40 protein-coding genes are annotated in these 52203 nt (G+C 53.1%); 26 read left to right on the top strand and 14 right to left on the bottom strand.

Features of this window, described 5'->3' with window-relative positions:
• Positions 1-141: 141 nt before the first annotated feature.
• The 4 genes from pflA to ycaO all read right to left on the bottom strand — a co-directional run bounded on the left by pflA (position 142) and on the right by ycaO (position 6220).
• On the bottom strand, positions 142-882 hold the full coding sequence (gene pflA, locus B880_RS0121655) for a pyruvate formate lyase 1-activating protein (protein WP_017349561.1): 741 nt from the start codon (positions 880-882) through the stop codon (positions 142-144).
• A 66-nt stretch (positions 883-948) separates the two neighbouring features.
• Positions 949-3231, bottom strand: coding sequence for a formate C-acetyltransferase (pflB, locus tag B880_RS0121650; protein WP_017349560.1), 2283 nt, complete (start codon positions 3229-3231; stop codon positions 949-951).
• A 29-nt stretch (positions 3232-3260) separates the two neighbouring features.
• Positions 3261-4163, bottom strand: coding sequence for a formate transporter FocA (focA, locus tag B880_RS25390; protein ID WP_051005722.1), 903 nt, complete (start codon positions 4161-4163; stop codon positions 3261-3263).
• Between the two features lie 293 nt (positions 4164-4456).
• Positions 4457-6220 carry a 30S ribosomal protein S12 methylthiotransferase accessory factor YcaO gene (ycaO, locus tag B880_RS0121640; RefSeq protein WP_017349558.1) on the bottom strand — a complete coding sequence of 588 codons (1764 nt, stop codon included), beginning with the start codon at positions 6218-6220 and terminating at the stop codon, positions 4457-4459.
• Between the two features lie 314 nt (positions 6221-6534).
• On the opposite strand from ycaO, the gene serC reads away from it, so the two are divergent.
• From serC to B880_RS0121585, 11 genes are all read left to right on the top strand, one after another.
• Positions 6535-7620 (top strand): 3-phosphoserine/phosphohydroxythreonine transaminase, encoded by a 1086-nt coding sequence (gene serC / locus B880_RS0121635; protein WP_017349557.1) that lies wholly within the window; start codon positions 6535-6537, stop codon positions 7618-7620.
• A gap of 69 nt (positions 7621-7689) precedes the next feature.
• Entirely contained in the window at positions 7690-8976 is a 1287-nt protein-coding gene (gene aroA / locus B880_RS0121630; RefSeq protein ID WP_017349556.1) for a 3-phosphoshikimate 1-carboxyvinyltransferase, read from the top strand.
• A gap of 206 nt (positions 8977-9182) precedes the next feature.
• Entirely contained in the window at positions 9183-9872 is a 690-nt protein-coding gene (cmk, locus tag B880_RS0121625) for a (d)CMP kinase (protein ID WP_017349555.1), read from the top strand.
• A 115-nt stretch (positions 9873-9987) separates the two neighbouring features.
• Positions 9988-11661 carry a 30S ribosomal protein S1 gene (gene rpsA, locus B880_RS0121620; protein ID WP_017349554.1) on the top strand — a complete coding sequence of 558 codons (1674 nt, stop codon included), beginning with the start codon at positions 9988-9990 and terminating at the stop codon, positions 11659-11661.
• Between the two features lie 89 nt (positions 11662-11750).
• On the top strand, positions 11751-12044 hold the full coding sequence (ihfB, locus tag B880_RS0121615) for an integration host factor subunit beta (protein WP_017349553.1): 294 nt from the start codon (positions 11751-11753) through the stop codon (positions 12042-12044).
• Between the two features lie 221 nt (positions 12045-12265).
• Positions 12266-14518: a DNA internalization-related competence protein ComEC/Rec2 gene (locus tag B880_RS0121610; protein ID WP_026042833.1), complete on the top strand. Its 2253-nt coding sequence runs from the start codon at positions 12266-12268 to the stop codon at positions 14516-14518.
• A gap of 34 nt (positions 14519-14552) precedes the next feature.
• Entirely contained in the window at positions 14553-16301 is a 1749-nt protein-coding gene (gene msbA, locus B880_RS0121605) for a lipid A ABC transporter ATP-binding protein/permease MsbA (protein ID WP_026042832.1), read from the top strand.
• Positions 16298-17284 carry a tetraacyldisaccharide 4'-kinase gene (gene lpxK / locus B880_RS0121600; protein WP_017349550.1) on the top strand — a complete coding sequence of 329 codons (987 nt, stop codon included), beginning with the start codon at positions 16298-16300 and terminating at the stop codon, positions 17282-17284. The genes msbA and lpxK overlap by 4 nt, the downstream gene beginning before the upstream one ends.
• Positions 17285-17426: 142 nt before the next feature.
• Positions 17427-17609 (top strand): Trm112 family protein, encoded by a 183-nt coding sequence (locus tag B880_RS0121595; RefSeq protein ID WP_017349549.1) that lies wholly within the window; start codon positions 17427-17429, stop codon positions 17607-17609.
• The gene (gene kdsB / locus B880_RS0121590) at positions 17606-18358 is read left to right on the top strand and encodes a 3-deoxy-manno-octulosonate cytidylyltransferase (protein ID WP_017349548.1); all 753 of its coding nucleotides are present in this window, start codon (positions 17606-17608) and stop codon (positions 18356-18358) included. Before B880_RS0121595 ends, kdsB begins: the two co-directional genes overlap by 4 nt.
• A 50-nt stretch (positions 18359-18408) precedes the next feature.
• A complete protein-coding gene (locus B880_RS0121585) occupies positions 18409-19302 on the top strand; it encodes a phosphotransferase (RefSeq protein WP_017349547.1) in 894 nt (297 codons plus the stop codon).
• On the opposite strand, the gene elyC is transcribed toward B880_RS0121585, so the two are convergent.
• Complete coding sequence (gene elyC, locus B880_RS0121580) at positions 19282-20067, bottom strand: envelope biogenesis factor ElyC (RefSeq protein ID WP_017349546.1); 786 nt, start codon at positions 20065-20067, stop codon at positions 19282-19284. The genes B880_RS0121585 and elyC overlap by 21 nt on opposite strands.
• Before the next feature lie 125 nt (positions 20068-20192).
• On the opposite strand from elyC, the gene cmoM reads away from it, so the two are divergent.
• The 7 genes from cmoM to B880_RS0121545 all read left to right on the top strand — a co-directional run bounded on the left by cmoM (position 20193) and on the right by B880_RS0121545 (position 30937).
• Positions 20193-20978 carry a tRNA uridine 5-oxyacetic acid(34) methyltransferase CmoM gene (gene cmoM / locus B880_RS0121575; protein WP_017349545.1) on the top strand — a complete coding sequence of 262 codons (786 nt, stop codon included), beginning with the start codon at positions 20193-20195 and terminating at the stop codon, positions 20976-20978.
• Positions 20975-22297, top strand: coding sequence for a chromosome partition protein MukF (gene mukF / locus B880_RS0121570; RefSeq protein ID WP_017349544.1), 1323 nt, complete (start codon positions 20975-20977; stop codon positions 22295-22297). The genes cmoM and mukF overlap by 4 nt, the downstream gene beginning before the upstream one ends.
• Positions 22278-22985, top strand: coding sequence for a chromosome partition protein MukE (gene mukE / locus B880_RS0121565; RefSeq protein WP_017349543.1), 708 nt, complete (start codon positions 22278-22280; stop codon positions 22983-22985). The genes mukF and mukE overlap by 20 nt, the downstream gene beginning before the upstream one ends.
• A 2-nt stretch (positions 22986-22987) precedes the next feature.
• A complete protein-coding gene (mukB, locus tag B880_RS0121560) occupies positions 22988-27454 on the top strand; it encodes a chromosome partition protein MukB (protein WP_017349542.1) in 4467 nt (1488 codons plus the stop codon).
• A gap of 265 nt (positions 27455-27719) precedes the next feature.
• Positions 27720-29531, top strand: a complete 1812-nt coding sequence (gene ldtD / locus B880_RS0121555) for a L,D-transpeptidase (RefSeq protein ID WP_026042831.1) — start codon at positions 27720-27722, stop codon at positions 29529-29531.
• A 188-nt stretch (positions 29532-29719) separates the two neighbouring features.
• Complete coding sequence (locus tag B880_RS0121550; protein WP_017349540.1) at positions 29720-30268, top strand: YcbK family protein; 549 nt, start codon at positions 29720-29722, stop codon at positions 30266-30268.
• A gap of 39 nt (positions 30269-30307) precedes the next feature.
• The gene (locus tag B880_RS0121545; RefSeq protein ID WP_017349539.1) at positions 30308-30937 is read left to right on the top strand and encodes an MBL fold metallo-hydrolase; all 630 of its coding nucleotides are present in this window, start codon (positions 30308-30310) and stop codon (positions 30935-30937) included.
• A 47-nt stretch (positions 30938-30984) separates the two neighbouring features.
• Here the strand turns inward: B880_RS0121545 and B880_RS0121540 are convergent, their stop codons facing one another.
• From B880_RS0121540 to pncB, 4 genes are all read right to left on the bottom strand, one after another.
• Positions 30985-32175, bottom strand: a complete 1191-nt coding sequence (locus tag B880_RS0121540) for an amino acid aminotransferase (RefSeq protein WP_017349538.1) — start codon at positions 32173-32175, stop codon at positions 30985-30987.
• Positions 32176-32387: 212 nt separating this feature from the next.
• Positions 32388-33470: a porin OmpF gene (gene ompF, locus B880_RS0121535; RefSeq protein ID WP_017349537.1), complete on the bottom strand. Its 1083-nt coding sequence runs from the start codon at positions 33468-33470 to the stop codon at positions 32388-32390.
• Positions 33471-33770: 300 nt separating this feature from the next.
• Positions 33771-35171: an asparagine--tRNA ligase gene (gene asnS / locus B880_RS0121530; protein WP_017349536.1), complete on the bottom strand. Its 1401-nt coding sequence runs from the start codon at positions 35169-35171 to the stop codon at positions 33771-33773.
• A 219-nt stretch (positions 35172-35390) separates the two neighbouring features.
• Complete coding sequence (gene pncB, locus B880_RS0121525; protein ID WP_192841092.1) at positions 35391-36593, bottom strand: nicotinate phosphoribosyltransferase; 1203 nt, start codon at positions 36591-36593, stop codon at positions 35391-35393.
• 240 nt (positions 36594-36833) lie between these two features.
• Here pncB and pepN point away from each other — a divergent pair, with 240 nt between their 5' ends.
• From pepN to B880_RS0121495, 6 genes are all read left to right on the top strand, one after another.
• Positions 36834-39449: an aminopeptidase N gene (gene pepN / locus B880_RS0121520; RefSeq protein WP_017349534.1), complete on the top strand. Its 2616-nt coding sequence runs from the start codon at positions 36834-36836 to the stop codon at positions 39447-39449.
• Positions 39450-39836: 387 nt separating this feature from the next.
• On the top strand, positions 39837-40859 hold the full coding sequence (locus B880_RS0121515; RefSeq protein WP_017349533.1) for a methionine ABC transporter ATP-binding protein: 1023 nt from the start codon (positions 39837-39839) through the stop codon (positions 40857-40859).
• On the top strand, positions 40852-41514 hold the full coding sequence (locus B880_RS0121510) for a methionine ABC transporter permease (protein WP_017349532.1): 663 nt from the start codon (positions 40852-40854) through the stop codon (positions 41512-41514). Before B880_RS0121515 ends, B880_RS0121510 begins: the two co-directional genes overlap by 8 nt.
• Positions 41515-41525: 11 nt before the next feature.
• The gene (gene menC, locus B880_RS0121505) at positions 41526-42638 is read left to right on the top strand and encodes an o-succinylbenzoate synthase (protein WP_017349531.1); all 1113 of its coding nucleotides are present in this window, start codon (positions 41526-41528) and stop codon (positions 42636-42638) included.
• A 70-nt stretch (positions 42639-42708) separates the two neighbouring features.
• The gene (locus B880_RS0121500) at positions 42709-43533 is read left to right on the top strand and encodes a MetQ/NlpA family ABC transporter substrate-binding protein (protein WP_017349530.1); all 825 of its coding nucleotides are present in this window, start codon (positions 42709-42711) and stop codon (positions 43531-43533) included.
• A gap of 173 nt (positions 43534-43706) precedes the next feature.
• Positions 43707-44660, top strand: coding sequence for a LysR family transcriptional regulator (locus B880_RS0121495; protein WP_017349529.1), 954 nt, complete (start codon positions 43707-43709; stop codon positions 44658-44660).
• Positions 44661-44677: 17 nt separating this feature from the next.
• Here the strand turns inward: B880_RS0121495 and ssuB are convergent, their stop codons facing one another.
• Genes ssuB through ssuE form a run of 5 tightly spaced genes read right to left on the bottom strand, consistent with a single transcriptional unit; the run spans position 44678 to position 48953 of the window.
• Positions 44678-45466, bottom strand: a complete 789-nt coding sequence (gene ssuB / locus B880_RS0121490; protein WP_017349528.1) for an aliphatic sulfonates ABC transporter ATP-binding protein — start codon at positions 45464-45466, stop codon at positions 44678-44680.
• Positions 45463-46254 (bottom strand): aliphatic sulfonate ABC transporter permease SsuC, encoded by a 792-nt coding sequence (ssuC, locus tag B880_RS0121485; protein ID WP_017349527.1) that lies wholly within the window; start codon positions 46252-46254, stop codon positions 45463-45465. The genes ssuB and ssuC overlap by 4 nt, the downstream gene beginning before the upstream one ends.
• Positions 46255-46264: 10 nt before the next feature.
• The gene (ssuD, locus tag B880_RS0121480; RefSeq protein WP_017349526.1) at positions 46265-47410 is read right to left on the bottom strand and encodes an FMNH2-dependent alkanesulfonate monooxygenase; all 1146 of its coding nucleotides are present in this window, start codon (positions 47408-47410) and stop codon (positions 46265-46267) included.
• Between the two features lie 11 nt (positions 47411-47421).
• Positions 47422-48351, bottom strand: a complete 930-nt coding sequence (locus B880_RS0121475; protein WP_237761037.1) for a sulfonate ABC transporter substrate-binding protein — start codon at positions 48349-48351, stop codon at positions 47422-47424.
• Positions 48352-48401: 50 nt separating this feature from the next.
• Positions 48402-48953, bottom strand: a complete 552-nt coding sequence (gene ssuE, locus B880_RS0121470) for an NADPH-dependent FMN reductase (protein ID WP_017349524.1) — start codon at positions 48951-48953, stop codon at positions 48402-48404.
• A 717-nt stretch (positions 48954-49670) separates the two neighbouring features.
• On the opposite strand from ssuE, the gene B880_RS0121465 reads away from it, so the two are divergent.
• Together B880_RS0121465 and B880_RS0121460 are read left to right on the top strand one after the other, a co-directional pair.
• The gene (locus B880_RS0121465) at positions 49671-50684 is read left to right on the top strand and encodes a glycosyltransferase family 2 protein (protein ID WP_017349523.1); all 1014 of its coding nucleotides are present in this window, start codon (positions 49671-49673) and stop codon (positions 50682-50684) included.
• A gap of 48 nt (positions 50685-50732) precedes the next feature.
• Positions 50733-52043 carry a flippase gene (locus tag B880_RS0121460; protein WP_017349522.1) on the top strand — a complete coding sequence of 437 codons (1311 nt, stop codon included), beginning with the start codon at positions 50733-50735 and terminating at the stop codon, positions 52041-52043.
• Positions 52044-52203: the final 160 nt, after the last annotated feature.

Raw genomic sequence — 52203 nt, 5'->3', positions numbered from 1 at the left:
GGATTTCGGAGGGCAGGGTAATCGGAGCGAGCCACGTCGCAGCCCGATTGCCCTGACAGGCCGAGGCATCTCGATTTCACAGGCGATGGTTTTGACCTTACCCTCAACCTCAGCTCTCAAAATAACGCTAACTAAAGCGAGTCAGAACACTACTGGGTGCCCATAACCGGCCAGAATCTGCTGAATGTGTTCCAGCGTGGCCCGGCTCGGTGGCTTCACACCGTCTAACGGATAGGTTTCCCCCAGAACGTCCCACTTATGCTTGCCTAACTCGTGATAAGGCAACAGCTCAATCTTCTCGATGTTATCCATCCCGGAGGTAAACTCGCCGAGCAAATGCGCTGAAGCATCGTCATCGGTATAACCCGGAACAACCACATAGCGAATCCAGGTACGAATGCCGCGCTTTTGCAGATAACGGGCGAAATCCAGCGTGCGATGATTGGAAACGCTGGTCAGCACCTGATGAACCTCATCATTCACTTGCTTAATATCCAGCATCACTAAATCGGTCACATCCAGCAATTCGTCAATCACTGCATCATAACGACGGACAAACCCATTGGTATCAAGACAGGTATGAATCCCGGCCGCATGGCAGGCGCGAAACCAGTCGCGTACAAACTCGGCTTGTAAAATTGCTTCGCCGCCGGAAGCGGTCACGCCACCGCCCGACGCCTTCATGAAATGTTTATAGCTCACCACTTCCTGCATCAGCTCATCAACCGTGATCTCCTTACCTGCATGGGTATCCCAGGTATCGCGGTTATGGCAATACAGACAGCGCATCAGACATCCTTGAAAAAAGGTGATAAAGCGAATGCCTGGACCATCTACGGTGCCACAGGACTCACTGGAATGGATTTTTCCGTTTACGGACATGGTTATCACCTCACGACTTCACAGAACAGGGAAAATGGGCCTCAGTAATGAGGCCCGGCAACGCAATTACATCGACCTGGTAAAAGTACGGGTAATCACATCCTGCTGCTGTTCTGGTGTCAGCGCATTGAAGCGCACCGCATAGCCAGACACGCGAATGGTCAACTGTGGGTACTTATCGGGGTGCTCCATCGCATCAAGCAACATCTCGCGATTCATCACGTTAACATTCAGATGCTGTCCACCTTCAGTCTCACCATCATGATGGAAATACCCGTCCATCAGTCCCGCCAGGTTGGATTTACGCACATCATCACTTTTCCCTAACGCATCCGGGACGATAGAAAAGGTGTACGAAATGCCATCACGCGCATATTCAAAGGGCAGCTTGGCAACGGAAGTCAGTGAGGCAATTGCCCCTTTCTGATCTCGCCCATGCATCGGGTTGGCTCCCGGACCGAATGGCGCACCAGAGCGACGGCCATCGGGGGTATTACCGGTTTTTTTGCCGTAAACCACATTCGAGGTAATGGTCAGTACTGACTGGGTTGGCACGGCATTGCGGTAAGTAGTCAGGCGCTGAATTTTCTTCATAAAGCGCTCAACCAAATCGCAGGCGATATCGTCTACGCGAGCATCGTTATTACCAAACTGCGGATACTCACCGTTAATCTCGAAATCTGTCGCGATACCGTCCGCATTGCGTACCGGTTTCACTTTCGCGTATTTAATCGCCGAGAGTGAATCGGCAGCGACGGACAATCCGGCAATGCCGCAGGCCATGGTACGGTAAACGTCCCGGTCGTGCAGGGCCATGAGTGAGGCTTCGTAGCTGTACTTATCATGCATATAGTGAATGATGTTCAGCGCGGTAACATACTGCTGTGCCAGCCAGTCCATAAAGTGATCCATGCGGGCGAGCACGGTATCGTATTGCAGCACTTCATCGGTGATTTTCGGCTCCACCGGTCCGACTTGCGCCAGCGATTTTTCATCCACGCCGCCGTTAATGGCATACAGCAACGTTTTAGCGAGATTGGCACGCGCACCAAAGAACTGCATCTGTTTGCCGACGATCATCGGGCTAACGCAGCAGGCAATGGCATAGTCATCATTGTCAAAGTCTGGACGCATTAAATCGTCGTTTTCATACTGCAAGGACGACGTATCTATCGACACCTTAGAGGCATATTTCTTGAAATTGGTCGGCAGGTTTTCTGACCACAGAATGGTCATATTCGGTTCCGGTGACGGTCCCATGGTATAGAGCGTATTCAGGAAGCGGAAAGTGGTTTTGGTGACTAAAGTGCGGCCATCAACCCCTTGTCCAGCCAGTGATTCCGTTGCCCAGATGGGATCGCCTGAGAACAGTTCATCATATTCTGGGGTACGCAGAAAACGCACCATACGCAGTTTCATGACCAGATGATCGACTAACTCCTGTGCCTCACTCTCCGTCAGACGGCCCGCCTGCATATCACGTTCAAAGTAGATATCCAGGAAGGTGGATACGCGACCAAACGACATCGCTGCGCCATTTTGTGATTTAACGGCGGCCAGGTAGGCAAAGTAAGTCCATTGCACGGCTTCCTGAGCGGTTGTTGCCGGGCCAGAGATATCGCAGCCGTACTTGGCGGCCATCACCTTGATTTGGTTTAACGCGTGATGTTGATCGGTAATCTCTTCACGCAGGCGAATTGTGGCTTCAAGATTAACACCCTGCTCCAGATCGGCCTGAAGTGAGGTGAACTGCGCCAGTTTATCCTGCATCAGAGCATCAATGCCATACAGTGCCACCCGACGATAATCGCCGATAATACGGCCACGACCATAGGCATCCGGTAAGCCGGTCAACACGCCAGATTTACGGCAGCGCATAATATCGGGCGTATAAACATCAAACACACCCTGATTATGGGTTTTGCGGTACTCGGTAAAAATGGTTTTGATAGTGGGATCAAGCTCGCGACGATAAACGTTACAAGAGCTCTCCACCATTTTGATCCCGCCAAACGGAATAATGGCACGCTTCAAAGGCGCATCGGTTTGCAAGCCGACAATTTTTTCCCGTGGCTGATCGATGTATCCGGCTGCGTGCGAGGTAATTGTAGAGATCACGGCAGTATCAAAATCATAGGGTTCGTGAGTCTTATTCTCGACTTTGATCTTTTCCAGCACCTCATTCCACAAGATGGTGGTGTTTTCTGTGGCACCCGCAAGGAAGCTTTCGTCACCGGTATAAGGGGTGTAGTTTTTCTGGATAAAGTCGCGCACGTTGATGCTGGTTTGCCATTCACCTGAGGCGAAGCCCTGCCAGGCACTGTGCTGTTTTTCATTCAGTACTGTCATGATATACCTACCTTATTAAAGGAGCTTTCTTACGGCGCGTCTTCAGATTCAGACACGGCTTTTGATTCAGTTAATTGCGTTGGGCCGCCAGCGCGTAAATAGATCACCCAATATGTCAGGCCGACCAGAACACCCCCGCCAATAATATTGCCGAGCGTTACCGGGATAAGATTGTCGATAATAAATCTTACCGGCGTCAGAGATGAAAACTGTGCGGCGCTGGCACCGGTGAGTTGCCAGAATTCAGGGCTGGAGAAATCACGAATAACAATTGCCAGCGGAATAAGAAACATATTAGCAATGCTGTGTTCAAAGCCACTGGCAACAAACATGGCGACCGGAAGAATTAATACTAAAACTTTATCTGTGAGTGACCGGCCAGAATAACTCATCCAGACACCGAGGCAGACCATTAAATTCGCCAGAACACCGAGGCAGACCGCTTCAACAAAACTGTGGTGCATTTTGTGGTCGGCGGTTTGCAGGACATTTAACCCCCACGCGCCCTGAGCTGCCATACCCTGTTGGGCAAGAGCAATTAAGGCCACAAACAGTAGAGCGCCAATCAGGTTACCGACATACACTGTCAGCCAGTTTCGGGCCAACTGCCCCCAGCTAATGCGTCCACTGGCTTTAGCGACCACAATCAGGACGGTTGACGTAAAGAGATCTGCACCGCCGACCACCACCAGGATCAGGCCCAGGGAAAAACAGATGCCGCCAATAAAGCGCACCAGCCCCCAGGGTAAGTCCGAGGCTCCGGTGGTGACGGTAATATAGAAGACAAAGGCAATGGAAATAAACACCCCTGCAGTAATGGCAAGGAAGAAAGTAGTTAACGGGTGTTTTGTGGCTTTGTAGACACCGGTTTCTTCGGCCACTTTTGCCATAGCAGGAGGAAGTAATAAGTTGAATGGGTTGTTTGCTTTCATTTTTCTGCTCTCAGCAGGATTTACAGGAAAATATTAGCAATTACTGGCGTAACAAGAGTTGATTTAGATCATTATTTCTTGGGGTGAAATAACAAAGTTGTGAGGCAGGGCAAGGTTAAAGTAAATGCAATGTTGCTGGTGTTAATTTTTATAACATGGCTGCATGGGTGCGTTATTTTTTCTCATGTCTTTACTTTTAAATGGTCTGAAAATAAAGAATGTAAAAATAAGGGAGTAAAAAATTGATATTACAGAAAAAGACTCCCCGACTTACCGCCGGGGAGTTTTAAATATTACTTATTCGTCCAGAACTTACGCTTAGCCGCCTGCAGCTTTTCATAAGCCTGCAACAGAGACTGATGCGCCGGGAAGGCGTGCAGATCGTCGTCAACGGCCTGCAGACCATAGAACGGCGCTTCACCGCTGATGGCTGCCGATGCCGCTTCCAGCGCTTCTGCGCCATACATGCGGGAGAATGCATGGTGGTACTGTAATGGCTCGCGCTCATCTTCCATCGCTAACAGCAGCAGAGTCTGCAGGCAACGGTAGTAGTTAGCACGCTCAGGGGTGAAGACTGAGCTGTTGAATTCCATCGTCCACTCAGTCCAGATAAGGGCCTGATCCAGATCACCACCGGCCAGCGCCAGCATGGCTTTCAGTTCGCCAATGCGCAGGGTGTACCAGCCATTGTCTTTACCGCTTGCCAGACCGAGCAGTTCACGCACGCGCGTGAAGTCATCATGGCCTTCTTCATCCAGTTGAGCGATCAGATCGAGATACTCTTCCGGATTCCAGTTGGTCTCTGGCAGGGCCAGCAGCGTTTCGCGCAGGTTGGCACCCATGTTGTTGTTTGCCAACAGCAAATCTTCTGCCGGATAGATATCAGACATGCCCGCCACAATAATACGGCAAGCATACACACTCAGGTGCTCGTAGTCGGCAATGTACACGTCCTGGCCTTCTTCTTTAAAGATAGCCATTAACGTTGCGAACTCTTGCTCGGTAGTGCCTGAGAAGCTCCAGTCAACAAACGGATAATCCGCATCTTGCTTGAACATATCCCAGGAGATCAGGCCGCTAGAGTCGATAAAGTGGGTTTCCAGATTGGCGTGTTCAGCCACCTCTTCATCATCGAAGGTTGGCGGAGTGAAGACATCCAGATCTTTCAGACCACGACCTTGCAGCAGCTCGGTAACGGTACGTTCCAGCGCCACGCCAAAGTCTGGGTGTGCACCGAACGAGGCGAAGCAGGTGCCATTAGCCGGGTTGAAGAGCACCACACAAATGACCGGGTACTTACCGCCCAGGGAAGCATCGTAAGAGAAGATAGGGAAACCTTCTGCTTCCAGGCGTTCAATGGAAGCGACCACACCCGGATAGCGCTGCATGACGCTCTCTGGAATTTCTGGCAGGCTGATGGACTCTGCAATAATGCGGTTTTTGATGTGACGCTCAAAGACTTCAGACAGCCCCTGCACGCGAGCCTCATTGGCCGTATTGCCCGCAGACATGCCGTTCGACACGTACAGGTTGCCAATAATGTTCATGGGGATGTAGACCGTTTGCTGGTCTGACTGGCGGGTAAATGGCAATCCACAAATACCGCGCTCTTCGTTACCCGATTGCAGATCAATCAGATCTGATCCACCCAGTTCATTTTCAGGATCGTAGAAAGCACGCAGACGATCGTCCAGAATGCCTTCCGGCAGGCTGTTATCCGCTGGCACCGGGAACCATTTCTCATTCGGGTAGTGCACGAAATCGCCGTTAGCGATGGCTTTGCCTAACCAGAAGTCTGCGAAGAAATAGTTGGTCGACAGGCGCTCAAAATATTCCCCCAAGGCTGATGCCAGTGCTGCTTTTTTGCTGGCACCTTTACCATTGGTAAAGCAGAGCGGGCAATCACGATCACGGATATGAACGGACCATACGTTGGGTACGGGATTCAGCCATGAGGCCTCTTCAATGTTGAAACCAAGGTCCAACAGTTTTTGCTGGAAGCGTGCGATAGAATCTTCCAACGCGGCGTCTTTGCCGGGAATGAATGTTTGCGTCATGGAGCCGCTCTCTCTGTAGTCGTGATGGGGCATAAAGCGCGCAATGATACGGATTTTGCAAGGGGTGCGCTATCCGGACGACGATTTTTTCTGCCAGTCATTCTGCCTTCCTCCCACAGGGTGTGAAGTCCATTTTTTACTACGCCGAATAGACCTCACAAAATTTCGTTAGCTTTTGCATTCGTAACATAAGCTGCGGCGAGCCGGATGCAAGAAATGTGATCGTGACCGGATTTATGATTGCAGCTACCCGGTGGCAATGATAAAACCGAGAACATATTGATAACCGTTTTATATGACAGTGGTGAGTGGACATGACCCAAGTTTACAATTTTAGCTCCGGCCCAGCCATGCTGCCGGTTGAAGTACTCCGTCGTGCGGAACAAGAACTGACAAACTGGCACGGGCTGGGGACCTCCGTGATGGAGATCAGCCATCGCAGTAAAGAGTTTATTCAGGTTGCGACTGAAGCTGAGCAAGACTTCCGTGATCTTCTGAATATTCCACAAAACTACAAAGTTTTATTCTGCCACGGCGGGGCGCGAGCTCAGTTTGCTGCCTTACCGGGCAACCTGCTGGGTAACGCAACCACCGCAGACTATGTCGATGGCGGTTACTGGGCCTATAGCGCAATCAAAGAAGCGCAAAAATACTGCTCACCCCGCACGATTGATGCCAAAATCACGGTCGATGGCAAACGCGCTATTTTGCCAATGCGTGACTGGCAGCTGAATGATGACGCGGCCTACCTGCATTACTGCCCGAATGAAACCATCGATGGTATCGCGATTGATGAAGAACCGGATTTTGGTGACAAAGTCGTGGTCGCTGACCTCTCTTCAACCATCTTATCGCGCCCGTTGGACATCAATCGCTATGGCGTTTTGTACGCTGGCGCGCAGAAAAACATTGGACCAGCAGGCTTAACCCTGGTGGTTGTACGAGAAGATCTGCTGGGTAAAGCACAAAAGTATGTGCCTTCCATCCTCGATTACACCGTGCTGTCTGAAAACGAATCGATGTTTAACACCCCGCCAACTTACGCCTGGTATCTCTCTGGTCTGGTATTCAAGTGGCTGAAAGAGAAGGGCGGGATTGCTGAAGTGGATAAAATCAATCAGGCAAAAGCTGACCTGCTATATGGTGTGATTGATAACAGCGATTTCTACCGTAATGATGTAGCTACCAGCAACCGTTCACGCATGAACATTCCATTCCAGCTGGCAGACTCTGCGCTGGATAAAGTGTTCCTGGATGAGTCCGTGAACGCGGGCTTGCACGCCTTGAAAGGTCACCGTGTAGTGGGTGGCATGCGTGCATCCATCTACAATGCCATGCCGCTGGAAGGCGTAAAAGCGCTGACCGATTTCATGGTGGACTTTGAACGCCGCCACGGTTGATTCATACTGTCTGCCCCAACCCCGTCGTACGGCGGGGTTTTTTGTCTTATCTGGAGATTAGGTTTCACAATGCAGGACTCCCTGACCCTACAACCGATTGCCCGTATTGACGGCACCGTTAACCTGCCCGGTTCAAAAAGCGTATCGAACCGTGCGCTGTTGCTCGCGGCATTGGCGAAAGGCACCACGCGCCTGACCAATCTGCTTGATAGCGACGATATCAAACACATGCTTAATGCGCTGCAAGCGCTGGGTGTCAGCTATCAACTTTCTGCCGACCGCACTGTCTGCGAAGTGACCGGCAATGGCGGTGCTCTGGTAGCTCAAGAGCCGCTGGAGCTGTTCCTCGGGAACGCTGGCACAGCGATGCGTCCACTGGCAGCGGCATTGTGTCTGGGCCAGCAAGATGTGGTGTTGACCGGCGAACCGCGCATGAAAGAGCGTCCAATTGGGCACCTGGTTGATGCGTTACGTCAGGGCGGCGCGGAGATTGAGTATCTGGAAAATCCAGACTACCCACCGCTGCGCCTGCGTGGTGGCTTCAAAGGCGGCGCAGTGAGCGTAGACGGCAGTGTATCCAGCCAGTTCCTGACGGCACTGCTGATGACCGCACCGCTGGCGGAGCAGGATACTGTCATCACCATCAAAGGTGACCTGGTATCTAAACCGTACATTGATATCACGCTGAACCTGATGGCGTGCTTTGGTGTGCAGGTCGAAAACGAGCAGTATGGTCGCTTCGTGATTAAGGGCCAGCAGCAGTACATCGCGCCAGGTGATTACCTCGTTGAAGGTGATGCCTCTTCTGCTTCCTACTTCCTGGCGGCGGCTGCGATTAAAGGCGGCACGGTGCGTGTCACCGGCATTGGTCGTAATAGCGTCCAGGGCGACATTCGCTTTGCGGATGTGCTGGAGCAAATGGGTGCCGTGGTGGAGTGGGGAGATGACTACATCGCCTGCACACGTGGTGAGCTGAAAGGGATTGATATGGACATGAACCATATCCCGGATGCTGCCATGACCATCGCTACCGCCGCGTTGTTTGCCGAGGGCACCACGCAGTTGCGTAATATTTACAACTGGCGTGTAAAAGAGACCGATCGCCTGACGGCTATGGCGACCGAGTTGCGTAAAGTCGGGGCTGAAGTGGAAGAGGGGAACGATTATATTCGTATCACTCCACCTGCTCAGTTGGTACATGCTGAGATCGGCACCTACAATGATCATCGTATGGCGATGTGTTTTTCACTGGTTGCGCTGTCAGACACACCGGTGACGATTCTTGATCCAGGCTGTACGGCGAAAACTTTCCCTGACTACTTCCAGCAGTTAGGCAAACTCAGCCACTCGGCCTAAGGTAGCAACCCGGCGACTGGACGTTGTTGCCGGGTTTTGCTGCAAAACTGGTACGATTGTTGAGCGACATTTCTGAATTCCATCAAAATTTTCATCCTGTGAGCGCTAAAGGCTAACTAACGGCGCATAGGCCGAGTATAATGCGCCCCATTCTTATGCAGCCTGGCAGGCTGTTATACTCAGCATGCTGCAAACAGGAGAAAATGATGACGGCGAACGCCCCGGTCATAACCATCGACGGACCAAGTGGAGCAGGTAAAGGCACCCTCTGCAAAGCGATGGCAGAAACGCTGCAGTGGCATTTACTGGACTCTGGCGCCATTTATCGTGTGCTGGCACTGGCCGCTTTACATCATCAGGTTGATATTGAATCAGAAGAAGCGCTGGTCCCACTGGCCGCTCACCTTGATGTACGTTTTGTTTCTGAACAGGGTGAAATGAAAGTCATCCTTGAAGGCGAAGAAGTCACCGGTGAAATTCGTACCCAGGAAGTCAGTAATACCGCTTCGCGCGTGGCTGCTTTCCCGCGTGTTCGCGAAGCACTGCTGCGACGTCAGCGTGCATTTCGTGATGAACCGGGCCTGATTGCCGATGGCCGGGACATGGGTACCGTGGTTTTCCCTGATGCGCCGGTGAAAATTTTTCTTGATGCGAGTTCGGAAGAGCGCGCGCAGCGCCGTATGCTACAGTTGCAGGAAAAGGGCTTTAGTGTTAACTTTGAGCGCCTTTTAGCCGAGATAAAGGAACGTGATGACCGCGATCGTAATCGCGCCATTGCACCATTAGTTCCCGCAGCAGATGCTCTGGTACTGGATTCAACCAGTATGAGCATTGAGCAAGTGATTGAAAAATCACTGAATTATGCGCGTGAAAAACTGGGTCTTCCTGCGGCTTAAGAAACGAATTTTGTAGTACCCCCTGCTCACAGGACGTTAGCAGGCATGTGAAACAACCCCACCCGAAAGGTATGTCAGGTGGACGTTAAATTGAAGAATCCTGAAGATTATCAATATGACTGAATCTTTTGCTCAACTATTTGAAGAATCACTGAAAGAAATCGAAACCCGTCCGGGTTCCATCGTTCGCGGCATTGTTGTCTCTATCGACAAAGACGTTGTGCTGGTTGATGCGGGTCTGAAATCTGAGTCTGCAATCCCTGCAGAGCAGTTCAAGAACGCAGCCGGTGAACTGGAAATCCAGGTGGGCGACGAAGTTGACGTTGCTCTGGATGCAGTAGAAGACGGCTTCGGTGAAACCCTGCTGTCCCGTGAGAAAGCTAAACGTCACGAAGCTTGGATCACGCTGGAAAAAGCTTACGAAGATGCTGAAACTGTTACCGGTGTTATCAACGGCAAAGTTAAAGGTGGCTTCACAGTTGAGCTGAACGGTATTCGTGCGTTCCTGCCAGGTTCACTGGTTGACGTGCGTCCAGTTCGCGATACCCTGCACCTGGAAGGCAAAGAGCTTGAGTTCAAAGTAATCAAGCTTGATCAGAAACGTAACAACGTGGTTGTTTCTCGCCGCGCAGTTATCGAATCTGAAAACAGCGCAGAGCGCGATCAGCTGCTGGAAAACCTGCAGGAAGGCATCGAAGTTAAAGGTATCGTTAAGAACCTGACTGACTACGGCGCATTCGTTGATCTGGGCGGTGTTGACGGCCTGCTGCACATCACTGATATGGCATGGAAACGCGTTAAGCATCCAAGCGAAATCGTGAACGTTGGCGACGAAATTGCAGTTAAAGTACTGAAATTCGACCGCGAACGTACTCGTGTATCTCTCGGCCTGAAACAGCTGGGCGAAGATCCATGGGTTGCTATCGCTAAGCGCTACCCAGAAGGCACCAAGCTGACTGGTCGTGTAACCAACCTGACCGACTACGGCTGCTTCGTTGAAATCGAAGAAGGCGTTGAAGGCCTGGTACACGTTTCTGAAATGGACTGGACCAACAAGAACATTCACCCATCTAAAGTTGTTAACGTGGGCGATGTTGTTGAAGTTATGGTTCTGGACATCGACGAAGAGCGTCGTCGTATCTCCCTGGGTCTGAAGCAGTGCAAAAACAACCCATGGCAGCAGTTCGCTGAGACCCACAACAAAGGCGATCGCGTTGAAGGTAAAATCAAGTCAATCACTGACTTCGGTATCTTCATCGGCCTGGACGGCGGCATCGACGGTCTGGTTCACCTGTCTGACATCTCCTGGAACGCGACTGGCGAAGAAGCCGTTCGTGAGTACAAAAAAGGCGACGAAATCGCTGCTGTTGTACTGCAGGTTGATGCAGAGCGCGAGCGTATCTCTCTGGGCGTTAAACAGCTGGCAGAAGATCCGTTCAACAACTACATCACTTTGAACAAGAAAGGTGCTATCGTCACCGGTAAAGTGACTGCAGTTGACGCTAAAGGTGCTACAGTTGAATTGGCAGACGGCGTTGAAGGTTACCTGCGCGCTTCTGAAGCTTCACTGGACCGTATCGAAGACGCAACTCTGGTTCTGAGTGTTGGTGACGACGTTGAAGCTAAATTCACCGGCGTTGACCGTAAGAACCGCGTTGTAAGCCTGTCTGTACGTGCTAAAGACCAGGCTGATGAGAAAGAAGCTATCAACACTGTTAACACCAAACAGGATGAAGGCAACTTCTCTAACGCTATGGCTGAAGCGTTCAAAGCGGCTAAAGGCGAGTAATCGACCTGACGTCCCGGGCGGTGTAATGCCGCCCGTATCAGTAACATCAGCTGCTTTATCTTTCCCCACAGGGATTAACCGGAGGATACATGACCAAGTCAGAACTGATTGAAAGACTTGCCAGCCAACAAACTCATATTCCGGCGAAAGCCATTGAGGATGCGGTGAAAGAGATGCTCGAGCACATGGCCACTACGCTGGCTGAAGGTGAGCGCATCGAAATCCGGGGATTCGGCAGTTTCTCTCTGCACTATCGTGCACCGCGCACTGGCCGTAACCCGAAAACGGGTGACAAGGTGGATTTGGAAGGTAAATACGTTCCCCACTTCAAGCCGGGCAAAGAGTTGCGTGACCGCGCGAATATTTACGATCAGTCTAAATAATCGCACATCATCACGCATTGGCTGTTACTGAACGCTAAGAAACGACATCTCCGGATGTCGTTTTTTTTGCACGCTATAAATTGGGGAACGTGGTTCCACTTCCGCTGCAACCGGTGTGCATAAACTAAAACAGGTTGCGCACCATCTCGCACGCTTGTTTTTAACGCCTGTAAACCATCAGCAAACTCGTCACAATACCGCTTTCGCCAGGAAGTGTAATGATGCCGATGACATGGATGTGCCTCGCCAGACTGACATTGCTTATGGGGTTGCCTCTCTTGTGGCTACCCGCCATTCCACAAGGTGTATCCCTCACAATTGCAGCAATCATTGGCCTCGCTATGCTGATGTCAGGTGGAAAAGTCATCCGTGTTCTGGCCGTGTGCCTGCTATTAGCCTGTTGGATGTTGACGGAAGCTCATCAGATTGTGTCTGTCACCGAAAGACTGAGCCGCGCCCCGGTATCGATGAAAGTTGAAGTGAGAGAGGCTGACACCCGGCGCGGTCAAATTCGGGTCAGGGTTATCCAGCATGAAGAAAAGTATCAATTCCCACCGCTGTATGTCTGGCTGACCGTATCCGATCCTGCCATCTATTGCGACGGGCAGATATGGCACATGCAGGTAAAACTGCGTCCCGTTCATGCCCGTCTTAATCAGGGGCTGTTTGATGCCCAGCGTTTTGCCCTGGCGAATCACACGCCGTTACAAGGACAAGTGCAGCAGGCCCAGGCGTTACAGGTTGCATGCAGCTGGCGCTGGCGTTGGGTGAACTACCACCAGCAGTTGATACAATCCTTGCCACAGCAGGCTACGCTGCGGGCACTGGCATTTGGCGATCGCAGTGCGCTCTCCACGGAAATGCGGACGTTGTTAAAGGAGACGGGAACGGCGCATTTAATGGCGATTTCAGGCATGCACATTGCTTTAGCGGCGGCTGTTGGTGTGTTGTTGATGCGGGGCGTGCAGTTTTTTCTGCCGACATCGCGCATTGGTTTCATGCTGCCGCTCATCGCCGGTGGGGTGATGGCAGGATTATATAGCTGGATATCGGGTAACCATCTTCCGGCGCAAAGAGCCATGCTGGCACTGATATTGTGGGGGATAACACAGTGTCTGAGCTTACGATTAACGTGTTGGCAACTCTGGACGCTTTGCATTGCCGGATTAGTGATTGTGGACCCATTAACCCTGCTTTCCGACAGCTTTTGGCTCTCAGCGATTGCGGTACTGCTACTGTTGATTTGGTGCCGTAACTTTCCGTTGCCGCCTCGGTTCAGGCAGCAAAAACGCTGGTGGCTACTCCAGTTGCTGCATTTACAGCTGGGGATGATGCTGTTGATGGTTCCAGTGCAGGCAACCATTTTTGGTGGTCTGAGCCTGAGTGCTTTGCTGGCTAATCTGGTGGCGATCCCGGTGGTTTCTTTACTGACGGTTCCCTTGCTGCTGGCCGCCATGCTGATGCCCCATGCAACGCTGAGCTACGCGTTGTGGTGGCTGGCGGATGGCACATTACACATTACCTTCTGGTTGTTGCAACAACTGCCCACCGCATGGGTCGCGCTGTATGACGGTATGTTTTGGGCGCTGACATTATGGGGAGGATTACTGCTGTGGCGTTGTGGCTTCGTTTGGCGCGCTCCGGCAAGTTGCCTGGCCTGCGCGATGTTGGTGCTGCTGTGGCGTTTGCCGGAAGACAAAGGCTGGCGTATCACGCTGTTAGATGTCGGCCACGGTTTGAGCGTGGTGATTCAACAAGGCAGAGAGGCGGTGCTCTACGATGCTGGCCCTCGCTGGGCTGAGGATAATGCCGGGGATCGCATTATTGTGCCATGGCTACAGCGGCAGGGACTGAACGTGAAATCTGTGATTCTTAGCCATAAACACCTCGATCATGTTGGTGGGTTGTCGGCTGTGAAACGGCATTTTCCCGACGCCGAATTGCGCAGCGCCCTGGGGTGGGAAGGGCACTTACCTTGCCAGCGCGGCGAGCAATGGCAGTGGCAACAACTCCGCTTTACTGTTCTGTGGCCGGAAAACAGCCCGGGCGCTGGGCAAAATAATGACTCCTGTGTGATTCGGGTCAGTGACGGTCAGGTTAGCCTGCTGCTCACGGGGGATCTGGAGCAGAGTGGGGAGCGTCAACTGGTCGCGCTGGAGAAGGAAAATTTGCGCAGTGATATTTTGCAGGTGCCGCACCATGGCAGTAAGACCTCCTCCACTTCACTGTTCTTACGGCAGGTCTCCGGCCAGGCCGCCTTAGCCTCTTTAGCCCGCTATAATGCATGGCGGATGCCAGCAAAATCCGTGCTGGAGAATTATCAGAAACAGGGGTACACCTGGTACGATACCGGGCAGTCAGGGCAGATCAGCGTCAAAATTCAGGCCGGAAATATGCAAGTTGCTGGTCTGAGAGAACAAATTTTGCCCCGTTGGTATCATCAGTGGTTTGGCGTCAAACGCGATTCCAGGTAGAATGATCGGCTATTTCAAACAGCGTGAAAATATAATGCATCAAGACAAAGATCTCTCAACCTGGCAGACATTCCGTCGACTCTGGCCAATGATCGCCCCACACAAAGCGGGTTTAATTGTGGCCGCAGTGGCGCTGGTGATCAACGCCGCAGGCGACACCCTTATGCTCTCCCTGTTGAAGCCTTTACTGGATGACGGCTTTGGCAAAGCGGATAAATCAGTATTACTGTGGATGCCGCTGGCGGTGATTGGCCTGATGCTGATTCGTGGTATTACCAGCTATGTCTCAAGCTATGGCATCTCCTGGGTCTCTGGTCAGGTGGTGATGAACATGCGCCGTCGTCTGTTTGGCCACATGATGGGCATGCCGGTTTCCTTCTTTGATCAGCAGTCAACGGGTACGCTGTTGTCTCGCATCACTTATGATTCTGAACAGGTTGCCTCTTCATCCTCCAGTGCGCTGGTCACCGTGGTGCGTGAAGGTGCCTCGATCATCGGCCTGTTTATCATGATGTTCTATTACAGCTGGCAGCTGTCGTTAATTCTGATTGTGCTGGCACCTGTGGTCTCGTTTGCGATCCGTAACGTCTCCAAACGTTTCCGTAATATCAGCAAAAACATGCAGAATACCATGGGGCAGGTGACCACCAGTGCAGAGCAGATGCTGAAAGGGCATAAAGAAGTCTTGATGTTTGGTGGTCAGGATGTAGAAACCGAGCGTTTCTCGCGCGTCAGCAACCGTATGCGCCAGCAGGGCATGAAACTGGTTTCTGCTTCGTCTATCTCCGATCCTATCATTCAGCTGATTGCTTCGCTGGCGCTGGCTTTCGTGCTGTATGCAGCCAGTTTCCCAAGCGTAATGGATACCCTGACTGCCGGTAGTATCACCGTGGTCTTCTCCTCAATGATTGCGCTGATGCGTCCATTGAAATCACTGACTAACGTCAATGCGCAGTTCCAGCGCGGTATGGCAGCCTGCCAGACCTTGTTCTCGATCCTCGATACCAAGCAGGAAGAAGATACCGGCAACCGTGAACTGGTGCGTGCTAAAGGCGAAATCGAATTCCGCAACGTCACCTTTACCTACCCAGGCCGTGAAACCCCTGCGTTACACAACATCAATCTGCATCTGCCTGAAGGTAAGACGGTCGCGCTGGTAGGACGTTCCGGTTCTGGTAAGTCGACTCTGGCGAGTTTGTTGACGCGTTTCTATGATATCCAGCAGGGCGAAATTTTACTGGATGGGCATGACCTGCGTGAGTATCAGCTGCGTGCACTGCGTAACCAGGTTGCGCTGGTTTCCCAGAGTGTCCACCTGTTTAACGATACCATCGCGAATAACATCGCCTATGCGCGCGAAGACCAGTTCAGCCGTGAAGAGATTGAACGTGCGGCGACGATGGCACACGCCATGGACTTCATCAATAAAATGGACAATGGCCTGGATACGGTGATTGGTGAGAACGGTGTGCTGCTTTCTGGTGGTCAGCGCCAGCGTATTGCCATTGCTCGCGCGCTGCTGCGTGACTCCCCGATTTTGATCCTTGATGAAGCGACTTCAGCACTGGATACCGAATCTGAACGTGCTATCCAGTCTGCGCTGGACGAACTACAGAAAAACCGTACCTCGCTGGTAATTGCGCACCGCCTGTCCACCATCGAAAAAGCCGATGAAATTGTGGTGGTGGAAGATGGCTACATCGTTGAGCGCGGTACACATGAGGTGCTTCTCGCCCAGCAGGGAGCTTATGCTCAGCTGCACAAAATGCAGTTTGGCGCATGATAGCGCGTATCTGGAGTGGTAAATCCCCGCTCTGGGTGCTGCTCTGGCCGTTCAGCCTGTTGTATGGCGCGGTCAGCGGCATTATCCGGTTAAGCTATCGGCTTGGATTGCGCAAAAGCTGGCGCTCTCCCATACCGGTTGTGGTGGTCGGAAACCTGACTGCGGGTGGTAACGGCAAAACGCCACTGGTTATCTGGCTGGTGCAGGCGTTGCAGCAGCAAGGTTATGAGGTGGGTGTGGTGTCGCGTGGCTACGGCGGGAAAGCGGAAAGCTATCCGCTGTTGGTGACGGCACAGACCGCCACTGACCAGGCTGGCGATGAACCGGTGCTAATTGCCCAGCGGACCAACGCCCCGGTTGCCGTGGCACCTCGTCGTCGGGCCGCGATTGAGCGTTTGCTGGCAAAATACCCGCTGGATGTCATCATCACCGATGATGGCCTACAACACTATGCACTGCAGCGTAATGTTGAAATTGTGGTGGTGGACGGTGAGCGTCGCTTCGGCAATGGCTGGTGGCTGCCTGCCGGGCCGATGCGCGAGCGAGCCTCTCGCTTAAAGCAGGTTGATGCCGTAGTGACAAATGGTGGCACGGCACTGGCAGGAGAAATTGCGATGACGCTCAGCCCTGGGCTGGCTGTCAATATGCGCAGCGGCGAGAAGCGAGCGCTGTCCACCTTCAAAGAGGTGGTCGCGATGGCGGGTATTGGCCATCCACCGCGTTTCTTCAACACGTTGCGCCAGCAAGGGCTAACGCCAGTGGCGGAAATCGCTTTTGCCGATCACCATGCCTATCACAAAGCGGAACTGGTCGCACTGACTCAGCCGGAACAACCGCTGCTGATGACGGAAAAAGATGCGGTGAAATGCCGCACCTTTGCGCAGGAAAACTGGTGGTATTTACCGGTAGATGCACAACTGCAAGGTGATGCACTCGCACCGCTCATGCAGAAAATTACCGCGCTCTGTAAGGCTGAGCAATAAGCGAGCAAAGCGTAGATTAAAAGGTGCGGCAGTGCATTTACTGCCGCACTAACTTTGTTTGTAACCCCTGTTTCCTCCCCGCTTCACCTTCCCAGCTATGCTATGCTAGCACCCACTGTTATCGGTCCGTGATGGAGGATTTATGGATCACCGCTTACTCGAAATCGTTGCCTGCCCGGTATGTAATGGCAAGCTGTACTACAATAATGCTCAGCAGGAATTGATTTGTAAGCCTGACGGCCTGGCATACCCAGTGCGTGATGGCATTCCGGTTCTACTGGAAAATGAAGCCCGCACGTTAACGGCAGAAGAGATTCATCCATGAGTTTCATCGCGGTTATCCCTGCGCGCTATGCTTCTACCCGTTTACCGGGAAAACCGTTGCTGGATATCCACGGTAAGCCCATGGTGGTGCATGTGATGGAGCGCGCTCGCGAATCGGGAGCCAGTCGCGTCATTGTGGCAACCGATCACGATGAAGTGGCAGCGGCAGTAATAGCAGCGGGTGGTGAAGTGTGTATGACCCGTGCCGATCATCAGTCGGGCACTGAACGCCTGGCGGAAGTCTGCGAAAAACTGCAATTTGCCGATGACGACATCATTGTCAATGTGCAGGGTGATGAGCCGATGGTTCCTGCGGACATCGTACGTCAGGTTGCCCATAATCTCGCTGGTGCGACATCCGCAGGTATGGCGACGCTGGCGGTGCCCATTCACGATGCGGAAGAGGCATTTAACCCCAACGCCGTGAAAGTCGTGACTGACGCTGAAGGTTATGCTCTCTATTTCTCTCGTGCCACCATCCCCTGGGATCGTGAACGCTTTGCGCAGTCGCGTGAAGAGATCGGCGATTCGCTGCTGCGCCACATCGGTATTTATGCTTATCGCGCCGGTTTCATTCGTCGCTATGTGGCATGGGAACCTTGTGCGCTGGAAAAAATCGAACTGCTGGAGCAACTTCGCGTGCTCTGGTATGGCGAAAAGATTCACGTCGCTGTTGCACTGACCGTGCCTGGCACAGGCGTTGATACCGCCGAAGACCTGGTTCGGGTACGCGCAGCTATGCAGCCTTAAATCCGGTAGCCTGTCTGTTGCAGACAGGCATCGTGGTACGGAGGGGGAAAATGGAACAGCTAAAAAAAGAGCTGGCCGTCGTATTGGGTAAATCACTGAGTCGCGTTGAACCCATCAGCGAGCAACCCCCCGCCCGTTTATACGCCCTGTATGATGAAGCCGGCGAGCCTTTGCCGATGATGGCGAAATATTACCGGCATCAGGGGCGGGCAGCACTGGAAGCGAAAAAGCTGGCGATGCTGGGCCACGAAGGATTGATACAGGTGCCTGCAGTGTATGGTCTGGTGCTGAGCCAGCAGCCACCGGTACACGAAATGCTGCTCCTTGAACGAATTAAAGGCATCTCCGCAGAAGCGGCTTCAGGGGATGTTTCCCGCCGTCAGCAACTCTTTGAGCAGGTGGTCGAAGGGCTACTTGGCTGGCATCGTATTCAGAGTCATGGCCTGATCGGCAGCGTTGACAGCGTTCAGGAAAATAACTGGCCAGTCTGGTATCGCCAACGCGTTGAAGTGTTGTGGGCCACATTAGGCTATCTACGTCCGCCTTTCTTTACCCAGGAAGATCGCCAAATCCTGTTTCGCAGTCGCGCGCAGTTCAAACGTTTGTTTACCGGCTTCGATGACCCTGCGGTGATGTTGCACGGTAACTTTCGCCTCTCCAGTATTATCAAAGAACCGCACAGCGATCTGCTATTGGCCATGGCCGAGCCGGGCAACATTCTGTGGGGGCCGCGCGAATATGAGCTGATCTATCTGTCCGATCGGGGCGTTGAGGGAGAATTATTACGTCTCTATCTCAGCCACGCCCCGGTAGATGACGGCTTCATGTGGCGCCGCTGGCTGTATCAACTCTGGTCTTGTGTTGATAGCCTGGTGCACAGCGGCGAGTTCGATCGCGCGCGCTTTGATCACGCGCGCAACCAGCTATTGCCGTGGCTCGGTTGACGGTGAGCGAATGCCCTTCATCCACTGCCATAACTGCCCCAGCAGCTCATAACCCGCACGTTCACTGTGACCCAGCCACACTGCAGAAGGGGTGACGCGTTCAAACCAGTAAAGTGGTGAGGTGATCGCCATTTGGTTTGCCGGTACCGGAATCGGTTTCAGCCCGGCTGCTTCAAAGAAACGCATGGCGCGAGGTAAATGGCTGGCGGAAGTGACCAACAGGAACGGATGGTCACCAATTGCGGCCCGCACCGCATGAGACTCCTCTTCGGTATCCTTTGGTTGACTCAATGCCAACGTATGGTCGGCGGGGACGCCGAGGCTCTGCGCCACTTTTGCCGCGGTTTCAGCATTGCTCATGGGATTATTCCCCCCCGCAGCGCCGGTAAATACCATGATTGCGGAAGGATGGCGCAGCCACTGGCGTACCCCTTCCGTGACGCGAGGCAGGCTGTTACTGATGAGATTAGAGCTGGGTGCCCACTCTGGGTTATAGGTATAGCCCCCCCCGAGGACCACAATGTAGTCATACTTCGCATCGCCATTCCACGTAGGGTAACGCTCTTCCACGGGCTGCAAGAGACGGTCGGCAACCGGCTGCAGGCTCAGTAGCAACAGCACTAGCCAGCCAACAGAAATGACAATTTTACCGGCTTTCTGCCAGCGGCTAAACCAGAGCAGCAAAATCCCGGTCGCTATAACCAATAACAGAAATGGCAAAGGCAATAGCAGGCCGCCAGTGACTTTTTTCAGGTAAAAAAGCATCGTTAAACTCCCCTGTTGAACGAAAAAACGGCAGCCGGGTGACAACCTCGGGATGAAAGGTTCATTCCTGGCTCTCCTGTGACAAAATAGCATAAGTTTCAGTGCAGCATACCGGAGTCCATGCCATGCAGGATCGTAACTTTGACGACCTCGCAAAGAAGTTTTCAAAAAATATTTATGGCACGACCAAAGGCCGGATTCGCCAGGCCATCCTGTGGGATGAGCTAAACGCGTTGTTACCGACGCTGCCAGAAGGTCCGTTGCAGATCCTCGATGCCGGTGGCGGCATCGGGCAGATATCCAGCGGGCTGGCGGCACAGGGGCATCAGGTGCTGTTGTGCGATCTCTCTGCGGAAATGCTGCGTCTGGCGCAGGAGCATGCGCAGGCAGAGGGTGTGAGCCAGAACATGCAATTCAAACAAATTAGCGCCCAGCAGGTGGGCGAACATTTGGATAAACCGGTTGATCTGGTATTGTTTCACGCGGTGCTGGAGTGGGTTGCAGAACCCGAACAGGTGTTAAAAGCGCTGTACAACGTACTGTCGCCGGGCGGCGTATTATCTCTGATGTTCTATAATCGCCACGGCCTGACGCTGCGCAACCTGACATTGGGTAACTTCGGTTATTTGCGTGCCGACATGGCGAAACGCAAGAAGAGCACACTCTCACCCGATTATCCGCGTGATCCCGTAGAGGTCGAGCAATGGCTGAACGCCTGCGGCTTTGTTACTGAAGCACGAGCCGGGATCCGCGTGTTCTGCGACTATATGTCAGAGCCGCCACAACGCGGGGAAGGAACGGAAGCAATTATTGAGATGGAGCGACGTTACTGCCGTCAGGAGCCTTTCCTGAGCCTTGGACGCTATATTCACGTAACGGCGCGTAAACCCGTAACACAGGACGAACTATGAGTGAATTTTCCCAGACGGTTCCCGAACTGGTGAACTGGGCGCGTAAGAATGACTTCTCGCTTACGCTGCCGGTTGAACGTCTGGCCTTTTTGCTGGCCATTGCCACCCTGAACGGTGAGCGCATGGATGGCGAAATGAGTGAAGGCGAACTGATTGATGCCTTTCGTCACGTCAGCAAGGCTTTCGAACAAACCCATGAAACGGTCCTGGTGCGTGCCAACAACGCCATCAATGACATGGTGCGTCAGCGCCTGATTAACCGCTTTACCAGCGAACTGGCAGAAGGCCATGCCATCTATCGCCTGACACCGCTGGCCATCGGCATTACCGACTACTATATCCGCCAGCGTGAATTCTCCACGCTGCGCCTCTCAATGCAGCTCTCTATCGTCGCTCAGGAACTGAAACGTGCCGCCGATGCTGCGGATGAAGACGGTGATGAGTTCCACTGGCAGCGCAACGTCTTTGCGCCGTTGAAATATTCCGTCGCGGAAATTTTTGACAGCATCGATATGAGTCAACGTCTGATGGACGAACAGCAGCAGTCCGTGAAGAATGACATCGCGGACCTGCTGAACAAAGACTGGCGTGCAGCGATTTCCAGTTGTGAACTGCTGTTATCAGAAACGTCCGGCACGCTGCGTGAGTTGCAGGACACGCTGGAAGCGGCAGGCGATAAGCTCCAGGCCAATCTGTTACGCATTCAGGATGCCACGCTGAACAGCCCAGACCTCGGCTTTGTCGATAAGCTGGTGTTTGATCTGCAAAGCAAGCTGGATCGCATTATCAGTTGGGGACAGCAAGCGATTGATCTGTGGATTGGCTATGACCGCCATGTACACAAATTTATTCGCACCGCCATCGATATGGACAAAAACCGCGTCTTTGCGCAGCGTTTACGTCAGTCGGTGCAGAACTATTTTGATAACCCATGGGTATTGACGTACGCCAATGCCGACCGCCTCTACGATCTCCGTGATGACGAAATGACATTACGTAATGACGAGGTGATGGGGGAGTTGCCACCTGAGATGGAGTTCGAAGAATTCAATGAAATTCGTGAACAGCTGGCAGCCATGATTGAAGAAGCCTTACAGAGTTATAAAACCGAACAGAAACCGCTCCACCTTGCTAGCGTGATGCGCGATTATCTGGCGCAGTATCCACGCGCCCGCCATTTTGATCTGGCGCGTATTGTGGTGGATCAGGCCGTCAGGTTAGGGGTGGCGGAAGCGGATTTAGCCGGTTTACCTGCTGAATGGCAGGCCATTAATGAATACGGAGCCAAGGTGCAGGCACATGTCATCGACAAATATTGAACAAGTGATGCCAGTTAAGCTGGCGCAGGCACTGGCGAATCCGATTTTCCCTGCGCTGGACAGTCAGTTGCGCGCAGGCCGTCATATCGGCATTGAAGATTTGGATAACCACGCTTTCCTGATGGATTATCAGGACTATTTAGGCGAATTTTACGCCCGTTATCATGTTGAACTGGTGCGAGCGCCGGAGGGGTTCTTCTACCTGCGTCCACGCTCGACCACGCTCATTCCCCGTTCAGTGCTCTCTGAGCTGGATATGATGGTAGGGAAAATTCTTTGTTACCTTTATCTCAGCCCGGAACGTCTGGCAAACGAAGGGATCTTCACCCAGCAAGAGCTGTATGACGAACTGCTGTCGTTAGCGGATGAGAGCAAACTCCTGCGTTTCGTCAATCAGCGTTCAACCGGTTCCGACCTTGACCGCAGCAAATTGCAGGAAAAAGTGCGTGCCTCACTAACGCGCCTGCGCCGCCTCGGCATGGTGTGGTTTATGGGCAATGACAGCAGCAAATTCCGCATTATCGAGTCGGTGTTCCGCTTTGGCGCGGACGTGCGCAGCGGAGACGATCCGCGTGAAGCCCAGCTCCGCCTGATCCGCACGGGAGATGCACAGATCCCGGTGCAGGCAGTGGCCGATGAGCCAGAAGAAAATGACCATGAAGCGAATGATAGCGCGGAGGAAGAGTAAGCATGATTGAACGCGGAAAATTTCGCTCGCTGACCCTGATAAACTGGAACGGCTTCTTTGCACGTACCTTCGACCTCGATGAGCTGGTGACGACGCTCTCAGGCGGTAATGGTGCGGGTAAATCCACTACCATGGCGGCATTTGTCACCGCCTTGATCCCCGATCTCACGTTGCTGCACTTCCGTAACACCACGGAAGCGGGGGCCACCAGCGGCTCACGCGACAAAGGCCTGCACGGTAAGCTGCGGGCTGGGGTCTGCTACTCGGCGCTGGATGTGATCAACTCACGCCATCAGCGTGTGATTGTGGGCGTGCGTCTGCAACAGGTGGCAGGGCGCGATAAGAAAGTCGATATCAAACCCTTCAGTATTCACGGGCTGCCGATGGACAGCAACCCGACCGACATGCTGACGGAAATTCTCGATACCCGTCAGGCTCGTGTCCTGTCGCTGAATGACGTTAAAGAACGCGTAGAAGCCTGCGAGGGTGTGCAGTTCCGTCAATACAGCTCCGTGACCGACTATCATGCGATGATGTTCGATTTGGGCATTGTGCCGCGCCGGCTGCGCAGCGCCAGCGATCGCAGTAAGTTCTACCGCCTGATCGAAGCTTCGCTGTACGGCGGGATCTCCAGTGCCATCACGCGTTCACTGCGTGACTACCTGCTGCCGGAAAATGGCGGTGTGCGTAAGGCCTTCCAGGATATGGAAGCCGCACTGCGTGAGAACCGTCTGACGCTGGAAGCCATCCGCGTAACGCAATCCGATCGCGATCTGTTTAAGCACCTGATTTCCGAAGCTACCAGCTACGTATCGGCGGACTACATGCGCCACGCTAATGAGCGTCGTGTGCATCTGGATGGCGCGGTACAACTGCGTCACGATCTCTTCACCAGCCGCAATCAGCTGGCGGCAGAGCAGTATCGTCATGTTGAAATGGCGCGTGAGCTGGCCGAGCACTCCAGTGCGGAAAGCGATCTGGAAGTCGATTATCAGGGTGCCAGTGATCACCTGAACCTGGTGCAAACCGCAATGCGCCAGCAGGAAAAAATCACCCGCTATGATGCGGACCTCGAAGAGCTGACGGTACGTCTGGAAGAACAGACGGAAGTGGTTGAAGAGGGACGCGAGCTGCTGGAAGAGCAGGAAGCGCGTGCGGAAGCCGCAGAAACCGAAGTCGATGAACTGAAAAACCAGTTGGCCGATTTCCAGCAGGCGCTGGATGTGCAGCAAACGCGTGCCATTCAGTACCAGCAGGCGTTACAGGCACTGGAGCGTGCGCGCTCACTCTGCCAGCTGTCGGATTTAACCACCGGTAACGCGGAGGAGTATCAGCACGCATTCCAGGCTCGTGAAGAAGAAGCGACCGAACGCCTGTTAACGCTGGAACAAAAACTCAGTGTGGCAGAAGCCGCACACGGGCAGTTTGAACAGGCGCTGGCGCTGGTCATGGCCATTGCAGGCAGCGTCACTCGTCAGGATGCATGGCAAACCGGACGTGAGATCCTGCGTGACGCACATAACCAGCGTCATCACGCCGATCAGCTCTCCTCACTGCGTCTGCGCCTGAACGAACTGGAGCAGCGCCTGCGTGAGCAGCATGATGCAGAGCGTTTGCTGGCGGAGTTCTGCAAGCGCCAGGGGCAGCAGTATGATGCTGATGCGCTGGAAGGCTTACAGCGTGAGCTGGAAGCGCAGATTGAGCAGTTGAATGCCACCGTAGCGGATGCCGGTGAACGCCGTATGCAGATGCGCCAGGAGCTGGAGCAACTGCGTGAACGCATCACTGCCCTGACTGCACGCGCGCCGCACTGGCTGGCGGCACAGGAGATCCTCACTCAGTTAAGTGAACAAACCGGTCAGCAGCTCAGCAGTAGCCAGGATATCACCGAATACATGCAACAGCTGTTGGAGCGCGAGCGCGAAACCACCGTTGAGCGTGATGACATCGCGGCACGCAAGCGCGATGTAGAACAACAGATTGAACGCCTGAGCCAGCCTGGTGGCGCAGAAGATGCCCGCCTCACCCAACTGGCCGAGCGTTTCGGTGGCGTATTGCTGTCGGAAATCTATGATGATGTCACCCTTGATGATGCGCCGTACTTCTCCGCACTGTATGGCCCGTCACGTCATGCCATCGTTGTGCCGGATCTCTCTCTGGTGCGTGAGCAACTGGAAGGGCTGGAAGAGTGCCCGGAAGATCTCTACCTGATTGAAGGGGACCCGCAGTCGTTTGATGACAGTGTCTTTGCCGTCGATGAGTTAGAAAAAGCGGTGGTGGTGAAAATCGCTGAACGCCAGTGGCGCTATTCCCGCTTCCCGAAAGTGCCGTTGTTTGGCCGCGCCGCGCGTGAAAACCAGCTGGAGCTGTTGAGCAATGAGCGTGACCGCCTGGCAGAGCAGTACGCCACGCTGTCGTTTGATGTGCAGAAAACGCAGCGCCTGCATCAGTCTTTCAGCCGCTTTATCGGTAGCCATTTGGCCGTTGCGTTTGATGCCGATCCTGAAGCCCAAATCCGCAGCCTGAATACGCGTCGTGGTGAACTGGAACGCGCCCTCAGCCAGCATGAAAATGACAACCAGCAGCAGCGTCAGCAGTTTGAACTGGCGCGTGAGGGGGTGGCACAGCTTAACCGCCTGCTGCCACGTGTCAGCCTGTTGCTGGATGACACGCTAGCCGATCGCTGCGAAGAGATCCGCGAGCAGGTGGAAGAAGCCCAGGATGCGTCGCGTTTCCTGCATCAACATGGCGCTCGCCTGACGAAACTGGAATCACTGGTTGGCGTGTTGCAAAACGACCCTGAGCAGCATGAACAGTTACAAGCGGACTACCAGCAGGCGCAACAGCAGCAGCGTGATGCGCGTCAGCAGGCCTTTGCGCTGACAGAAGTGGTACAGCGCCGCGCACACTTCAGCTATGCCGACTCTGCCAGCATGTTGACGGGTAACAGCGATCTCAGTGACAAGCTGCGTCAACAGCTGGAACATGCTGAAGCGGAACGTGCACGTTCGCGTGAACGTCTGCGTGAGCAGCAACAGCGCCTGACGCAGTATTCGCAGGTGCAGGCGTCACTGAAAAGTGCCTTTGATGCCAAACGCGATATGTTGCAGGAACTGCAACAGGAGATGCAGGCGATTGGCGTTCAGGCAGATGCCAGCGCAGAAGAGCGAGCACGTATCCGCCGCGATGAGCTGTATACCGCGCTCAGCCACAACCGTGCACGCCGTAATCAACTGGAAAAACAGATCACCTTCTGTGAAGCCGAATCCGACAGCCTGCAGAAAAAACTGCGTCAGCTGGAGCGTAACTACCATCAAAGCCGTGAGCATGTGGTCAGCGCCAAGGCGGGATGGTGTACCGTATTGCGTCTGGTGAAAGACAACGGCGTTGAACGCCGTCTGCACCGCCGTGAACTGGCCTATATGGGCGCTGATGAACTGCGCTCCATGTCGGATAAAGCGTTGGGTGCTCTGCGCCTGGCGGTGGCGGATAACGAACATCTGCGTGACGTACTGCGTGCTTCAGAAGATCCTAAACGCCCTGAGCGCAAAATTCAGTTCTTCATCGCTGTATACCAGCATCTGCGCGAACGTATCCGTCAGGATATTATTCGCACAGACGATCCGGTTGAAGCGATTGAGCAGATGGAAATTGAGCTGAATCGCCTGACGGAAGAGCTGACAGCACGTGAACAGACGTTGGCAATCAGCTCGCGCAGTGCGGCGAACATCATTCGTAAAACCATTCAGCGCGAACAGAACCGTATCCGTCAGCTTAACCAGGGACTACAGGCGGTCAGTTTCGGTCAGGTGCGCAGTGTGCGTCTGAACGTGAACGTCCGAGAAGCTCACTCTGTGCTGCTGGACACGCTTTCGGCTGAACATGAACAGCATCAGGATCTGTTTAACAGCTCCCGCCTGACCTTCTCTGAGGCCTTAGCGAAACTGTATCAACGCCTGAATCCGCAGATTGATATGGGCCAACGTACGCCGCAAACCATTGGTGAAGAACTGCTCGACTACCGCAACTATCTGGAGATGGAAGTGGAAGTTAACCGTGGTTCGGATGGTTGGCTGCGTGCGGAAAGTGGCGCGCTGTCTACCGGTGAAGCGATCGGTACCGGGATGTCAATTCTGGTGATGGTGGTACAAAGCTGGGAAGAAGAGTCTCGCCGTCTGCGTGGCAAAGACATTTCACCGTGCCGTCTGCTGTTCCTCGACGAAGCAGCCCGACTGGATGCGCGTTCCATCGCCACACTCTTCGAGCTGTGTGAACGTCTGGAGATGCAACTGGTGATTGCTGCGCCGGAAAATATCAGCCCGGAAAAGGGCACCACCTACAAACTGGTACGTAAAGTCTTTAACAATACGGAGCATGTGCATGTGGTGGGGCTGCGAGGTTTTGCGCCTGATGCACCGAAGCCACGACCAGAGGCCACTCAGGTTGAGGATTCACAGGCTGAGTTGTAGTGCCGCTGTAGATTTTTCAACGCGCTGAAAAACCCCAGGTTATTTCCTGAAAGAGACGTTGCTTAAGCGGCGCTCAACGTGAGGTGGCAGTCACCTCGCCAGGAATTACGGCACGAAGCCTGAGAGAGGGACACCAGAGAGCTGAGCTATTTCTGGTAACGGCATTTGTCAGAACAGGCAAATGCCGTTTTTTATTTGTATACTCAAACCGATGCGTAGTGGTGTAGCGAATTCAGACACAGCGTTAACTTATGAGGGGGCAGGGATGTTGCTGAACACAAGTATAAAAAGAAATCGGTTGGTTGGGGCGCTAAGCCTCATGTTGTTATTGTCACCTTTGAGCGCGAGCGTTGCAGCGGTCAATAGCACAGTGCCACATACCGGACAGGGAACGTTTACGGTAGGACAGAGTCAGCAGCGTATTCTGCAAGAGTTTGCACCGGCCGACAGGCCATTCTATCTGGCCGCACTCGCCAGTTTGTATGCTAACCGCCATATGCAGCCGCTGTGGCAGGACAGTGACGCGACGCAACAATTTCAACAGCAGTTAGCCGAAGTCGCGCTCTCTGGCGTACAGCCACAGTTTACCCACTGGCTTGATTTACTCACCAATCCACAGGTCAAGGGTTTCGCGCGCGATGTCGTGTTGTCCGATGCCATGCTGGGCTATTTGCAGTTCGTCGCTAACGTGCCGCAGAAAGGGGAAACCTGGCTCTACAGCAATGTTCCCTACAAAATGGAGCCTCCGGCGATCTCCGCTGAGAACCAATGGCTGAATGCTTTCAATGCGGGTGGCGGATCTACTTTCGTGGCTTCACTGGCACCGCAACATCCCCAGTATGTGCCGATGCACAGCGCATTGAAGAAACTGCTGCGGGATAAACGCCCATGGCCACAGTTGAAAAACGTTGCCACGCTGCGCCCAGGACAGGTGAGCAATGATGTGCCAGCACTGCGTGAGATTCTGGAACGCACCGGTATGCTGCAGGCCACCACGACTGCGCCTGATCCGTCTGAAGACCGCGTGCCCACCGCACCGGTGCCGGTTAGTCAGTCCAGTGAGCCGGTCGCTGTTAGCCCATCCGCCACTTCGACCTCTTCGTTGATCACCGCCGATACTCCACAGGCACAAGGTAATGTGCAGGCGACCAGCACACCGGTGCCTGGCAGTGTTTATGATGACACACTGGTCGCCGCAGTGAAGCGCTTCCAACAGTGGCAGGGGCTGGAGAGTGATGGCAACATTGGCCCAAGGACGCGCGAATGGTTAAACGTTTCACCCCAGATGCGTGCGGCACTGCTGGCGCTGAATATTCAACGCCTGCGCCTGCTGCCGGATGATATGCACAACGGGATCATGGTTAACATTCCCAACTTCTCCCTGATTTATTACAACAACGGCAACAAGATCCTCAGTTCGCGTGTGATTGTGGGTCGACCGGATCGTAAAACGCCACTGATGCGCAGCGCGCTCAATGATGTGGTGCTTAATCCGCCGTGGAACGTACCGACCTCGCTGGTGCGTAAAGACATTATTCCCAAAGTAAAACAGGATCCTTCTTACCTGGATAAACATGGGTTTGTTTTACTGTCTGGCTGGAGCAATGATGCACAGGTGGTGAATCCGCATATGATTGACTGGTCAGGCATTTCTGCCAGTAATTTCCCTTACCGGATGCGCCAGTCTCCGGGGGCCATGAATGCCCTGGGCCGTTATAAATTCAATATGCCGAGCAGTGATGCGATTTATCTGCATGACACCCCTAATCATGGCCTGTTCCAGCGCGATCTGCGGGCGCTGAGCTCGGGTTGTGTCCGCGTGAACAAAGCTTCAGAGCTGGCGGGTATCTTGCTACAGGATGTTGGCTGGAATGGCGGTCGTATCTCCGACACGCTGAAACAGGGAGATACGCGTTACGTCTCCATTCGTCGCCGTATCCCGGTTAACCTCTATTATTTGACCGCCTGGGTCGCGGATGATGGTAAAGCGCAGTACCGTACAGATATTTACAATTATGATATGACGGCACAATCCGGCAGCCACCTTCTCAATCGTGCCGGTCAGTTATTGCTCTAGTGATTGATTTACAACTGCCTTTCAGTCGGGGATGAAAATCCCCGACTTGTCCTAATGAGGTCGCCTCTCTCGGGCGGCTGCACAAAGCAGTGAGACGTGGGTTGACGGATATTTGCCTGGCGGTTAAGGTTCCGCCTTGTGTGCTTTTTGCACATAAAAGTTGGCTTTTTATCAGGTAATCGCGCTTCATGACAAAATTTAATCCTCAACGCCGTAAACTTCTGCTTTGCGCAGGTGCTGCCTCTGGCCTTGCGCTGTTGCCCGCTTCGGCAATGGCTTCGCTCTCTACTTCTCGCCCACGCGTACTGACGCTAAATAACCTGCATACCGGTGAAACGTTGAAGACAGAATTTTTCAACGGGCAAACGTACGATAAGAGTGAATTGACGCGTCTGAATCACTTTTTCCGTGATTACCGCGCCAACCAGATCAAAAACATCGATCCGCACCTGTTTGATCAACTCTATCTGTTACAGGCGATGCTGGAAACCCGTAAGCCGGTTTCGCTGGTTTCGGGCTACCGCACCCTTGCCACCAACAATATGCTGCGTGAAAGCGGCCCAGGCGTGGCTAAACACAGTTACCACACCAAAGGACAGGCGATGGACTTCCACATTGATGGCATTGCGCTTGCGAACGTACGCAAAGCTGCGTTATCAATGCGTTCAGGTGGTGTAGGATATTACCCGCGCAGCAACTTTGTTCATATTGACACCGGACCTGTCAGACACTGGTAACAGTGCCGACGCTGCTGCGCATACCGGTCATGGAGAGTTATGAAGTACCACATTATTCCTGTTACTGCGTTTGCCCAGAACTGTTCAGTTATCTGGTGTGATGCCACGGGCACTGCTGCATTAGTCGATCCCGGCGGTGATGCGGAAAAGATTAAGCAGGAGCTGGCGCAGCTTGGCCTTAAGCCGGCTCAAATCCTGTTAACGCATGGGCATCTGGATCACGTTGGGGCAGCTGCCGAACTGGCCGCATTTTATCAGGTCGAGATTGTGGGCCCACACCGCAACGATGCCTTCTGGCTGGAGAACCTGCCAACGCAGAGCCAGATGTTTGGTTTCGCGCATTGTGAACCCTTGCAGCCGAATCGCTGGCTGGAAGAGGGGGATGTGGTCACAGTGGGCGAGGTTAGCCTGCAAGTGCTGTTATGCCCAGGCCATACGCCGGGTCATATTGTCTTCTATGATGCGGCAGGCCGCCTGCTGGTCTCCGGTGATGTGATTTTCCGTGGTGGCGTAGGACGTACTGACTTCCCACAGGGTAGTCATGAAGACCTGATTACGGCGATTCATACCAAGCTGTTGCCGCTCGGTGATGACGTGACTTTCCTGCCGGGCCATGGCCCGATCTCCTCGCTGGGAGAGGAACGGCGCAATAATCCGTTCCTGCAATAAAAAATGGGCCAGCAGGCCCATTTTTACGCATTTAAGTAAGCAATCGCTTACAGCACGGCGACAATCGCTTCGCACAGTTCAGACATGTTGTCTGGCGTCATACCGGCCACATTGATACGGCCAGAATTCACCGCATACACCGCAAACTCTTCACGCAGACGGATGACCTGATCTTTGGTCAATCCGCTGAAGGAGAACATGCCGTTTTGCAGGGTGATAAAGCTGAAATCACGATTCGCGCCTTTCTCAGCCAGCGTTTTAACAAACAGCTGGCGCATACGCTGGATACGCTGGCGCATATCGGTCAGCTCCTGTTCCCACAGGTTGCGTAACGCGTCGTTGCTCAGAATGGTGGCAACCACTGCCGCACCGTGAGATGGCGGGTTAGAGTAGTTGGCACGAATGGTGTATTTCACCTGGCTAAACGCGGTGGTGGCGGTTTCTGCGTTTGCAGCAACCAGCGTCAGAGCACCTACGCGCTCGTTATACAGGCCAAAGTTTTTCGAGTACGAGCTGGCGACCAGCAGTTCCTGATGCTGAGCGGCGAAAATCCGCAGACCTTCGGCATCTTCTTCCAGTCCACGCGCAAAGCCCTGGTAGGCGAAGTCAAACAGCGGCAACCAGCCTTTTTCCAGCGACAGTGCCGCCAGCTTTTCCCACTGCTCAGCCGTTGGATCAATACCGGTTGGGTTATGGCAGCAGCCGTGGAACAGCACCACGTCACCCGCCTGTGCTTGTTGCAGCGCCGCAACCAGATTGTCGAAGTCGAGGCTGTGGTTTTCGGCATCGTAGTAGGGATATTCCACCACTTCGAGGCCCGCTGCGTTAAACACATTCTTATGGTTTGGCCAGCTTGGATTGCTCACCCAAACGCGTTTTACCGACGTCTGATTCGCCAGGAAGTCTGCCGCTACGCGCAGTGCGCCAGTACCACCCGGCGTTTGGGCCGTGTGTGCGCGCGCTTGCTGGATAATGTTGCTGTCTTTGCCAAACAACAGCTCCTGAGTACAGCGGGCAAAATCTGCCAGGCCATCAATGCTGAGGTAATTTTTGCTGGTCTCGTTTTCCAGTAAAAATTGTTCCGCTTTCTTCACGCTGGCCAGCACCGGCGTTTTACCGGTTTCGTCTTTATAGACGCCGATACCGAGGTTAATTTTGTGCGTGCGGTCATCAGCGCGGAACAGATCCGCCAGACCAAGAATGGGATCGGCGGGAGCAGCAGAGATCGATTCAAACATGCGTAGTGTCCAGAGTGGGTGGGCTTAGCAAAATGAGCTATCAGGTTAGCGCTGCGCCACGCAAATGCCAACTGTTAACATAAGAATTCGCGCTGATACGTCAGAGAATAAGCAGGACTAATAATTGGCAGGCGGTAAAGCGGAAATTACGGAAGTGCAGGCAATAAAAAACGGGGCCGAAGCCCCGTTTACTGAAACGCTGAAACGTGGGATTAGAACTGGTAAACCAGACCTACGCCAACTACGTCATCAGTGTTCAGACCCAGTGGGTTGTTGTCATCCAGACGGTTGATTTTGTAATCAACGTAGGTAGACATGTTTTTGTTGAAGTAGTAGGTCGCACCGATGTCGATGTATTTGTACAGGTCAGCATCGCCAATGTTGGTGATTTTCTTGCCTTTAGACTGAACGTAGGCAATGGATGGACGCAGACCGAAATCGAACTGGTACTGAGCGACTAATTCAATAGTCTGTGCTTTGTTAGCAAAGCCATCCTGACCGGTCACATTGTTGTCAATGTAGGTTGCGCGGTAGGTTTCGCTATACAGCGCTGCCAGGTAGATGTTGTTCGCGTCATACTTCAGCGCGGTAGCCCACTGTCTTGCATCTTTGTTGCTGTCGCTGCCGTAGAAAGCATTTTTCTGTGCAACAGTACGGTTGCCCTGCGCATAGGCCGCTACGATGCCAACACCGATTGGTGAGGTGTATGAGCTTGACACGCCCCAGGTATCGCCGTTTGAACGACGGATGTCTGAACGGTCATTTTTGCCCTGATACTGAACCGCGAAGTCCCAGCCATCAACCAGGCCGAAGAAGTTCTTGTTACGGTAGGTTGCAACGCCGGTAGAACGGCCAACCAGGTAGTTATCTGAGTAACCGGAATCGCCACCGAACTCTGGCAGCATATCGGTCCAGCCGATTGCGTCATACACTACGCCGTAGTTACGGCCGTAATCGAATGAACCAGCATCAGCAAATTTCAGACCGGCGAAGCCCAGACGGGTTTTGTTACCCTCTTGTGCATCAGAACCTTCTGAGTTGTTAGCCTGGATGTTGTATTCCCACTGGCCGTAACCGGTCAGCTGATCGGTGATCTGAGTTTCACCCTTAAAGCCGAAGCGAACATAAGACTGGTCGCCATCGCTACCACTGTCTTTAGAAAAATAGTGCAGGCCGTCAACTTTACCGTACAGATCCAGTTTGTTGCCGTCTTTGTTATAGATTTCTGCCGCGTTTGCTGCACTTGCAGCTAACAGGGCAGGGATAACCACTGCAAGAATGTTGCGCTTCATCATTATTTATTACCCTCATTGGAGTTTATTTGGACTCCTGGTTTTGCTGGTGAATTCACTGTGTGGAACCCTTTCAGCAAACCGGTGTCTCGAGTGTCTGAACGCATCTTTCCATTGCGGGTAAATGAATTCTAGCGAGGAAATGCTACAAATCTCCAGAATTGGTTTCAAAAAGAAAAGTAGTGTATCAATTTGTAATCTTGAGGGAACTTTGTGAGTGAACTCAAAATTTACAAAAATAAAAAAAGACTGGCAGAGCCAGTCTTCTTATATATATGAATTTCTTATAATTAATGCAGAAAATTAGAAGCTCGCATTACGTGGCGTGCGTGGGAACGGGATAACATCCCTTACATTTTGTACGCCGGTGACATACGCGATCAAACGTTCGAACCCTAAGCCGAAGCCTGAATGTGGCACAGTGCCGTAACGGCGCAGGTCACGATACCACCAGTAATCTTCTTTATTCAGGCCCATCTCTTCCAGGCGTGCATCCAGCACATCCAGACGCTCTTCACGTTGTGAACCGCCAATGATCTCACCGATGCCCGGTGCCAGAACGTCCATCGCCGCAACGGTTTTGCCATCGTCGTTCAAACGCATATAGAACGCTTTGATGTCTTTTGGATAGTTTTTCACGACCACTGGCGCTTTGAAGTGCTTCTCAGCCAGGTAGCGTTCGTGCTCAGAAGAGAGGTCAATACCCCATGACACCGGGTTCTCGAACGTCTGACCAGACTGCAACAGGATCTCAACCGCATCGGTGTAATCAACCTGAGCAAAATCAGTGGAGACGAAACGCTCCAGACGCTCAATTGCTTCTTTATCAACGCGCTCGGCGAAGAATGCCATGTCATCAGCACGCTCTTCCAGAACGGCTTTAAACACATATTTCAGCATCGCTTCCGCTAACGCTGCAGCATCATTCAGATCGGCAAAGGCCACTTCTGGCTCCAGCATCCAGAATTCCGCCAGGTGACGGCTGGTGTTGGAGTTTTCTGCACGGAAAGTCGGGCCAAAGGTGTAAACTTTTGACAACGCACTGGCGTACGTTTCACCGTTCAACTGGCCTGAAACGGTCAGGAAGGCTTCTTTACCGAAGAAGTCTTTATCGAAATCGACTTTACCCTGGTCGTCACGCGGCAGGTTTTCCAGATCCAGCGTGGAAACGCGGAACATTTCGCCAGCACCTTCGGTATCCGAAGCGGTGATCAGCGGGGTAGAGACCCAGAAATAACCGTTCTCATGGAAGAAGCGGTGCAGCGCCTGAGCCAGCGTATGGCGCACGCGGGCCACCGCGCCGATCAGGTTGGTGCGTGGGCGCAGGTGAGCAACTTCACGCAGGTATTCAATGCTGTGACGTTTTGCCGCCATTGGGTAGGTATCGGGATCGTCTACCCAACCGGTAACTTCCACCTTGGTCGCCTGGAGTTCAAACGCCTGGCCCTGGCCTGGTGAAGCCACAACAGTACCGGTAATAATCACTGAGCAACCGGTAGTCAGACGCAGAACGTCATCCTGATAATTATTCAGAGAATTATTAACGACAGCCTGAACGGGATTAAAGCAGGAACCGTCATAAACGGCGATAAAGGAAAGACCGGCTTTGGAATCTCTTCGGGTACGCACCCAACCACGTACGGTGACTTCGCTGTCCACCGCGACACGGCCGTGCAGTACATCCGCTACAGGCACTACGCTCATAAAGTTCTCTCTATAAAAGATGTGAGTTTGAAAATATCCCCGCAAATGGGGTGTCGTTATGTTACTTGTGCAACCTCAGGAAACAAGCAAAATTGCTGTCCGGTAGCGCAAATTTTATTTGCGCCCGTGGCTTAGGACAATTTAGCACCTCCACTCCCGCGTGGAGTGAAGGTGACTGTGCCGCAAATCATCGCGGCAGATGGGAAGAATAGCGGGGAATTAACTGGCTTTTTTCACCAATGGCAGATCAAATGCTTTGCGCAGCGCACGGATAAACGCCGGATCGTGGCAAATGGTTTTGCCTGGGCTGTCGGAGAGTTTTGCCACTGGCTTGCCATTGCACTCGGTCAGCTTGATCACAATATTCAGCGGCGTAATGCCAGGAATGTCGCAGGTAAGACGCGTGCCGATACCAAAACTGACGTTGGTCCGTTGACCAAAACGACGGTACAGCAGCAACGCTTTGTCTAAATTGAGGCTATCAGAAAACACCAACGTTTTACTCAGCGGATCGATGCCCAGCGATTCATAATGCGCGAGGGCTTTCTCTCCCCATTGCTCAGGATCGCCAGAGTCATGGCGTAACCCCTGATAGCGCGAGGCAAACTCATAGCCGAAGTCACGCAGGAAGGCATCCATACTGATGCAGTCGGTCAGGGCGATGCCCAACTGGCTGTCATACTCATCTAACCAGGCCTGTAACGCGGCACGTTGGCTGTTTGCCAACACCGGACTGATTTGCTGATGCGCCTGGAACCATTCATGCGCCTGCGTACCCACCGGGGTGAGCTGCAAACGGCGGGCAAGGTCGTAATTACTGGTGCCAACAAACCACGGTTGTGTTTGCAGTTGGCGCACAATTGCCTCCTGCACCGGCTGGGAAAAGCGGCGGCGTGTGCCGAAATCCATCAGGCGGAAACGGCTGAGATCAACGTCAGCGGTCTGTTGGTGGAAGTCTGTAAGGCGTGCTTCGAGATGTGCCAGAGCCTGATCGACGCCAACCTCAGGGGAACGATGGCGATGTACGACTTCACTGATCAGTGCCAGTAGCGGGACTTCCCACATAATGACTTCACGCCACGGCCCGCTGATACGAATATCCAGTCGTCCAGCGCGATTATGCACCTTCACCTGTTGCGGGTTGTAGCGGAACTGGCGCAGCCAGTCGAGATAATCGGGGGTGAAGAAAGGCAGTGAGGCGAGCCAGAGCTGCTCTTCGGGCTGTAGCGCCAGCGATTGCATGGTATCAATCTGTGCGCGAATGGCATCGGCATAGCTGCCGAGCTGCTCATCACCCCGGCAGCGGAATTCCGCCGTGACGGTGACGTCATTGTAGCGGTGCAACACGGCTTGCTGCATATGCAGTTTATAAGCATCAGTATCAAGCAGTGATGTCAGAATCGGGGAAGTGTGTCCAGTCATGGTGCGTTTTCGCATCCTCTTCCTCGGTACAGGGCCCGGTGTAAAAAATAATAAGACGGAGGAGTATAAAACAGTTGTTTCAACCGATCACACCATATTTCAGGCCATCGGGTCGAGGTCATTTTGTGCCAGTGTTAAAAAAATGTAGCTAAAAAATACAATCCTGCATTGAGCATGGCAAGGGAAGGCTAACAGGCATAGACTTGTGCGGTATCCCTTTTTTTGATGCGAGAAGGACTTATGACGCAACAGCCGCAAATAAAATATCGCCACGACTACCGTGCACCTGACTACACCATCACTGATATCGATCTGACGTTTGATCTGGATGCGGAAAGCACCCAGGTCACGGCAGTCAGCCGCATTAAGCGCCTTGGCGATGCGCAGGCCGAACTGCGTCTGGATGGCGAAGCGCTGACGCTGCTGTCGCTGGAAGTCAACGGCACGCCGTGGACGGCTTACCACGAAGAAGAAGGCGCGCTGATCCTGCGCCAGCTTCCAGATACCTTCACCCTGAAGATCGTTAACCTGATCCACCCGGCGCAGAACACCGCGCTGGAAGGGCTGTATCAGTCAGGGGAAGCGCTGTGTACGCAGTGTGAAGCCGAAGGGTTCCGTCATATTACCTGGTATCTTGATCGCCCAGATGTGCTGGCGCGTTTTACCACCACGATTTTCGCCGATAAGGCGCGTTACCCTTATCTGCTCTCGAACGGCAACCGCATTGATGGCGGCGAACTGGAAGCCGGACGCCACTGGGTGAAGTGGGAAGATCCGTTCCCAAAACCTTGTTACCTGTTCGCGCTGGTTGCCGGTGAGTTCGACGTGCTGCGTGACAGCTTCAAAACCCGCTCAGGACGTGACGTGGCGCTGGAGATCTTTGTCGATCGTGGCAACCTCGACCGCGCTGACTGGGCGATGACGTCACTGAAAAACAGTATGAAGTGGGATGAGGAACGCTTTAACCTCGAATATGACCTCGACATCTTTATGATTGTCGCCGTCGACTTCTTCAACATGGGCGCGATGGAGAATAAAGGCCTCAACGTCTTTAACTCTAAATTCGTGCTGGCGAAAGCGGAAACCGCCACAGACAAAGACTACCTCGGCATCGAGGCGGTGATTGGTCACGAATATTTCCACAACTGGACCGGCAACCGCGTCACCTGCCGTGACTGGTTCCAGCTCAGCCTGAAAGAGGGGCTGACGGTGTTCCGCGATCAGGAGTTCAGTTCCGATTTGGGCTCACGCGCCGTCAACCGTATCGACAATGTGCGCATTATGCGTGGTGCACAGTTCGCCGAAGATGCCAGCCCAATGGCGCACCCGATCCGCCCGGATCAGGTGATTGAGATGAACAACTTCTACACCCTGACCGTGTATGAGAAGGGATCGGAAGTGATCCGCATGATGCACACGCTGCTGGGTGAGAACAACTTCCAGAAAGGGATCGCGCTCTATTTCGAACGCCATGATGGCAGTGCTGCAACCTGCGATGACTTCGTGCAGGCGATGGAAGATGCGTCCAACGTCGACCTCTCGCAGTTCCGTCGCTGGTATAGCCAGTCCGGTACGCCAGTGCTGACGATTCGCGATGACTACAACCCCGAACTGGAGCAGTACACGCTGCATGTGGCGCAGCACACGCCAGCCACGGCAGATCAAAAAGAGAAACTGCCGCTGCACATTCCTCTGGATATCGAACTGTACGATCAAGAAGGCAATGTCATCCCGTTGCAGCACAATGGTCATCCGGTGCATTCGGTGCTTAACGTCACGGAAAACGTGCAGACCTTTATCTTCGATAACGTCTATTTCCAGCCGGTTCCCTCGCTGCTGCGTGAATTTTCGGCACCGGTAAAACTGGAATATAAATGGAGCGATGCGCAACTGACCTTCCTGATGCGCCACGCCCGTAACGATTTCGCCCGTTGGGATGCAGCACAAAGCCTGTTGGCGACCCACATCCGCCTCAACGTCGCGCGCTATCAGCAAGGACAACCGCTGTCTCTGCCGCTGCATGTGGCTGATGCTTTCCGTGCGGTGCTGTTGGATGAACAGTTAGATCCGGCGCTGATTGCGCTGATTCTGACGCTGCCTTCTGAGAACGAAATTGCCGAGCTGTTTGAGGTGATCGATCCTGAAGCCAACGCTGCCGTTCGCGATGCGTTGTTGCGCACCCTGGCGAAGGAGTTGCAGGATGAAGTGTTAGCGGTTTATCACGCTCATAAAGTTAACGAGTACCGCATTGAACATGCGGATATCGGTAAACGCGCACTGAAAAATATCTGTCTGACCTATCTTGCCTTTGGTGATACGGTGCAGGCCAATGCGCTGGTTGAGAAGCAGTATTATCAGGCGAACAACATGACCGATGCGTTGGCCGCCCTTACCGCCGCAGTGGCTGCACAGTTGCCGTCTCATCAGGCTCTGCTGGCGCACTACGATGAGCGTTGGCATCAGGATGGTCTGGTGATGGATAAGTGGTTTGTCTTGCAGGCCACCAGTCCGGCAGAAGACGTGCTGACCAAAGTGCGTGAGTTGTTGCATCACCGCTCCTTTACTCTGACCAACCCGAACCGTATCCGTGCGCTGATTGGTGCCTTTGTGTCGGCCAACCCGGCGGCATTCCATGCCAAAGATGGCAGCGGTTATGCGTTCCTGGTCGAGATGTTGACCGATCTAAACACCCGTAACCCGCAGGTGGCGGCGCGTATGATTGAGCCGCTGATCCGTCTGAAACGTTACAGCAGCCAGCGTCAGGCGCAAATGCGTGCCGCGCTGGAAAAACTCCAGGGACTGGATAAGCTCTCAGGCGATCTGTTTGAGAAGATTAGCAAGGCGCTGAAAGCCTGATCGTAAAACGTTATTCCGCACAAGGCACCCACAACGGGTGCCTTTTTAGTTTAACGCCCGATTAAATCGCTTTCTCCCGATTATTTATTCGCGCTATCTCACCCTTCATTTTATTAAATCACTGGCCTTTATTTTCACGGCAACGCTGTGGCGATTTTCGTCCTGAATCGCGTCTGCCTTATGGAAAAGCGAAACCTCCATTGCTTTTTTGATGATTGCGCGCCGATCAGGTTGTGATAGCTTGACCTGCCGCCGCAGTCAGCGCGTGGTAATAAAAAAAGAGATAACTAAAGTTCTTTTGGTTATAAGCCAATACAGGAAGGTAATTCTTTTGCATTTTATTTTTCAGGGCTTTAAATACGCATTGAGTCAGGGGATATACAGGTAATGATCCGGTTAGAAAATATAAATGTAGACTTTCCTGCTGGAAAGGCCGGACAGGTTAAAGCGGTAAACAATGTGACGTTGAACATTGCCGCAGGTGAAGTATTCGGCATTATCGGCACCAGTGGGGCGGGTAAGAGTACGCTGCTGCGCACCATTAATCTGTTACAGCGTCCCACAAGCGGGGAGGTTTATATCGGTGATACGCTGATCAGTCGTGCAACAGGGCGCGAGTTACGCCAGCACCGCCAGCGTATTGGCATGATCTTCCAGCATTTCAATCTGATGAACACGCGCACCGTGTATGACAACATCGCTTTCAGCCTGCGTGCTGCGGGAAAAAGCAGTGCAGAGATTGCGCAGCGTGTTCCTGAAATCATGCAGTTGGTCGGTCTGGAAGATAAAGGCAAGTCCTTTCCCGCTCAGCTCAGTGGCGGGCAGAAACAGCGTGTCGGTATTGCACGGGCCATCGCTAATCATCCTGATGTGTTGTTATGTGATGAACCCACCTCTGCATTGGATCTGGAAACCTCGGCGTCGATTCTGGCGCTGTTAAAAGACATTAATAAAAAGCTCGGCATCACCATGGTATTGATCTCCCATGAGATGAACGTCATTAAAAGTGTCTGCCATCGTATGGCGGTAATGACCGGCGGGGTCATTGTGGAAGAGGGCGATGTGTTTGACGTTTTCGCCGAACCACAACATGCATTTACGCGCCAACTGGTCAGCCACGTAAATAAAATTGATCTCCCGGAACGGTTTTACCAACAAACGCAAGGACGTCTGATAAAAATTCGCTTTGCCGACAGTTCTGTGGAAAATCCGCTGATTTCTGAAGCCGCACAGCGCTATAACGTGGCGATTAACATCCTGAACGGCAATATCGAATACATTAATGACCGCGCACTGGGCCATATTATCGCCCTCGTGTGTGCTAAAACGCCTGAAAGTCAGCCCGATGTGGCGAATGCCATTCATTTTTTACAGCAGCACTCTTTCGGCGTGGAGATGATTGATGAGTGATTTATTAAACGATCTCTACACCGCCTTTGGTGAAACCTTCACCATGGTCTCCATTTCAGCCTTGTGTGCGGTGCTGCTGGGCCTGCCGCTTGGGGTCGCGATTTATGTTACGGACCGCCATCTGTTCTGGCAGAACCGGGTACTGAATCTGATCTCTACGGTGCTGGTCAACGTGATCCGTTCAGTGCCGTTTGTCATTCTGCTGGTGCTGCTATTGCCGTTAACCCAGTGGCTGTTAGGTAATACCATCGGCCCGGTTGCGGCCTCCGTGCCTATGTCAGTTGCGGCGATTGCTTTTTATGCCCGTATGGCGGATGCCGCGCTGCGTGAAGTTGACAGCGGCATTGTTGAAGCTGCGGAAGCTTTTGGTGCCAGCCCACTGCGGATTATTTTCACCGTGCTGTTACCAGAAGCGCTGGCGGGACTGCTGCGCGGCCTGACGATTACCCTGGTGAGCCTGATTGGCTATTCCGCGATGGCAGGCATTGTCGGCGGTGGCGGCGTAGGTGACCTGGCCATTCGCTTCGGTTACTACCGTTATGAAACCAATGTGATGGTGGTAACTGTCTGTGCGCTTGTGGTGTTGGTGCAGGTGGTTCAAATGGCCGGTGACTGGCTGGCAAAACGCGCGGACAAACGCGAGAGACGTTCATAAGAGGCTGAGTGATGAAAATCGACAAAATTGTACTGCGTAAGATGAAAATGGCGTTGAAAACGCCGTTTACCACCAGCTTCGCCACCCAGACAGAGAAGCATTTCAGTGTGGTGGAAGTCCATGCTGGCGGCGTGGTCGGCTATGGTGACTGTTCCGCGATTTCCCTGCCGTTCTACAACGAAGAGACCAACGTCACGGCTTGGCACATTATGCGGGATTTCCTGATCCCGATGCTCAAACAAGCCGGGGAAATTACCCATCCTTCACAGGCTCGGGAGATCTTTGCGCCGGTAAAACGCAATAACTGCGCGAAGGCCGCGATTGAAGGCGGTCTGTGGGATGCCTGGGCAAAACAGCAGGGCATTTCGCTGGCAAAAGCGATTGGTGGTGAGCGCACGCGTGTGGAGGCCGGCGTCAGTATCGGTATTCAGTCCACGCCCGACAAACTGATTGAAGTGGTTGATGGCTATCTGAACGAAGGTTACAAACGCATCAAGATTAAAATCAAGCCAGGTTACGATTTCAACTATGTACAGGCGCTGCGCCAGACCTTTGGGGATATCACGTTGATGGTGGATGCCAACTCGGCCTACACCCTGGATGACATCGATCTGTTTAAACGCATGGATCAGTTTGGTCTGCTGATGATTGAGCAGCCGTTGGCGCATGACGACATTATCGATCACCGTAAATTACAGGCGGCGATTGCTACTCCGATCTGTCTGGATGAGAGCATTGCCTCGGCAGAAGATGCGCGTAAAGCGCTGGAGTTAGGCAGTGGAAAAATCATCAACATTAAAGTGGCGCGCGTAGGTGGCATCACCGAAGTGAAAATGATCCACGATCTCTGCCAGCAGCAAGGTGTGCCGGTGTGGTGTGGCGGCATGCTGGATACCGCGGTAGGCAAAGCCCACAATATTGCGATTGCTTCACTGCCAAACTTTGTCTTCGCCCACGATATCCCGCCTTCTTCACGTTACTGGCATGAAGACTTCATGCTGCCGCAGGTTGAAATGGATCGTGACAGTTGCGTAGCCGTACCAGAAGCGCCAGGCATTGGTTTTGCCATTAACCCACGTTTGTATCAGGAATATTGCTACGGCGAAGAGTCGTTCAGTTTTTAAGGCGGCTCACCCCCGCCGATGCGTCAACACCGGGAAAGTTGTTTAAAATTAAAAATTACAGGATAGAGACATGTTGCTGAAAAAATTGTTGCCACTGCTGCTGCTGCCCGTGCTGGGTATGGCGCAGGCCCATGCTGCGGATGCGGCGCACACGATCACCATCGGGGTGTCCCCAGGTCCGTATGGCGATATGGTGAAACATGCGATTGCACCGCAGATGGAAAAGAAAGGCTATGAAGTGAAAGTGCGTGAGTTCAGCGACTATATTCAGCCGAACCTGGCGCTGGCGAACAAGAGTATTGATGCCAATCTGTTCCAGAACCGCCGCTATCTGAACCGTTTCAGTGCCGATAAAGGGCTGAAGCTGGCGGAAGTGATTACTGTGCCGACCGCCAGCATGGGCTTTTATTCCAATAAAATTCACTCGCTGAGCGAGCTGAAAAAAGGCGACATCGTAACGTTACCTAACGATCCCTCTAACCTGTCTCGCTCTCTCGACTTCTTACAGAAGTATGGGGTGATCAAGGTGAATCCGGACGTGGCGGTGACCAAAGCTTCTCTGAAAGATATTACTGAGAACCCGCACGGCGTGGTGTTTAAGCCACTGGAAGCGGCACAGTTACCGCGTGCAATGGGCGGTGTAACGGGCTCGCTGATCAACGCTAACTTTGCCCTGAGTGCCGGTATGAAACTGTCTGATGCGATCCAGCTGGATGTACTGCCAGAAGACATCAAAAACATGATTGTGGTGCGTGCGGAAGATATTAATAAGCCTTTTGCCCAGGATCTGAAAGCCGCCGTGGAATCGCCGGAATTTGAAGCGCTGTTTGATGCTCCAGACAGTGAATTTGCTTCATTCCAGAAGCCTGAGTGGATGAAGGCCCGCCATAAATAACCATGAAAGGCTGCTTCGGCAGCCTGTTTCACTGCTATTGTTATTTTCCGCACTTACTTATAACAATAAAGCATTTAAATTCGATATTACACGTCTAAAAATTATAATGTTTGCAATCCGCCAGTGCTTTTCATATAACCCCTAATCCGTTTTTTTCTCAGGATTCAGGTGCCATGCTCAGTACCGATATGCGCTATTTTCTCGCCGTTGCGGATGCCGGTTCGTTAAGTGGTGCCAGCCAGTCGCTGTTTGTTGCCGTTTCGGCCATCAGTCGGCAGATTCATCGCCTTGAAGAGCGTATTGGCGTGCCGCTGTTTGAAAGACACGCACGTGGCATGACGCTGAATGAAGCCGGGCGCATGCTGGAGCGTCAGGTGCGAAAAAGCGTGATGGATATGGATCTTCTGATGGCGGAGATCGTCGGTAGCAACACGCAGAAGCAAACGGTGATCCACATTGCCTGCACCGAGGGGATGTCATTTGATACCTTGCCCACGCTACTGGCGCGTTTTCAGCAACAGCAGCCACACATTGCGTTTCAGCTGCACGTCGGAACGGGTCAGCAGGTTTCACAGTGGGTCCGGTTAGGCAAAGTGGATGTGGCACTACAGTTTTCTATGGCACCGGAAGCCGGTGTTGAAGTCCTGCTTTCTCTGCCTGCCCCGTTGCTGATGCTGATGTCTCACCAGCATAGCGCTCTGGGAACTTCACTGGGGCCACAGCAGCTCACGGCTTTCCCGTTGGCATTACCCGGTACCGGCACCACGTTACGCCAGCTGTTCGATCTCTCATGTCGGATGGAAGGGGTATTCCCGGAACCGCTGCTCAGTTGCGATAATTTTACCAGCCTCTATCACTATATTCTCACCATGCCGGAGTCGATGGCCGCCTGCAGTTTTTATTCGGTGATGTATAAGTTGCAGCATGCGCCTATTGCACTGAAAGCGCTGGAAGCCAGGATGCCCGCCGAGCGTTTTCTCCAGATTCAGCAGCAGGAGAATCGCCAGCCGAGTGCCGATGTGGTCGGGTTTATCCGTTTTATGATTGGGCAATTCCGTCAGCAACAGATTTTCTATGAGCAGCACAGCATTGCGGGTGAATTGAGGGGACAAGCCTCAGCGGAGTGAGGCTTGTGGTCGTGAAATTAGCGCTGCTGGGCGAATCGTACCGGCTGATCGCTGCCGTTACGGCGCATGACACGATCCAGCACTTGTTGCTCCAGTTCCGCCAGTCGTACCGATCCTTTACGCCGTGGGCGCGGGAGATCAACCGTGAGATCGAGGCCGATCTGGCCCTCTTCAATCAGCAGCACGCGATCCGCCATTGCCACTGCTTCGCTGACGTCATGGGTGACCAGCAATACCGTAAAGTTATGCTGTTGCCACAGCGATTCAATCAACCCTTGCATCTCAATGCGTGTCAGGGCATCCAGAGCGCCGAGTGGCTCATCGAGCAGCAGCAGGCCAGGGCGATGAATCAGGGCGCGGGCCAGCGCAACGCGTTGCTTCTGTCCGCCTGACAGCGCCGCAGGCCAGTCATTGGCACGTTCTGCCAGTCCAACGGCTTCCAGTGCTTTAAGGGCATCACTGCGCCACTCGCGGCCTTTCAGTCCGAGACCCACGTTATCAATTACTCGCTTCCACGGCAGCAGTCGTGCGTCCTGGAACATCAGACGGGTATCTTCCTGCGCGGATTTCAGCGGGGCATTCCCCGCCAGCAGCTCGCCTTGTGACGCCTGTTCCAGACCAGCCAGCAGACGCAACAGGGTGCTCTTGCCGCATCCGCTGCGCCCCACGACCGCGACAAACTGCCCGGCGGGAATATGTAAATCAATCCCGTTTAGAATCGTGCGGTCGCCATACTGCTTACTGACGCCATTAACACCAACGGGTAAACCGCTGTTCAGGCGTGACGGAGATGGACTCAGGCTCATGCGTTAGCCTCCTTGAGTTGATACGCCGGATGCCAGCGCAGCCAGACGCGTTCCAGCAGTTGGGCCGCGACATCGGCCAGTTTACCCAGCAGGGCGTAGAGAATAATGGCGACCACGACGACATCGGTTTGCAGGAATTCACGTGCGTTCATCGCCAGGTAGCCAATCCCTGAGTTCGCTGAAATCGTCTCAGCCACAATCAACGTCAGCCACATCAGACCAAGGGCAAAGCGGACCCCCACCATAATTGAGGGCAGGGCGCCTGGCAGAATCACCTGACTAAACAGGCTCCAGCCCGAGAGACCATAGCTGCGCGCCATCTCCACCAGGCCACGATCAATATTGCGAATACCGTGGTAGGTGTTGAGATAAATCGGGAACAGCGTACCCAGCGCCACGAGGAAGATTTTGGCGGATTCGTCGATGCCAAACCACAGGATCACCAACGGGATCAGCGCCAGATGCGGCACATTGCGCAGCATCTGAATCGAGGTATCCAGCAGACGCTCGCCGAGACGCGATGTGCCGGTAATCAGGCCCAGTACCAGGCCGATAGATCCTCCAATGGCAAACCCAAGCAGCGCACGCCAGGTGCTGATCACCAGGTCTTGCCACAGCTCACCGCTTTCTGTCAGTCGCCAGCCGCTGAGAAGAATATTTTCCGGTGATGGCAGGATGCGCGTAGAGAGCAGCCCAACCTGAGAGGCAATTTGCCACACCACCAGAATGCCAACGGGCAGCACCCACGGCACCAGTTGATTAAGCAGTTTGCTGGATGTTTTTGCCATGATGATTTCCTTAGCTCTGCGAGACTTTCTGTGGCGCAAAATCATGCGCAACGTGTTCGCCGTGAGCCTGGGTGATACGCACTGGCGGCACTTCCGGAATTTTCAGGTCAAGGTGTGGGAACAGCAGTTCACCCACGCGATAGGCCTCTTCCAGGTGCGGATAGCCAGAAAGAATAAAGGTTTCGATCCCCAGATCCGCATACTCTTTGATGCGTACGGCCACGGTTGGGCCATCACCCACCAGTGCCGTACCGGCACCACCACGGACCAGACCGACGCCAGCCCACAGGTTCGGGCTGATTTCCAGCTTGTCTCGCTGGCCACCGTGCAGGGCTTGCATGCGGTGCTGGCCGACGGAGTCGGTTTTTGCCAGAGCTGCCTGCGCTTTCGCGATAGTGGCATCATCCAGGTGAGAGATCAGGCGCTCTGCTGCCTGCCAGGCTTCGGCATTGGTTTCACGCACAATGACGTGCAGACGGATACCAAAGCGGACTTTGCGCCCCTGAGCAGCGGCTTTAGCGCGTACCTGGTCCAGTTTTTCTTTGACCTGTGCCGGTGGCTCACCCCAGGTCAGGTAGACATCAACCTGTTCTGCGGCCAGATCTTGTGCTGGCTCAGAGGAGCCGCCAAACCAGAGTGGTGGACGCGGTTGCTGTACCGGTTTAAACATCAGGCGCGCACCGCGCACGTTGACGTGCTTCCCTTCATAATCCACCGTTTCGCCTTCCAGCACGCGACGCCAGACGCGGGTAAACTCTGCCGATTCATCATAGCGCTCTTTGTGGTCGAGGAAGACACCATCACCGGCTAACTCTTCTGCATCACCCCCGGTGACCAGGTTGAACAGCGCACGGCCATTCGACAGGCGATCAAGCGTTGCCGCCTGACGTGCCGCCTGCGTCGGGGAGATCACACCAGGACGTAACGCAACCAGGAAGCGCAGGCGCTGGGTGACGGGAATCAGTGAGGCCGCAACCAGCCAGGCATCTTCGCAGGAGCGGCCAGTGGGGATCAGTACGCCACCAAAACCGAGGCGGTCGGCGGCCTGAGCAACCTGTTGCAAATAGGCGTGGTCAATCGGACGTGCGCCCTGGCTGGTGCCGAGGTAGTGTCCATCACCGTGGGTAGGCAGGAACCAGAATACGGATACGCTCATGGTAAAACTCCTTACTGACTGATCGTTTGCGGATGCCAGATGCGGTCGCGGATCGACACTTTCACTGGTATCAGATGATTGGCATAAAACAGGTCGGCAGTTGCCTGTTGTTTAGCTGCGGTCTGCTCATCCACCAGCGTGATGGTTGAGGCAGGACGATGATCGAGATAACTGGCCAGAACCGGTTTTGGCAGACCCATGGCTGCGGCCAGTAGCGTGATGCTCTGTTCGCGGTCGGTACGGGTCAGGGCATCAGCGGCGGTAAAGGTTTTCAATACCTGTTGGATAAACTCGCCGTTGGCCTCGGTAAACTTACGCGTAGCCAGGTAGAACGAACCGGTCTGATTCAGTTTGCTGCCATCGGTTAACACGCGAGCATGGCCTTGCTGCAATGCAGCAGAGTAGTACGGGTCCCAAATGGCCCAGGCATCGACGTCACCCTGTTGAAACGCCGCACGGGCATCCGCTGGGGTCAGGTAAACCGGCTTAACATCGTTGAGCGAGAGTCCTGCCAGTTGCAGGGCACGCAGCAGTAAATTGTTGGAGCTGGAGCCTTTCTGGAAGGCGACTTTTTTCCCTTTCAGGTCAGCCACGGTTTTTATCGGGCTGTTATCGGCGACCAGGATAACTTCGGCCTGTGGATGGGGCGGTTCAAGACCGACATAGAGCAAATCTGCACCCGCAGCCTGAGCAAACAGCGGCGGCAGGTCGCCGGTGCTGCCGAAATCAATGCTGCCTACGTTCAGCGCTTCCAGCATTTGTGGACCAGCAGGGAATTCAATCCACTGAATCTGGGTGTGGGGGAAACGGGTTTCCAGCATATGGTGAGCTTTAGCCAACACCATACTGACGGAACCTTTCTGATAGCCAATACGAAACGATGTCGGGGCGGTGTCCGCAGCCTGGATGCTGAGGCTGCTTAGCATCAGTAACGCCATCATCCATCTGGCCCAGCTTGCATAGGTCCTTTTCATGATCTTGTCTCTGTCCTTTATATAGCTTGTGCAACAGGGTGGCGATGGCGGGTTAATGCCAGCCAGAAATTGGTGACGGATTCGTCCAGTCGTTGGGTTAACTGCGCATCAAACTCAGCCTGGCGGTCGTAATGTGTGACCTGATGCTCCTCGGCAAACACGCCATGTAAAATTTCCTGCGCTTTTAGGGCGTTTAGCACCGGCTTAAGGGCGTAATCTAACGCCAGCATGTGGCCTGCGCTGCCACCACTGGCAATCGGTAGTACTACCTTATGTTCCAGCGCACGTTCTGGTAGCAGATCGAGTAGCGTTTTCAGCGCCCCAGAGAACGACGCTTTATAAATAGGTGTAGCAACAATGACGCCGTCGGCTTCTGCCAGGTCATCCCGCAGTGCCTGTAAGGCCGGGGCATCAAACCGTGCATTAATCAGGTCGTCCGGCTGGAAGTTATGGATGTTCCAGGGAATCACTTCGACGCCGCGTGTTTCCAGTGCGCGCTGGCAGTGAATAAGCAGTGCCGTTGAGCGCGAAGGGAAGCGCGGACTTCCGGCAAGCGTAATAACCCGCATGGCGACTCCTTATAACCGAAAGTTATTAATTTTCTAAGGTTGAGAACTTATGTGCTAATCCTGACAGACCCTGTGGCTTGGCTTAAATGATTTATGTGGCATAGATATGCGCAAAACCGCATATGCGTTTTGGTGTATTAAGGCAGGGGAGAAACGGCTGCGAATAGTCTTAAATCGTATCAACAGTACAGCCCTGTATCTATCACGGATGGTTATCAAATGACGTCGTGACAAATCATTTCTGCCACAGTGATGTTCAGCAGTCTGGCGGTGTGTAACTTATTATTGTTGAGATGTAATACTTTCTCCTGATGGTTACAGTTGCGATAAAAGCCGTTATCAATCAAATGGACGATTGTAAGTGCGTCTGTTTTTTTACAGAATATTCCTACGCATACTTTAATTTAAATCATTAGCTGGAAATGAACTCCGCGACTTAATTCATAACCAAACATATTCTGTTTCCATTGCAGACGGTTACTTTCCGACACACTCAAGATATTCCGTTTAAATGTCGTTTAATATTGGTAAGAGTATTGATTAGACTGGGTGATGTTTTCCTGGTACAGGTCATCTCACCGTTGTTAATGAATGCTACAACTCTGCACAGGGATGTGGTTAAGATAAAAATGATGTTTATTCTCGCTTTTGATTTTGCTCCTTGTTTATTAATGGTCCTGTTTTAGGTTTCTGTTTTATTTTATGGCAGGGGAAGTTATGTCTGAATATCTGTTGTCCGTGATTGTGCCAACCTACAATGTTGAGCGTTATGTGCAGGCGTGTATTGATTCATTACTCGATCAACTCAGCGGTAAATTCGAAATTATCATTATTAATGACAGTTCAACGGATGACACCTTGAGGGTGTTAGAACGTTTTTACCGTGGGGTGCCGCAGGTCCGTATCGAAACGGTGGTTAATGGTGGGGCTGGGCTAGCACGCGATCGTGGCGTGGCATTGGCGCGGGGCGAGTTTCTGTTTTTCTGCGACCCCGATGATATCGTGGCTGGCGATATTACGGCTGAACTGGCAGAGGTGCTGCGCGCGCAGCCAGAGACCGAGCTGTTCTGTTTCAGTTCGCAGATGTTTGCTGAAGAGAATCGGGCGGATGTGCGTCCCAAGGTGCGCCACACGCTTTTGGGCGCGTCAAGGGGTATCGAGGTGTTATCTTCTTTACTGCGCAACGGCAGTTATACCTCGGCGGCATGGAATTATGCCGTGAAGCGTAGCCTGGTCATGCGTCATCATCTGCGTTTTGAAAAACGACAGCACGAAGATCATCTGTTTAGTCTCGGCGTCTTTTTACATAGCCAACAGAGTTGGGTCAGCCGTCAGGTTTATTATCACCAGCGTATCAGAAGCGGTTCGCTGACAAATAGTCATAAGGGGAATGATTATTTTTACCAGCGATACGATGCCTTTATGCATAGCTGGCACAAAATGGTGACCACAGTAGATAAAAGTGCGCTCAGTCTTCGCGTGCGGCGGGAGTATCTTTTACACTCATTCCGCCTAATGATTTATCTTTCGCTATATAACGGCACGGCGGTGCCAAAATATGTGCTGGACGCCATTCGTTTTCTTGGGCGGGAAATACGGCCAGTAAATTTTAAAGAGTGGTTGCTGCTTAAAAGTCCTGAAGTGTTTGTCCGTTTTCAGCAATACAAAGTCGGGCGTGAAGTGAAGAGTAAGCACAATTCTGAAAAGGCGGCGCGTTCATTGTCGTTGTAACAGAGACGTGCGAAGGTAAAATAATATCAGCATCTGGATTGTGGTGTTATGGCAAAAGTTCTCGATAAAGCATTGGTTATAAATATATTGTCACTGTTGGCCTATCGCGGTGCGTCGTTTCTCTTTCCTTTAGCCACGTTGCCTTATCTGGCGCGTACGCTTGGCGTTGAGCATATGGGGGTGTTGGCGTTAGCCCTGGCGTGTGTGCTGTATTGCAGCACCATTTCTGACTGGGGCTTTAACGTCTACACCACCAAAGATATTGCTCATCACCGTGAAGATAAGCCACGAGTCACGCAGATTTTCTGGTCTACTTTTAATGCCAAGCTGTTGTTAATGTTAGTGACCAGCGGGTCGGTGTTGGCGGCCACCTGGTTTAACCCCGCGTGGCACGGGTTGTTCTGGATTATTCTGGCGAACTGTACCGCGTTACTGGGTTCGCTGTTTTCCTTCGGCTGGCTGATGCAGGGCTATGAGAAATTAGGTAAGACGGCGATGATTTCGACCTTCGGCAACTTTTGCGCGATCCCGCTGACGTTTCTGTTGGTGAAGTCTCCCGAAGATACCTGGCTGGCTGCATTGATTCCAGGCCTGGTTTCCCTGATCAGTTCCGCGATCACGTTGAAGTACGTGTTGGAGATGAAGGTGGTAGGGCGTTATCGTCTGGAACCGCGCGAGATTTGGCAGCGTCTGACGGACAGTGTGGATGTGTTTGTGGCGATTGCCGGTGCGAACCTGTTCAACAGTGTTAACGTGCTGCTGCTCGCGACGTTTACTTCCAGCTATATGACCGGTATCTATAACGGTGCCGATCGGTTGCGTAAAGCGGCCAACTCGGTGCCAGAGCAGATCGGCAGTGCGTTTTTCCCGCGCGTGAGTTTTCTTTTTTCCCGTGACAAAGCGGCGGCGATTGCGGCTACACGTAAGAGCCTGCTGTTCTCTTTTCTGCTTAGCCTGGGGATTGTGATTTTCACCTTTTTCTTCGCTGATGACGTGGTGCGTCTTTTACTCGGCCCGGCATTTTTACCTTCTGCCGATGTGCTGCGCGTGTTTGTGCTCTGTTTCCTGTTTGGCAATATTGCCTATCCCGCGGGGTTGCAGATTCTGATCCCTCATGGCCTACGCCGCGAGCGGATGTTTACCATGCTGGGTGCGGGCCTGATTAATATTCCGATCTGTAGTGTGCTGGCGTGGAAATACGGTGCCATCGGGGCTGCCTGGTCGATGGTGATTGCTGAGTTACTGGTCTGCATCGGTATTTTCAGCATTATGGCGCGCCACGGGATTTTACGTGAGTACCTGCGGCGGCCAGAGACGAGTACGGTGAGACGTTCTGAAGAAGGCATAGAGAGTCGTTGAGGGCTTGGGTGACTGCTGGAAAGTCGCGGTGGGCTTGGTTGACAGGTCAGACGGTGTGCAGGAAAGCTGCTGTGGGCTTGGTTGGTAGGTCAGACGGTGTGCAGGAAAGCTGCTGAGGGTTCGGGTGGCTGGTCAGGAGATGTGCAGGAAAGCTGCTGTG

This window comes from Pantoea sp. A4 (assembly GCF_000295955.2).
In the GTDB taxonomy this organism is placed as follows: Bacteria; Pseudomonadota; Gammaproteobacteria; order Enterobacterales; family Enterobacteriaceae; genus Pantoea; species Pantoea multigeneris.
Note: the sequence above shows the minus strand (reverse complement) of the source record. Positions and strands in the feature narration are given on the sequence as shown.

Bases quoted from the DNA above. Each gene is read 5' to 3' on its own strand.
- B880_RS0121465 (WP_017349523.1), top strand. From the start codon at position 49,671: ATGTCTGAATATCTGTTGTCCGTGATTGTGCCAACCTACAATGTTGAG.
- pflA (WP_017349561.1), bottom strand. From the start codon at position 882: ATGTCCGTAAACGGAAAAATCCATTCCAGTGAGTCCTGTGGCACCGTA.
- B880_RS0121510 (WP_017349532.1), top strand. From the start codon at position 40,852: ATGAGTGATTTATTAAACGATCTCTACACCGCCTTTGGTGAAACCTTC.
- ssuE (WP_017349524.1), bottom strand. From the start codon at position 48,953: ATGCGGGTTATTACGCTTGCCGGAAGTCCGCGCTTCCCTTCGCGCTCA.
- cmoM (WP_017349545.1), top strand. From the start codon at position 20,193: ATGCAGGATCGTAACTTTGACGACCTCGCAAAGAAGTTTTCAAAAAAT.
- pflB (WP_017349560.1), bottom strand. From the start codon at position 3,231: ATGACAGTACTGAATGAAAAACAGCACAGTGCCTGGCAGGGCTTCGCC.
- mukE (WP_017349543.1), top strand. From the start codon at position 22,278: ATGTCATCGACAAATATTGAACAAGTGATGCCAGTTAAGCTGGCGCAG.
- menC (WP_017349531.1), top strand. From the start codon at position 41,526: ATGAAAATCGACAAAATTGTACTGCGTAAGATGAAAATGGCGTTGAAA.
- kdsB (WP_017349548.1), top strand. From the start codon at position 17,606: ATGAGTTTCATCGCGGTTATCCCTGCGCGCTATGCTTCTACCCGTTTA.
- aroA (WP_017349556.1), top strand. From the start codon at position 7,690: ATGCAGGACTCCCTGACCCTACAACCGATTGCCCGTATTGACGGCACC.
- B880_RS0121610 (WP_026042833.1), top strand. From the start codon at position 12,266: ATGCCGATGACATGGATGTGCCTCGCCAGACTGACATTGCTTATGGGG.
- pepN (WP_017349534.1), top strand. From the start codon at position 36,834: ATGACGCAACAGCCGCAAATAAAATATCGCCACGACTACCGTGCACCT.
- serC (WP_017349557.1), top strand. From the start codon at position 6,535: ATGACCCAAGTTTACAATTTTAGCTCCGGCCCAGCCATGCTGCCGGTT.
- ldtD (WP_026042831.1), top strand. From the start codon at position 27,720: ATGTTGCTGAACACAAGTATAAAAAGAAATCGGTTGGTTGGGGCGCTA.
- ycaO (WP_017349558.1), bottom strand. From the start codon at position 6,220: ATGACGCAAACATTCATTCCCGGCAAAGACGCCGCGTTGGAAGATTCT.
- mukF (WP_017349544.1), top strand. From the start codon at position 20,975: ATGAGTGAATTTTCCCAGACGGTTCCCGAACTGGTGAACTGGGCGCGT.
- elyC (WP_017349546.1), bottom strand. From the start codon at position 20,067: ATGCTTTTTTACCTGAAAAAAGTCACTGGCGGCCTGCTATTGCCTTTG.
- B880_RS0121460 (WP_017349522.1), top strand. From the start codon at position 50,733: ATGGCAAAAGTTCTCGATAAAGCATTGGTTATAAATATATTGTCACTG.
- B880_RS0121595 (WP_017349549.1), top strand. From the start codon at position 17,427: ATGGATCACCGCTTACTCGAAATCGTTGCCTGCCCGGTATGTAATGGC.
- B880_RS0121515 (WP_017349533.1), top strand. From the start codon at position 39,837: ATGATCCGGTTAGAAAATATAAATGTAGACTTTCCTGCTGGAAAGGCC.
- ssuD (WP_017349526.1), bottom strand. From the start codon at position 47,410: ATGAGCGTATCCGTATTCTGGTTCCTGCCTACCCACGGTGATGGACAC.
- B880_RS0121475 (WP_237761037.1), bottom strand. From the start codon at position 48,351: ATGATGGCGTTACTGATGCTAAGCAGCCTCAGCATCCAGGCTGCGGAC.
- ssuC (WP_017349527.1), bottom strand. From the start codon at position 46,254: ATGGCAAAAACATCCAGCAAACTGCTTAATCAACTGGTGCCGTGGGTG.
- pncB (WP_192841092.1), bottom strand. From the start codon at position 36,593: ATGACTGGACACACTTCCCCGATTCTGACATCACTGCTTGATACTGAT.
- B880_RS0121550 (WP_017349540.1), top strand. From the start codon at position 29,720: ATGACAAAATTTAATCCTCAACGCCGTAAACTTCTGCTTTGCGCAGGT.
- B880_RS0121545 (WP_017349539.1), top strand. From the start codon at position 30,308: ATGAAGTACCACATTATTCCTGTTACTGCGTTTGCCCAGAACTGTTCA.
- lpxK (WP_017349550.1), top strand. From the start codon at position 16,298: ATGATAGCGCGTATCTGGAGTGGTAAATCCCCGCTCTGGGTGCTGCTC.
- B880_RS0121500 (WP_017349530.1), top strand. From the start codon at position 42,709: ATGTTGCTGAAAAAATTGTTGCCACTGCTGCTGCTGCCCGTGCTGGGT.
- ssuB (WP_017349528.1), bottom strand. From the start codon at position 45,466: ATGAGCCTGAGTCCATCTCCGTCACGCCTGAACAGCGGTTTACCCGTT.
- asnS (WP_017349536.1), bottom strand. From the start codon at position 35,171: ATGAGCGTAGTGCCTGTAGCGGATGTACTGCACGGCCGTGTCGCGGTG.
- rpsA (WP_017349554.1), top strand. From the start codon at position 9,988: ATGACTGAATCTTTTGCTCAACTATTTGAAGAATCACTGAAAGAAATC.
- ihfB (WP_017349553.1), top strand. From the start codon at position 11,751: ATGACCAAGTCAGAACTGATTGAAAGACTTGCCAGCCAACAAACTCAT.
- msbA (WP_026042832.1), top strand. From the start codon at position 14,553: ATGCATCAAGACAAAGATCTCTCAACCTGGCAGACATTCCGTCGACTC.
- B880_RS0121585 (WP_017349547.1), top strand. From the start codon at position 18,409: ATGGAACAGCTAAAAAAAGAGCTGGCCGTCGTATTGGGTAAATCACTG.
- mukB (WP_017349542.1), top strand. From the start codon at position 22,988: ATGATTGAACGCGGAAAATTTCGCTCGCTGACCCTGATAAACTGGAAC.
- B880_RS0121540 (WP_017349538.1), bottom strand. From the start codon at position 32,175: ATGTTTGAATCGATCTCTGCTGCTCCCGCCGATCCCATTCTTGGTCTG.
- cmk (WP_017349555.1), top strand. From the start codon at position 9,183: ATGACGGCGAACGCCCCGGTCATAACCATCGACGGACCAAGTGGAGCA.
- focA (WP_051005722.1), bottom strand. From the start codon at position 4,163: ATGAAAGCAAACAACCCATTCAACTTATTACTTCCTCCTGCTATGGCA.
- ompF (WP_017349537.1), bottom strand. From the start codon at position 33,470: ATGATGAAGCGCAACATTCTTGCAGTGGTTATCCCTGCCCTGTTAGCT.
- B880_RS0121495 (WP_017349529.1), top strand. From the start codon at position 43,707: ATGCTCAGTACCGATATGCGCTATTTTCTCGCCGTTGCGGATGCCGGT.